Origin of the sequence: Streptomyces sp. NPDC005533 (assembly GCF_042871845.1) — a bacterium.
GTDB lineage: Bacteria > Actinomycetota > Actinomycetes > Streptomycetales > Streptomycetaceae > Streptomyces.
The window spans coordinates 1-42,435 of the sequence record NZ_JBIAJH010000049.1; the positions used below are offsets into that span (position 1 = coordinate 1).

Sequence of the window (42,435 nt, forward strand, 5' to 3'; positions counted from 1 at the left end):
GTCCCACTGGCGCAGGCAACGACAGGCCACCGCCCGACGCAGCCACTACCGGAGAAGAACCAGCTCAGGACACGATCCGCTGCTGGAGTACTAAGCTTGTTCTTTATCTACCAAGATCTTCCGGGCTTGCCGATGGCCTTGAGGGTCTCGGGGCGTTTCACGGTTTTACCGCCGTCGTAGCGGGGTGCCCGGCGCTTGTTCTTCACGCCGGGTGGCCGGCCGGGACCGGCGCCTCGGGGTTTGGGAACACGGGCCGGACAGGCGAGGTGAGCGCGAACTCCCGACGGACCCGGGCCGGGGTGAGCCGATCGGCGCTGGCGGGTTGCTCCCAGGGGCGGCGGAGGTCTGCGGCAAGGGGTCGGGCGAGCCGGAGCTGGGTGTGAGCGACGATCAGGATCCAGGTCCAGCGGTCCGCCGCCCCGGGAGTACGGACTCTCGGGGTGGTCCAGCCGAGAGTCTGCTTTACGAACCGGAAGGTGTGCTCCAGATCGAAACGGCGGCGAAACGCCTGCCAGAAACGGTCCACATCGGCCGGGGTGGCGCCGGTCTTGGAGGACCATAACCACACCGGCGGGGCATCACGGTTCTTCGACAGATGCTCGACCTTCAACCGCATCAACGTCCCCTCGACCACAGGTAGTTCACCGTCGTGGTCGAGCCAGGAGGAGCGGTGTGTGAGTCTTGGATGGACCCGATCCCATGCCTGAGCCTCGGCCTTGCCGTAGTTCGCCGTGTCGGTGACTGTGGTGATCGCGGGCTCGGGCCAGGTCTCGGCTTCGTGAAGCGGAATTCCGGTCCGTGCTTGGGTGGCCGGCCGTTCACACCATGCATCCGCAGCGGCTTCGGCAGCCGCATCACGCGGTCGGAGCGGAGCCGGCCGACCAGCTCGACCGGCAGGTCGCGCAGGACCCAGGCCAGGCGGGTGACGTCGTAGCCGGCGTCGCTGACGATCACGATATGCGGGTCCCCGGCCTGCCACTGGCCTTCGGCGATGAGGCGTTCAACGACACCCCGCAATTGGACGGCAGTGAGCGCGGTCGCGTCGTCCGTAGGTCCGAGCCGCACCGCATCCAGGATCGCGGTCCAGGACGTGGCACCCGGCTCCAGCACGGCCACGAAGGAGTACGGCCAGCCTGGAATGAACTGCGAGGCCGTCTTCGCGCGGCCTTAGACGTGGCAGAACAGCCGCTCCGCCGAGCACGGCGCGTCCGAGCGAAGCCACGGTGACACATCGACCGCCAGGACCAGGCGCCCGTCGTCGAACCGAGGCAGCGACAGCCCGTCGAGCACGGTCCGCAGACGGCCGACGTCGATCCGGCCGTGGTTCAGGCCGCCGTACATCGCTCCGTGCCCACGACGATGCTCGGGCAACAGCGTCAAGTCGACCGGGGACCTCACCGCACCGTTCACACACAGCACCGCGTCCGCCAGCTCGAACAACGCGTCACGCCGGGCAGTCAGACACTCGTAGAACTCGCCCCGGAAGCGTGACGCTTCAGGGAGCGCCTCCCTCCGGACGGCATCAGGCAGCAGACTCACCCTCACGGCCTTCTTGTGGTCACGTGCACCATGGTCGGAGCACATGATCAGACGAAGGCCGCCTCCACGTCCGGCGAATCCCCAGGCGAGCGAACCCGTTCGAGACACCGTTCGAGATCGTGGCACCATGTACGGCATGACGACCAACCGAAAGGCCCATGCCGCGTAGACGGCCAGGACGTACCCGGGCCAGCATCCCGGACCGGCACCAGTCACAGCGCAAGAGGCCAGCCATCGACAGCCTCTCCCCGCGAGCGCTGTCCGAGATCGTTCGCCTTGAACGCACGCGAAACTATCTCAGCCGGGCGACACCAGCACGGCATTGCGCCTGTGGAAGGACTACGTCCACCGCCCCCCACGCGAACTCTGGCACGACGACGAGTTCGGCAACGTGCACTGGTACTGCTGCGGCAACCCTCTCGAAGGCCGTGCCCTACTTGACGGCGTGATCCAAGCAATGTCACCTCCCGGCGCCCGCGAACTCCGCTAGATCATCGAAGAGCTGGACGCCTTCTTGGGCCCGTCTTACCCGGCCACAGACCACCGAAGATAAAGAACAAGAGGGTGAGGAGTTCGACCTCGGGAGCTGCCCACCAGCCGCGCCATTGCACAACCGTGTCGTCCCGGTCCAGCCCGGTGAATCCGACGGGCGAGGCAGGGATCTCCACGGCGGTCTGGGCGACACGAGCCCGCACGGCTGACGACCGCAACAGGTCATCGGCGGCAGCTTCGGCGTACGCTCCCGAGACGGTCGTGGTGAAGGCGGAGATGACCTCGTTGAAATCCGTGAGCCGGGTGAGCCTGTCTTCCAGGCCTTCGACGTCCTCGTTCACGGGGTACGGGTAGGTGATCCCGTCGCCGAAGTCCTTGGTGTTGTTCGTGACGAAGCAGACCTTCTCGGCAGGGTTGGCTTTGAGGAACTCCAGTATGGAGAACCAGATCGCGACGTCCCGGGCGCCCTCGGAGTGGTCTCCGGCCCGCTTGGCGGGCTTCAGTGCCAGCGCTTCACGGGTGAGGGCTCTGCGCGCGGCCTCAGAGCTGGTCTCGATCACTTCGAAGATGTCCCCGTAGACGTCCCGCCAGTGGTTCATCAGCCGTTCCAGGTCGAGCGGCTCCAGCGTGCTCTTCAGCTCCCAGGGGCAGGATCGCGCGCAGCCTGTCCAATGTGTTGGTGACGGCCTCGTACTTGACGGGGTACAGCTTGGCCTGGTGGGCGGCCATCTCCTCCAGGACCATCCACGGCACCGCGACCCGGTGATGGCCGGACTGCTGCAACTTGCGGATGATGTCAGCGCGCGGGCTATTGGGCGACAGCTCGTTTACCGCGTTCGTGTCGAAGATGATCAATGCGTCCTCCGTGCAAGCCACGCCACGATGCTCTGGGCCCTTACGTTGCCCAGTCCAGCCCCAGCTCCGCCAATACTTTGGCTGATCCGCGCGCCTGCTTTTCGTCCGGCGCTGACGCGCTCCAGTTCCTGCTGGGAGCACGGGTGGAGCCATGCGTGGTGGGCCAGCGTTCGTCAGCAGGATGAGTCTTCACACCCGTGTGACGGTGGTGGGGTCGGCGTGCCATTCGCGTCCCCCGTGTTCGGGGGGAGGCGAACGCGACAGCGCGTTGGGGGCGGTCGTACGGGGAGTCGGAGGGGTCTTCCCACGCAGGGTCGATGTCCCGCAGAATCCCGATCCTGCCGTGGTCGTCGTCCTCGACGCGGTGCCCGATGTCGCTCCTGTCGATCACCGGACGTTCCGTCCGCCGGTGGGGGGTGTCGGATGTCGACGTTGCAGTCCGACACCCCGTGGGGTGCCGTGGTCCGGTACGTGGCTGGGCCCCGACCCGGGGGGAGGGGGTCGGGGCCCAGTGGGCGCCGCAGCTCAAGAGGCTGTGCGCGGGGTGCGGTTCAGTGGCGGTGGAGGGTGTCCTTGACGTCTTCCTTGGCCTGGCGGGCGTTGCCCTTGGCCTGGTCGGCGTGCCCGTCGGCGGTCATCCGCTCGTTGCCGGCCATGTGGCCCATGGCCTCCTTGGCCTTGCCCTTGGCCTGTTCGACCTGTGCCTTGGTCTTCTCGGTGCCCGACATGGGACCTCCTCGTGTAGTACCGGGTTGGTCGTGACGACTCGCCTGCTCACGATCCCGAGGCCCAAACCCCGCATCGGTACGCCGATGTCGGATTCCACCCGAAGTCACGATGAAGGAGTCGGGCGCGCGCATCTGCCCGCCTGCGCGGATAAGAAACACATAAGGATCATGCGCATGGTTGCCGGTCGGTGGGGCATCCGGTGCTTCGGAGGTTGATAACTATGGTTCCCCTGCTTCTTGTTCTTCTGCTCGCTCTGATCCTTTTCGGTGCCGGTTTCGCGGTGAAGATCCTCTGGTGGGTCGCGATTGCCGTCCTGGTGATCTGGCTGATCGGCTTCGTGGCCCGTCCCAAGAACAGCAGCAGCCGCTGGTACCGCTGGTAGCAGGCAGCCCAGGCACTGCATGCCGGTGGGCCCACCCCGTCATGGGGTGGGCCCACCGGCATGCCCGGGCCCGGAACTGCGGACTGCACGCCGTGGGTGGGCGCGGAGCACCGGGTGAGGTGACCGATTTGGGGTGTCCGCGCAACCACGTCCGCCGCCCCGGCCCGCCGATACCCGGCGCGCTCACCCGCCGAAGCCATGGATGAGGGTGTCGGGCCTGGAGCGCGGCGTACGCGTCCGCCGGCGGACGGCCGTGCCGAGGAGGAGGAAGGGAGACCCGTCCGGCGGGCCACTCATCACCCTGTAGCCGTCGCCCCCGCCTCGGCAGGCGGGGCAGCCGACGATCGGGGGAGCGCCGTTCGACGGCGTACAGCGTGACCTGGTGGCGTTGGGTAGGGCATGGAGATGGTGGAGCGGTTGCCGTTCGGGATGCGGGCCCCGGTCGCGGTGACGTACGTCCGGTGCGCGCAAAGGGTGGATTCGGCCACCCACGACTCGCCCGGCTCCATCCGGTTTCCGAGCGGGTTGGGCAGGTCCGTGTTCACCGGACCGGGCCGCGGCATCGACGGGATCTCGCAGTAGGAGGGCCGCACGGCAACTGCCGTGCGGCCCTCCTACTGTCTGCCCGGACCCATGTAGCAAACGAGGTGTCCACACGCGCACACCTCAGCCGCATCGTCACCCTCATCACCGCTGAACACGGGCACGCGGGTGGGCCGGCGCCGACCCGGAGCCGCTGGCGTAGCTGCTCGGGGGTGACCCACGTGCGGTACATGGCCGGCTCTCCACAGCGCGGAGCCGAGCTGTTGACATGAGTAGAGCCGTACCCGCTCGATGGTCTGCCCGTCGAGGAGCCCAGTGTGTTGGGGACGCGCGCCGCAGCTCGATGCCGCCACACCCGCCGGCCGGCGGGTAGCAGCTCGCGACACGCCTCCTGCCGCCCACGGCCTCGAAAGAGGACAAGCTGTTCTGCTGTCGAACCGCAGGTGACCACAGCGGACGGCACCCGCAGAGGCCGTCACACAAAAAGCCATGAATAGTCCATTTCATCCCTTTTTGCGGGTAGGCGCGGATCACCACTTCTGCTCTGGAGGTTCCCATGGCGTCAACGCACCGAGCACCCATCGAAGAGCACCCCGACCTGATGGACCTGCGCGCCCGGCACGACCGCGCGGCCGCCACGCCCCGCGCTCAGATGATCGAGGCCTTGGCCCTGCTCACGGGTCTCTACCTGGCCGCCTCCCCCTGGATCTGCGGCTTCAACGGCTTCACCACTCTCGCGGTCACCAACCTCATCGCCGGTCTCGCCTACATGCTGCTCCTCGGCGGTCTGGGCAATTCCTACGAGCGCACCCACTCCATGGCCTGGGCCGCTGCCGCCATCGGCATCTGGACCTGCGTCGCTCCCTGGGTCGTCGCCGGCGACGTCGCCCACACCCGCTCGATCACCAGCAACCTCATCACCGGCGCCCTCGCCACTCTCCTCGCCCTCGCCGCAGCCTCCGGCGCCCGCGACAAGGACACCCACCGCCACGGTCCCGCCACCCGCCGCCCTGTGTCCGGCACCTACTGACACCTGACCTTCGGGCCCCGCCCGAACAAGACGATGGATGGCCGATCCGACACCCGTGCCCTGGGGGGCGCGGGCGGACCCGGGTCGCCCGTACGCGACGGGACCTGCCGCCCCCCCTGCTCGGCACACGTCCCTATCTGCGGGCCGCCGCGCACCTCGGCGGTCGCCGTAACGGCTGTTCGCATCCGGCAGCGCTGTGTCCCTCATGGCCTCACCTTGGGCCGCCGCCGCCGCTTCGCGCCGCCCACGACGGATTCCTTGGCGGAGCAAATGGGTAAATTGCATGCAAAGCAGAGCGGGATGGGCCCGCATACTGAGTCGCTCCGCACGGGAGGAGGTCTTCGTGGAGCCATGGCTGATGTGGCTGATCGCCGCGGCGACGCTGGCCATCGCAGAGGTGTTCACCCTCACTGCCGCACTGGGGTTGCTTGCCGCGGCTGCGTCGGTCACCGCCGCCGCGGCCGCACTCGGCCTTCCCGCGCCATGGCAGCTCCTGCTGTTCGCAGCCGTCGCGACACTCTGCGTGCTCTTCCTGCGCCCCTTCGCGCTGCGCCGCCTCTCCCCACACCAGGAGAAGCGGTTCGGCGTGGAAGCGCTGGTGGGCAAACCCGCCTACGTGGTCAGTGAGGTGTCCGCGCTGGGCGGCAGGGTCCGCATCGGAGGCGAGGAGTGGACCGCTCGGCCCTACGACGACACGCTGGTGATCCCTCCGGGAGCTACCGCCGACGTGGTGGAAATCAGCGGCAGCACCGCATTCGTCTACCCCCGGGAGTGACCATGGAAGCCTGGGTTGTCGCCGGCGTCATCGCCGCGGCCTTCGCTGTCTTCACCGTGGTACGGGCCGTGCGCATCGTGCCTCAAGCGCGCGCACGCAACGTGGAACGGCTGGGCCGCTACCACCGCACCCTGAGACCCGGGCTCAACATCGTCATCCCCTACATCGACCGCGTCTATCCCGTAATCGATCTGCGGGAACAGGTCGTCTCCTTCCAGCCCCAACCGGTCATCACTGAGGACAACCTCGTTGTCGAGATCGACACCGTCCTGTACTTCCAGGTCACCGACCCGCGGGCCGCGGCCTACGAGATCTCGAACTTTCTCCAGGCGGTCGAGCAGCTCACCGTCACCACCCTGCGCAACGTCGTGGGATCGATGGACTTGGAGAAAACCCTCACTTCACGCGACACCATCAACAGCCAACTGCGCGGCGTTCTCGACGACGCCACTGGCAAATGGGGCCTGAGAGTCAACCGCGTTGAGATCAAAGCTGTTGATCCGCCCCAGTCGATCAAGGACGCGATGGAGAAGCAGATGCGGGCGGAGCGGGACAAGCGTGCCGCGATCTTGGGTGCCGAAGGCCAGCGACAGTCCCAAATCCTCACCGCCGAAGGTGACAAGCAGTCTGCCGTCCTGCGCGCCGAGGGGGAGCGAACGGCCGAGATCCTCCGGGCCGAGGGTCAATCCCGTGCCATCGACGAGGTGTTCCAGGCCGTCCACCGCAACGACCCCGACCCCAAGCTGCTGGCCTACCAATACCTCCAAGCGCTGCCCCAGCTCGCCCAGGGGCCGGGCAGCACCTTCTGGATCATTCCCGGCGAAGTCACCTCCGCGCTCCAAGCCGTCAGCCGCGCCTTCAACGAAATGCTCCCTCCGTCCCAGGCCACTCACGCCCAGTCCGCAGAGGACAAAGCGAACCAGGCTGCCGACGACGCCGCCCAGGCCGCGGAAGCCGCCGCGCAGGCTCTCGCGGACGCGGCCGAAGCCGAGCCGGCTTCCAGGTCGCTGCCGTAGGCGGACGCGCAACCCGTATGACCTGATGCCCGTCGGCCGGCCGTTGGGCACGCCCGCCCTGCCTCAGCACGCCCCCTGGTCGCAGGACTGCGACAGCGGCGCCAGCACTCCCTAGCGGGTCCGGGCCGCCCGCTGGCGGTGACAGGTGTCAGTCGCGGGACGGCGTCAGCCCCTGAGAGGGCCCACGCGTGCGCCGGAGCGAACGGTGGGCGTGCTGCCGACCGTAGAAACAGGCGCAGGACGAGCGGAGAATTCGCTCAGAATCGCCGATGTCGTATATCGGTTATTTAGGGCCGATATGGGTGGGTGAGGTGTCGGAAGCAGGGAAGGCGCCTCGTGAAACGTCGGAACGCGATGCACCAGGAGGAGCCTTGAGTGACTTCGAGAACGCGAGCCGCCCGGACGTGAGCGGGACGGCGGCCGCAGCACAGACCGTTCAGGACAAGTCCGCCGAGGGGGCGTCGCTGGTCGGTGACAAGGCTGCCGAAGTAGGCGGCACCGCCAAGGAACAGGCGGCCAAGGTTGTGGGCGAGGCCACCGCGCAGGCGCATGACCTCGTGGGGGAGCTTCGTACTCAGCTGACCGGCCAGGCCGAAGCGCAGACCCAACGGCTGGCGGAGAACGTGCGCCGGCTTTCGGACGAGCTCCGGGAGCTGGGCGAGAACGGCAAGCCGGAATCCACCATGGCGGGCGTGGCCCGTCAGATCGCAGACAGCGGACGTCAGGTGGCCGATCACGTGGAGAACCGGGGCCCGGACGGTCTGGTCACCGACCTGCAGAGCTTCGCCCGCCGCCGCCCAGGCGTCTTCCTCGCCGGCGCGGCGCTGGCCGGCTTCGCCGTCGCGCGTGCCAGCAAGGGTGTGAGCGCGGCTGCCCCGACACCGGGCCCCGACGGTTTCCGCGGCGAGCGCGCGAACCTGCCCGCCACGGTCGCTATGCCGTCCGGCGGGCCGGCCCGCCCCTCGCACGTGATGCCGGTGCCGCCAGCCCACCTGCCGCACGGATCACCGACGCACGGTAGCTCGGTGGGGCCCGGAGAGGGGTTCTGATTCTCATGGCCCTCACCTCCCACGAGCGGCCCATGGTGCCGGCCCGGCCCCCGTTCCCGCCTTCACCGGCGACCGCGACCGAGCCGTCGCTTGGAGAGCTGGTCGGCGAAATCAGCCAAGACCTCTCGCAGCTGGTCCGCGACGAGATCGAGCTGGCCAAGGCCGAGATGAAGCAGGAGTCCACCAAGGCCGGCAAGGCGGTCGGCATGCTGGGCGGAGCGGGCTACGCCGGACATGTGGCGCTGCTGTTCGGCAGCCTGGCGGTGGTCTTCGCGCTGGCCAACGTGATGGACCCGGCGTGGTCCGCTCTGATCGTCACCGCCATGTGGGCCGTGGTCGGCGGTGTGCTGTACGCCAAGGGCCGCGAGCGACTGCGTACGGTCAACCTCAAACCGGAGCAGACCATGGACACCCTGAAGGAGGACGCCCGATGGGTACGACACCTGACGAGCTGAGGCTCGACATGGAGTACCGGCGAGCACACCTCTCGCGCAACGTCGACCGCCTGGCGGACAGGATTACCCCGAGCAGGATGGCCCGCCGCAAGGTCGATTCCATGCGCGACCACGTCAGCGGAGTGAAGGAGCGCGTGATGGGCACTGCCCAGGATGCGGCACACGGCACCGCCGGAAGCCTCCACCAGGCTGCGGACAGCGTGACGGACACCGCCAAGGAGATCGGGGGCGACGTACAGCAGGCCGTCCAGCAAGCCCCGGACCGGATGAAGCGGAAGACGCAGGGCAGTCCGCTCGCCGCCGGCCTGATGGCCTTTGGCGCCGGCATGCTTGCCGCGGCCCTCCTGCCGACCACCGAGGCCGAGGAACAGGCCGGCCGGCAACTGCGCAAGCACTCGGACGAGCTGCTGGAACCGGTCAAGCAGACAGCCCTCCATGCCGCTCAGGAAGTCCGGGACGAGCTGCAGGAGCCGATCGAGGAGGCAGTTGAGTCCGTCAAGGGCACGGCCCAGGAGGCAGTGGCCACGACGACCGATCATGCACAAAGCGCCGGCCGGGAAACCAGCGACGAACTGCGTGAGGTTGGACGGGAGACCGCCGCCGAGATACGCACGGACCCTGGCGCCCCGCGCCCTCCCGCGTAGCCAGGGTGCCCGGGCAACCGTCCTGAGCACCACGCACCCCCGCACCTCGGCGGTCACCGGTCAGCGCATTGCGCAGTCGCCCGCGTACGCGTCGAGTTTGCCGGCACCGGTGAGCAGGACGGTGCCACCCGGGTGCTGGATGTCGGCAGTGATCAATGCCTTCTCCTCGCTCCAGCCGCATGCACCTGCTTGTGTTTCCTATCTGCCGTGAGAATGTCCGCCAGCGGGGCGAGGCTCTCCGAGGCACACCAGCACCCGCAGGGCACATCGCGCGGGACAGCCAGCAGGACCATGGCGTCACGACGCCTGCTCCCTTATTCGGCCGACTGACCGGGCGCGGCGAGGCTCTCCGTTCTGCCCGTCATCCTTTGTGCCACGTGTCGGTGGCGCGGACGTACCGGATCAGGCCCCGGGCCTGGAAGGCGTGCAGCCACCCCTCCATGGGCCAGCTTCCCCACCGGCGCTTGTAAAGGGCCCCGTTGCGCAGGATGTCGTCGAGGTGCTGGATTGGAGGGTGCCGAGTGGGGTGGTGCTGGTGGTAGGCGGGGGCGCCGCCGACCCACCACACGTCCACTCCCTGCCGGGCTGCGGTGGAGGCGTAGTCGGTGTCCTCCGCGCCGTAACCGGTGTACTGCTCACAGAATCCCCCGATGCGATGCCAGGTCCGGGCCGTGAGGGCGAAGGACAAAGACCAGAACAGCCGGGGGTCACCCCCGCGGATGACCTCGCCGTCCGCGGGGGCCGGCCGGGCACCGTGCGGTGGTGCCAGGCCGACGAGGCCGTCGAGCGGGTAGCCGCGGGCGGGAGGCGGCGGCAGGTACGCAACCGTGCCGCAGAGCAGGGCTCCGTCCTGGGCTGCCCGGGCGTAGCCGTCCAGGAGGGAGGGACCGGGGATGCAGTCCACGTCGAGAAAGACCATCAGGTCCGCGCCTGCCCGGAGGGCCCGCGCGGCTCCGGCGTTGCGGGCCGCCGCCAACGGCAGGCGCCCGGCACTGAGCGGGACGGTGATGATGTCCGCAACCGGGTTCTTGCCGGCGACCAGGCCTGGGATCGCGGGATCCTCCATAGAAACGATCACGTAGTGATCGGGGACGCGCGTACTGAGTGCGAGACCTGCCTGCTGCAGGATCAGGTGGGAATGCCGGCCGGATGCGAGGGTGATCACCGCCGTGCGCATGCGGACCGCCTCGGGACCCGCTGGGCCAATTCTGTGAGCAGACGTCCTGCCCTGCGTGCTCCATCGCCATGGGACCAGCACGCCCATCGCTCGGGCCGTGCCGTCGCCTCTGCCAGCAGCTCGCTCCAGAGGTGGGCAGCCGGCCAGCTCTGCCTGACAGTCGCCAGGCCCGCCGAGTGCAGTGCGTGGGCGGTCGCGTACTGCTCCCCGTGGGGGCGGTCCTGGGGGATGACGACGGCCGCAACCCGTGCGGCTGCGCATTCTGCGACGGCGTTCTGTCCCGCATGGGTGACGACGACGTCCGCGCGGCACAGCACCGGCCACGGGTCCTCGCTCCAGTCGGCGCCGCCCAGGAAGGTCCACGACCACTCAGGCGTGGCCCGGACCGTCTCTTCGATCTGCTGGTCGGTGACGTCGGTCCCTCCGGCTCCGAGCAATACCGCCACCTCCTTCCGGCACGGCCCGCGATCGTTGTGGTGCGCGGGACGGGGACGGCCGTCGAAGCGGGAGATGCTTCCGGTGTGCAAGGTCTTGGCGTACCAGTCGCCAGGCCAATGCGGTTCCGGCAGGGACTGCGGCCACGGAGCGATGAGGGCGTCCGCCAGGTCGTAGGCGAGCCGGTGGGCTTCGTCCCCGCGGTCGCCGCGCATGGCGGCGACCACCACGGGGGTTCCCATCAGGCGGGCCAGGGTGGCGGCCTCCACGGATACGTCGCTCACGAACAAGGAGGGGCGCTCCTGGCGGATCCAGTCGGCCAGCTTCCCCATCCTCTCTCGGTGACCCGGGTGATGGGCCGGCACCCAGTGCAGGCGGCCCCGAGCCGTCGGGTCCACCGGATCGTCGTCGGCGTCGGAGGGCAGGGGGACCCAGCCTCCGGTCCATGACGCAGGCCTGGGAAGGGAAGACAGAACGGTCACCGGGACGTGCACGTGTGCGGCGATGCCCTGGGCGCGGTGGAGATGTCCGCGGCCCTGGTGGTGGACGTAGTAGCCGATCACCGCGCCACCTCCTCGTACAGGCTCGTGTACGCGTCGGCGGTGCGCTCGAGTGAACAGAACTGCACCGCCCGGCGGCGGGCGGCCTGCCGGTCAAGCTTCATGGTGCGCGGGATGAGCTCCGCCAGGGCCAGTACGTCCCCCGGTGGTGCCAGCAGGCCGCACTCCGGTGTGAGGATCTCCCCCAGGGCTCCCCGGTCGAACCCGCACACGGGTGTGCCGCAGGCCAGCGCCTCGGCGACCACCAGTCCGTACGGTTCGTCCCAGCAGGGTGTGACAAGGGCGGCGCTTGCGGAGCCCAGGAGCCCGGCGAGCTCTTGGCGGTCCAGGTGGCCGACGTACCGCGCACCCTTTCCCAGGAGGGGCTCGATCCGGTCCTCGTAGTACGCCCGGTCGGAGATCGGCCCCGCGATCCGCAGAGGCACTCCGGCTGCTTGTGCGGCTTCGATCGCCAGATGTGGCCCCTTCTCGGGGACCAGACGGCCGGACCAGGCGAGGTCGCCGCCGCCCCGTCCCGGCTTCCAGAAGTGCGTATCGACTCCGTTGCGGACGATACGGGCTGCGGGCACGGTCGCCTGCCATGCGCCGGCGGTGAAGCGGCTCACTGCCGTGAACGTCACGGGGCAGGAATCCTGGGCCTTGATGGCGGATTCGAGCCAGGGGGTGGGTGGGGTGTGCAGGGTGGTGACCACCGGAACGCGCAAGGCGGACGCCATCGCGACGGGAAGGTAGTGCAGGCTGTTGTTGTGGATGACGTCGAAGCGATGCTCTCCGTCCCGTGCGAGGTCCAGCATCAGCGCCAGATAGGCGTGGTGCTCTTCCATCCAGGCTGCACCGGGCATGCTGGTGTCGGAGCGGGCCGCATCGCTCAACGCGGTTTTACGCACGGGTAGTTCGCGCGCGCCGAGTACGGGGTCGGAACCGGGTGCGGCGAAGAGTTCCACGTGGTGGCCGCGCCGGTGCAGGGCTTGTGCGAGCCACCACGTGTGGGCTTCCAGCCCCCCGGCGAACGGCTCGCTGATCGGAAAGCGTGCGGAGGCGATGAGGGCCACCCGCAGCCCGCCCCTCACTTCAGCGCGTTTCCGTAGAGGGCACGATGGGCTGCGGCGAGTTCTTCGCGCTCCTGCGTGCGCTGCTGCACGGTGGCCCGGGGTGCCTGCCTCTCCTCGTATGCCGTGCGAACCGCCTCACGCAGCGACTCCTCGTCCAAGCCGGCCCTCTGCGTGTGCCCGTAGGTCAGGCAGGGGCGCTGTTGTGCGTAGAAGCCGCAGTCAGGGGCGGCGACGGCGGTGCCGAGATCGTGGCACGCCTCCAGCCAGCCGGAGTGGGTGCCGAACCGGTAGGGCAGTACGGACAGGTCCAAGGAGGCGAGGTAGTCGAAGAGATCCTCGTCGCCGAAGTAGTCGTGGACGGTGAGGGTGAGACGGTTCCGGCGTGCGAGTTCTTCCAGTGTCGTGAGCAACTGTGGGGCGTAGGCGCGCGAGGCCGGCTCCGTCACCTCCCGGTGGAGGTTGACGTGGAGCTCGGCGTCCTGGAGCTCGGCGACCGCGTCCGCGAGGACGCGGACGACCGGGAGGACGGCCATGTTGGGACGCAGGCTCTTGGCGTGCACGCCGACGCGGAACCGGTCGCGGTGGGGCCTGGGACGGGCAAGGCGCGGAAGGTCGACCACGTGCGGGTGGGGCAGCACGGTCGCCGTCCGGTTCCACCGGCTGCGAATGCTTCCAGCGGCGCCGGGGGTCAGGGTGACCAGGTGATCGGCCGCAGGGATGATCACGTCGAGCGCGGCATCGTGGCTGGTGGGGTCGGGCTGATGAGGATTGCGGAGGTCGTGCACCGTGTAGACCAGGGGTTTTCCATGCCGACGCAGGACGTCCACGAGCGCGGTCAGCTGAGCGGGGCTTTGGGCGTCGAAGCCGAAGTGCAGGTGGTAGACGTCGAAGTCCTCGAGGTGCGCCCTCACCCAGTCCGGGTCCAGCATGACCGGCGGCCACCAGTGCTGCGACGTGCTGGGCGCCCCGAGGGGGCGGGGGTCGCGCAGCCGGCGTACGCCGTCCGGCTCGGGCGCCGAGCAGTGCCGGACGTACACATGGCCCGCGGGTACGGAGGCGACCCGGATCTCACGGCCGACTGGAACGCGCCGCGGCGGTTCTTGCGTCACAGGTCGATTCCTTCGGTCAGAGGTGACGGACCACGGCAGCTGTCAGCCACCGGCCTCAGTCTCTCGGCGGCGAGTCGGGCACGCACGCGGGCGCTCCGGCTTCGCGTGACGTTCCCGGCCCCACCCAGCAGAACCCCCAGAAGATCGGCCTCAAGCCTCAGCTGCCCGCCAATCGAGTGAGGAACCGCTCCTCGAAGTGTGCCCTCACCCACTGCGCCCCGTGGGCCTCGACATCCGTGCTGCGCAGTACATCGAGCACGGTCGTCCCCTGGAGGAGGACCAGGCACGCCCGCTCCGTCTGGGGGATCGGGGTCAGGAACTGGCGTACACGCCTGTCGGCTGCGCCCTGGTCCGGCTCGGTACGGGCGACTTTGCCGTGAGGCACCAGCGCGCACAGGGCGGACATGACCGCATCCGTCGGTCGGTCCTGGCCGGAGCCGACGAGCAGCAGGACGGTTGTGTTGCCGACGAGGAAGTCGTCGACCGCGATCCCGTCCCTCAGCACCGTGATGGCCACACCTCGCATGATCACCCGATGCCTGAGTTTCCGCTACCGACAGGCCAGATACAGGGGGAGCTTGCCTGCCTCTTCGACGCCCGCGCCTGGGGCGCACACGGCCGTGACCTGCGTGCGATCGCCGCCGAGGGACTGCAGAAGATCTACTTCAAGGGACGGCGGAACCCGCACCCTGATAAGGATGTGGCAGGGCCCGCCCGAGCGTGGAGAACGGGCGGGCCCATTACGCGACGGCACGGGCTACAGGCGGTGTCCGGGTTTGACGGCGCCGCAAGGGAGTGCCGTTCGCTTCACCTGTACGCGTATGCGCGGCAGCGGCTGGGAGACTCCCTGTTCGCGGTACACAGGTACGGCGCGTGAGGTGCCGGATACCGGTACCGGTGCACCGCCCGTACCCCTCTGCTGTAAGGGCTTGCCATGGTGACGATGACCGAGCCGCTTGCTCCCGTTCCGACGCCAGGGCGTACGCCCGGGCAGGTGATCTTGTCGTGGTTGACGACAACCGATCATAAGAAGATCGGGCATCTGTACCTGATCGCCTCCTTCGGATTCTTCGTCATCGGCGGGGTGCTGGCCCTGCTGCTGCGGGCGGAGCTGGCCCGGCCGGGGATGCAGATCGTCTCCAACGAGCAGTACAACCAGGTTTTCACCCTGCACGGCACGATCATGCTGCTGTTCTTCGCGACCCCGACCTTCGCCGGGTTCGCCAACGCGATCATGCCGTTGCAGATCGGGGCCCCCGACGTGGCATTCCCGCGGCTGAACATGCTGTCGTTCTGGCTGTTCTTCTTCGGCGCTCTGATCGTCGTGAGCAGCGTGCTCACGCCCAACGGCACCGCGGACTTCGGCTGGACCGCCTACACGCCCCTAAGCAGTTCGACCCGCACGCCTTCCGTCGGCGGAGACATGTGGATCATGGGGCTGGCGCTGTCCGGGTTCGGCACCATCCTCGGGTCGGTCAACTTCGTCACCACCATCATCTGCATGCGGATGCCGGGCATGACCATGTTCCGGATGCCGATCTTCACCTGGAACATCCTGCTGACCTCCGTGCTGGTGCTTTTCGCGTTCCCCGTCCTCGCCGCAGCTCTGCTGGTGCTGGAGGCGGACCGCAAGTTCGGCGCCCAGGTCTTCAACCCCCAAAACGGTGGCGCTCTTTTGTGGCAGCACCTGTTCTGGTTCTTCGGGCATCCAGAGGTCTACATCATCGCGCTGCCGTTCTTCGGGATCGTCACCGAGATCTTCCCGGTGTTCTCCCGCAAGCCGCTCTTCGGCTACCTCGGCCTGATCGGCGCGACCGTCGCCATCGCGGGCCTGTCGCTGACCGTGTGGGCCCATCACATGTTCGCCACCGGCGCCGTCCTGTTGCCGTTCTTCTCCTTCATGACGTTCTTGATCGCGGTGCCGACCGGGGTGAAGTTCTTCAACTGGATCGGCACCATGTGGAAGGGGTCCATCTCGTTCGAGACGCCGATGCTCTGGGCCATCGGCTTCCTGGTCACCTTCCTCTTCGGCGGTCTGACCGGCATCATCCTGGCCTCACCGCCCATGGACTTCCACGTCACCGACTCGTACTTCGTCGTGGCCCACTTCCACTACGTCGTCTTCGGTACGGTCGTCTTCGCGATGTTCGCCGGCTTCTACTTCTGGTGGCCGAAGATGACCGGCACGATGCTCGACGACCGCCTCGGCAAGATTCACTTCTGGACACTGTTCATCGGCTTCCACATGACCTTCCTCGTCCAGCACTGGTTGGGTGCCGAAGGCATGCCACGGCGTTACGCCGACTACCTCGCCGCCGACGGCTTCACCGGCCTGAACACCCTCTCCTCGATCGGGGCGTTCCTTCTCGGCGCCTCGACCCTGCCGTTCTTCTACAACGTGTGGAGGACCGCTCTGCACGCCCCACGTGTGACCGTCGACGACCCGTGGGGCTTCGGCCGGTCCCTGGAATGGGCGACCTCGTGTCCGCCACCGCGGCACAACTTCGTGACCCTGCCCCGCGTCCGTTCCGAGTCACCCGCGTTCGACCTCCACTACCCGGAGATCGCCTCCCTCGACTACGCCGACGACCACGGTCGGCGCGATGTATTGGACGATCCCGAAAACCGCCAGAGCCCCGGATCAGACCGGCTCCCTTCCGACAGCTGAAGATCGGCGGACGCGATGCACAAGGATGACGCGGCTGCCGGCATGGCCGCGCTGGAGGGCTACCTGATGAGCCGAGCCGCCCAGCACCGCGCAGCCCATGAGGCCGCGGCCTTCGCCGACGACCTACCCTGGCTCGGGCATGCGGAGCGGGAGGACGTCATCCGGCTCTACACCGCTCACCACCTTGCCCGCACACGTCAGGTCCTGCACGAGATCACCAGCCGCAGCCAAGAACTGAAACAGGATTACTCCCGCCGCTACCGGATCCTGTGCTGTCGCATGCTCGCCCTTGCCCTCCTCGGCAGCTCCACCTTCCTCGGCCTCCTCACGCTAGGCCTCACACCGCCACGCTGACAGCCGTACCGGGCCGTCACACAGGAGCAGAGCAGGGAAACGTGAGTGTCACCGACAGCGGCCGGCTGAAAGCCGTCTTCGCGGGAATACGAGCCCGCAACTCCTGGAGGCTGAATGGGCTATCCGGAGGGAGGCGGATCAGCCTTCGAGTAGCATCCCAGATGATCGAATTTGCTCCTGAAAAACCCGATATGTTGCGGTCCGTACTTTCAGGAGGCTGACGTGGCGGGTGACCGGACCGGGCTGGCCGAGGTGCTGGCGGCGGCCGAGGCGGCCGCGCCGGTGGACTCCCTCGAGGTGGTGGCGCGTGACCTACGGGACCGATTCGGGGCGCGATACGTGTCGTTCCTGTTCGTCGACGTCGTCGGCCGGCGTCTGCTGCGCGTCTCCGACACGGCGGCCACCCCTCAGGAGGAGCGCGCGGAACAGGTCCCCCTCGCCGGGAGCGGCGTCTATGACGAGGTCCTGCGCAGCCAGAAGCTGGTGCTGGCATCGGATGGCGAGCAGGGGCCAGCGGGTGCTGGCCCCCGTCACCAACCGCGGCGACACCATCGGCGTCCTGGAGCTGTTCCTCCCCCAGGTCGGCCCGGGTGAGCTGGAGCAGGTCGAGGAGGCCGCGCACGCGCTGGCGTACATCATCGTCACCGACCGCCGCTTCACCGATCTCTACCACTGGGGCAACCGCACCACCTCGGTCAGCCTGTCCGCGGAGATCCAACGCTAACTCCTGCCCTCGGCATCCTGTTGCGAGGCTCCCCAGTTCACCCTTGCCGGCGCACTGGTCCCGGCCTCCGACATCGCCGGCGACACCTACGACTACAGCCTCGACAACGACACCCTCCACCTGTCCATCACGGATGCCATGGGCCACGACGTCAGCGCCTCCCTCATGGCCACCCTCCTGGTCAATGCCTCCCGCGGTGCCCGCCGCGCTGGAAGGGACCTCGCCGAGCAGGCCCGCCAGACCCATCAGCGCCCTCCTCGACCACGGCCAACACAGCCTCGCCACCGGCCAGCTGCTGCGCATCGCCCTGGACGGCACCACCGCCCGGCTCGTCAACGCCGGCCACCCCTGGCCGCTCCGCTTGCGCGACGGAGCGGTCGACATCCTGCGCCTGGCGGTGGACCTGCCCTTCGGCGTCGCCCATCAGGGCGTCTACCTGGTGCAGGACCTTGATGTGCGCCCCGGCGACCGCCTCCTGCTCCACACCGACGGCATGCAGGAACGCGACGCGGAAACGGTCGACCTGCCCGAACTCCTCCGCAAGACCGCGACCGAGCACCCACGCGAGGTCGTGCGCACCCTGGTCGGCGCGGTCACCGACGCCTACGACGGCCGCCCGCCCAGAGACGACGCCACCGTCCTGTGCCTGGACTGGCACGGCCCCCGATCCGCAAGCCGCCACGAATGAGGTGCAGACGCAGAGACGTCGCCCCCCTCTCCGGCCGGAGCCTGAAGACGCGGTGCCCGTAGCCACCGGCAGGACTCCGACAGCAGAGGTCGATGGAAGGCTCGGCGAAGTGCGGCGCGGCCAGCCGGATGGCCTTCGCCCGGCCCACGGCTCTGCACCGCCACACCACACGCATACCGAGCGAGGATGCACGGGCTGGTTCCCCTGCTGAGGCTGGAGTCATTCCCGTGCTCGAACGCAAGCAGCTCAAGGGCCGTACCCAGGTCACTTTCATCCTGCCCGAGGACACTCCGGGTGCGCCCGTGAGCGTCGTCGGGGACTTCAACGACTGGAACCCCACCGCGCATCCCCTGCAGCCCCGTGGCGACGGCACCCGCGCCGCGACCGTCGCCCTCCCGGCCCGTAGCACCCACTCCTTCCGCTACCTCGCGGCCGGCGATTACTGGTTCGACGAGGAACACGCGGACAGCCACGACGGCACCAACAGCCGCCTCCATACCTGAAGACACCGGACTGCCCCCGCCCGCCCGCCCGGCCGCCCGGCCGGGCTGGGCAGAGGCTTTCGACGGCCCGCTCGTCGCCCATGCCGGCTGCATCGGCACCACCCGGCACCCGCGACCCCTGTCCCGGGCCCTTGACCAGCACCGAAGTGAGATACGTGTGAGCAGCCCGATCGTCCTGTCGGAGAGTTCGCTCGCCGCCCTGCATCATCTGCGGGAGAGGCGCGAGATCAACACCGTGACTCTTCGGTACGCACAGGCCCCGGGCGTCCTGGTCGCCGAGGTCGAGGGCAACCTGACCCACGACGAGCTGGTGCAAGCCCTGCCCGCGGACGACCCGCGGCTGGTAGTCCATGAACTGTCCTTCGCCAGCCCTGACGGCACACGAAGGAACGCGCTGCTGCTGATCCTCTGGATGCCACCGGACGCCCATCAGCAGGAGGAGGCTTACACGGACGGGTACAACGCCCTGAAGGAATACCTCGTGGACGTGCACGTCCACCTCACGGCCCGGCGGCCGGCCCAACTCGAATACCGAAGACTCGTCGCGCTGGCCGGCTGAGTTCCCGGTCCCGTTCTCGTAAAAGCTACGGCGAAGGACATGCAGGGGTCCGGCCAAGGTGCCCGCGATGGAGGTCCAGGCTTTGGGGGCGGGCGGGCGGGGCACCAGCCCGGCTCCCTGGCCGTTGGTGCCTGAGCAGTGATCGGTTCTTCGGTGAAACGGGACGGCCAGCCGGGTGAGTTGCCCGGAAAGCAGCTTCCGACCGGACCCGAAGCCCGGCTGCAACCCGGTTCGTGATCAAGAAACTGATGCGGCACGGCCTGCCCGTGTCACCCTCGCAGCCCTGCCCCTTCTCACCTCCTCCGTCCCCGTCCCCGCCGCTGCCGACATGCCGACCAGGAGCGGACCGTCCGTCGTTCAGGCCGCTCCTGGTGCGGCGGCTGCCGCCGGGGTGCGGGCGCCGTTGCCGTTGTTCGAAGCCGTCGACCGGCTCCCGGTCGCGGAGGAGCACCGCGCCGGCTACCAGCGGGACCTCTACAAGCACTGGAACCGCGGCCTGGACGCCGGCGACGGCTGCGACACCCGCAAGGAGGTCATCCTGGCCGAGGCGGGCGTGGCCCCGCAGGTCGCGGCCGGCTGCAAGCTGGCGGGCGGTTCCTGGCGCTCCGCCTACGACAATCTGGTGGTGACGGACGCGGCCCGCCTGGACGTCGACCACTTCGTGTCGCTGGCCGAGGTCTACGACTCCGAGCGGACGCCGTGGTCGGCGGCGCGGCGTGAGGCGTACGCGAACGACCAGGGGTCCCCTGACACGCTGATCGCGGTCTCGGCCGCCTCCGGCCGCTCCAAGGCGGACAAGGACCCGGCCGAGTGGCTGCCGTCCGACGGCTCCTACCACTGCACCTACGCCGCGACCTGGGTGGGAACCAAGCTCCGCTGGGACCTGGCCGTCGACGACGCCGAACGACAGGCCCTCCTCGGACTGGCCGAGGACTGCTCCACGACCACCGTCGTCTACGAGGCCGCCCCGTAGACCCTGCTCGACCGTCCTCCCCTTTTGTTTCTGGTCGTGCGTGGATCGCGCCCGGCCCGTACCCAGAACGGAACCCTCGGCATGAACATCAACCCCCGGAAGGCCCTCTCCGTCGCCGCACTGCTCCTGACGGCCGCCCTCCTGCCCGCCGGTCAGGCTCAAGCGGCCGCGCTTGCCCAGCCGGCCGTGCGCACCCCGGGCCTGTACTGCCTGGCCAACGCCTGGGGGACCCCGGACATCTCCACGAAGCCCTGCGACGGCGCCGACCGCGGCCGGCACTGGACGGTCGCGGGCCAGCAGATCTCCCTCACCAACGCGCGCGCCTACTGCCTGGCCAACACCTGGAACACCGCGAACGTCTCGGTCAAGCCGTGCAACCCCAACGACCAGGGGCAGTACTGGAACGTGACGGGCCAGCGGATCTCGCTCGCCTTCGCCCCCGCCTACTGCTTCGCTATCACCTGGAACACCCCGAACCTCGCCACCAAGCCCTGCGACGGCGCCGACCGCGGACAGAACTGGGCGATCTTCAACGACCACATCAGCCTGGCCCTCGCCTGATGCTCCGCCGCCGCGCCCGGGGCAGGCTCACCGGCCCCGGGTGCCCAGGCAGCGGCCGGGGAGGTGGGGGTCTTCCGGTCGGCTGACGAACTTCACACCTGCGGGCCCTCGGCCGGGCTCGCGGCGTCGGCGAGGATCGCCCGGAGGGCGCCGATATGCCCGTCGAAGGCCTGTCGTCCGGCGTCGGTCAGGTGCGCGTAGCGCTTGTGGCGGCTGCCGCTGAGTCTGCGTTCCGTGGCCACGTAGCCGGCTTCTTCGAGTGTCGTGAGCTGTTTGGACAGCGCCGAATCGGAGAGCTGGATCCGGTCCTTGAGGAAGGCGAATTCCGCCCAGTCGACCGCTGCCAGTGTCGCCACCAGTGTCAGGCGGGTGCTGGGATGGATCAGTTCGTCGAAACGTGCCTGCGTCATGCCCGCACCCACCGGCGCAGTACGCGCAGCATCTCCGGTCCGCCGAACCCGATCACCGCAGCGACCGACGCCGCGGCCGCGATTCCCGCGTGCTCGGCGCCGTCGGCGTCGAGCACGAGCGCCGCCGCGACGGTGACCGCGACGAGACCGAGCAGCATGCCGACCACGACCAGGGGGAGACGGCGGCCGGCGACCGTCCGGCTGACCTGCACCCGGCCGGTGCGCCTACGCCCGCCGAGCAGCCGTGACGCGAGCGTCGCGTGCCCCATTCCGAAGACGAGGGTCGCGGCTGCGGCTACCCATGGGGACGCCAGGCTGCCGAGGACCCCCAGCAAGAGCCAGCCGGCCGCCATCGCCCACCAGTAGCCACGGGGCAGACCCACCTCCGCCGCCACCCGGCGTCGGGCACGCTCGGCCGCTTCGAGAGCCATGCCGGCCTGGTCCGGAGTGATGTCGGCCATCGCGACACCTTACTTTCCTGTCGGGAAAGTGAGCGTCCCACTTTCCCGACAGGAAAGTCAAGCCTCGAGGCGGCGACCGCCGGGGAGGGACGCCCTGCTGCGAGCTGTGTTCTCGCATCGGGATCCGGCCGACCTGCACCGCCAGCGCCGCGTCCGCGACCACGGCGGCGAGCATTTCAGCGCCACGGCCAGGACGTCGCCGAAGCGCTCGCGCTTGGGGCGCCGGCGCCCGTGGAGGGCGTCCTCGACGGCCAGCGGGTGCAGGGCCAAATCCTCGGCCAGCTGTACCAGTTCGCCCTGCGAGGGGTCTGCCAGCCGGACCCAGGCGAACGCGCCGTCGCCCGACTCCCGCATTCGCTTGAGGGCCGAGCGGCAGGTGTCGCTTCCCGGTGACGGTGCGCTCGTGCGGGCCGTGCCGCACACGGCGGCCGACAGAGCGTCCGCGTCCGCCGTCGAGCGGCCGGGGACGGGCGTACGGGCGGACCTGGCTGCGGTTCGGGCCGGGTGTCGGCGTGCGGCTGTCGCGGTCGGCCTGGTCGTCCCCGTCCTGCCGTAGACGGCGTGTGATGAGCCGACCGTCGAAACCGGCCGACCAGCTCCGGGCAGCCGCACTCAGGTCCAGCAGGAGGTCTGCACGTGGGGAAAAGGTTCACGGCCCCGGCTACGAGCGAGGCGCGGGGGAGCGGGGCGTGCCGAGCGGAACGACGGTAGGCGGCTCGGATTTCCGATCGTGGGGGCTTCGCACGGGGGCTCCCTACACACACCGGGCCGTCGGGGTTAGCCTGACCGTTGCGCTGTGGTGCCGGGCCGGCACCACAGCGGGGACGAGGGCCTGACGGGCCGCGCGAGGTGGACGGCACGGAGGAGCATCCGCGAGTGCCGCTTACCGGATGGAAGCGGGGGAAAGCGCACCATATGGAAGAGCGGACGCTGTCTTCCCGTGTTCTCCTGGCTCCCGGTGGGGGCGGTCTCAGCTGCGCCGAGGCCCGGGAGATCGCTCGCGAAATCCTGGCGGCTCTGCAGCCGGAGCCGGCCGCGGCGGACAACGTGCTGACGGTGGTGAGCGAGTTGGTTTCCAATGCCAGCCGCCATGCCGGTGGCGCCTCCGGTTTCCGGATCAGCGCCCACGCCGGCACGGTCACGGTCGAGGTCTCGGACCGGTCGCCCTCCCCGCCGCGGCTGCAGCCGTGGGCTCCGGAGGTGCCCGGCGGTTTCGGTTGGAGGCTGGTCAACCAGCTCGCCACGACCGACGTGCACGTCCACCACAGCGGTAAGACCGTGACCGCCACCCTTACTACCGGGGCGTCGGGCACCCTGTGATGCGCGGCGGTCAGCCGGCCTGCGCGCTGCCGTCGCGCATCCCGAACAGCGGCAGTGCGCCGGTCATCTCCAGCAGGCGCTGCAACTGGTCCCGCAGCGGGCCCGCGAGCACCAGCGGCCGGGTGTTGCGCAGAGCGAGCAGGGTGTTGAGGAACGAGGAGTCGGCGAATACCACGTCCTTGACGTCGAGCACCAGCAGCGCCGCGTCGGCGGCCTCGTGGTCACAGGCGGCCTTCAGCGCCCCGACCGTGTCCTGATCGAACTCCCCGGAACAGCACACGACGTACACCCCACCTGCCTCGGTACGAACCGTCACCTTCGGTGACTCCATAAGACCTCCGGCCCTGCTGTCGTCGCGCGCGTAACCGTCTTCCACCTGCACCGTACGGGGTGCCAGACCCGAACGACAGCACACCTCCGGCCGGGCATCCGCTCACGGACCGCCCCGAGGCGCCGGCCACGCAGTGCCGCTGCCGGCGGTCTCCCTGCTCGCCGCCCGCCTCGGCGACGAGACCACCGCCGGCGCCGCCCAGGACGCCGCGGCCGCGGAGCTCCCCGCGGCGTTGCCGCGGTTCGCGACGCACCTGGAGATGCACCGCGGCCTGATGCTGGCCCGCTCCGGCGACACCACCGCCGGCACCGCCCACGCCCGCGCCGCCTCGATGCCCTCCCGCCGGAGAAGCACTCCCTGCCCCTGCGCCTCCTGATGGCGGAGGTGATCTGGTGGCGGTGGGTAGGGCATGGAGATGGTGGAGCGGTTGCCGTTCGGGATGCGGACCCCGGTCGCGGTGACGTACGTCCGGTGCGCGCAGTGCGGGGCACTCGGTGAACTCGTCCTCGAGGACGGGTGGCGGGGGCTGCTCCGTCGTCGGCCGAAGGCCGTGACCGTGTCCGCTACGGGTCCGTGCACGGCGACGTGTGCGCCCACCCGGACTTCTCGCCCGGCTGTGCACTGATCATGCCTGGTACGACGACACAGACCGAATCCTGGCCCGCGGTGCGTTCTGGCGGGCTCGTGCCTCAGTCAGAGGCCGGGTGGGGGTGTCAGCCCGAACCGGGAGATGACGTCGGGCAGCCAGGCGGCCTGCCCGAACACGAGCCCGTACTTGGCGGCGAGCACCGGTACTGCGTCCTCGGTCGGTGGCGGACCGTCGGCGAGCATCTCGGCCAGCTCGCGGAAGAAATGTTCGAACCCTGCGGGACTGATGATCTCGATCATTCGGGCGGGGACGGGCCCGGCGTTCCACATCGTGTGCAGTTCCCCGCGCGGCTTGGTGATGTAGCCGCCGGCGCCGAGGACGGTTTCACGGTCGCCGGAACGGAACCCGATCTCGCCTTCGGTGACGATCGAGTACTCGTCCTCCCGGGTGTGCAGGTGCGGCGGCACCAACGCCCCGACCGGGAAGGGGTGTTCAACGACGGAGACTGCGCCGTTGGTGTCCTCCCCCCACAGCTTGAACGCGACCCCGATCGAGCCGAGGAAGGCCTCGGGGCCCTCGCCGGGGCGAACGATGGTGAGCGGTGGGGCCAGCGGCTCTGTCATGGCGATCACTCCTCGACAGAATTTGGAGATACACTGGTGTTCTCCTAAAAACTCTCCGCCGTATACGCCAGGACGTCAAGAAATGAGCGATCGCCGGCGTTCGACCAGCCCGCGTGCCTATGAGATGCGCAAACGTGCCGAGGAGGTGGGCCGGACGCGGCAGCGCATCATCGAAGCCGCCGTGCATCTTCACGGCACCGCCGGCCCGGCATCGACGACCGTGACGGCGATCGCCGAGTGTGCTGGCGTCACCCGGCTGACCGTGTACCGGCATTTCCCTGACGAGCCCGCCCTGTACGAGGCGTGCTCGGGACACTGGCTGTCGCGGCAGAAGTTGCCCCGACCCGATCGATGGGTTGCGGTCGGCCCCCCCATCGAGCGACTGACGGCCGGGCTCGCCGACCTCTACCGCTTCTATCGCGCGGGAGAGCAGATGCTGACGCTCGTTATCCGCGACCAGCACGCCATCCCCGAGCCGATCCGCGAGGCCCGACAGGAGACGACCCTGAAGTACGTCGACGCGCTGGCCGGTGCCTGGCCGGAGGACGGCCCCCCGGTCCGGCGGGCGGTGATCGGGCATGCCGTGGCGTTCTCGACCTGGCACTCCCTGTGCCGGGAGCAAGGGCTCACCGACGACGAGGCAGTCAAGGCCATGGTCACGCTGGTGGAAGCGGTCGCCGCCAGGGCCTGAAGGAGCTGCCGGCAGGCCGGTACGGAGCCGCCGGGCAGGCGTCAAGGCGGTCTGACCTTTGGTCAGTCGAGCTGTGGGGAGACGACGCCCTCGCGAGCGGCCCATTCGACTCCGGAGCGGGTAGAGGACGGCAAGCCGTGACGCCGGGCCCGCGGGGATGGTCCGGTAAAGGCCGGCGCCGAAGTCGACCCCTGATCCGTGGTTACTCTGCGGATTGGTTTCTGTACGCAGGAGGCTGGTTTAGGCTGCCGCCGTGGTCGGCCATCGAGGCCGGTGGGGCAAGGAGAGGTAGACGATGCCGCAAGCGGGACATGCGAGCGGCCCGGCGGGCGCGTCGGGCCGGCAGGCGCTCAGTGCGGTGGAAGAAGCGGCCCGGATGGACGCGGTGCGCCGCTATGACATCCTCGACACCCCGCCGGACGGCGCATTCGACCGTGTCGCGGCGATGGCGGCCCGGCTGTTCAAGGTGCCGGTGGCGAGCGTGACGATCGTGGACGAGGACCGGATCTGGTTCAAGGCCGCGCACGGTCTGGAAGGCGTCAGCGAGATCGGCCGGGAGCCGGGCTTGTGCGGCTCGGCGATCCTCACCGACGAAACACTGGTGATCCCGGACACACTCACCGACCCTGTCGCCTTCAACAACGGCCTGGTCACCGGGCCGATGGGCGTCCGCTTCTACGCCGCCGCGCCCATCATCACCGGCGACGGGCACCGGCTGGGCACCGTCAACATCCTCGACACCAAGCCGCGCCTGATCACCGAGGACGACACCGCCACCCTCGCGGACCTGGCCGCGATCGTGCTCGACGAGCTGGAGATGCGCCTGGCGGCCCTAAATGCCCTGCGCACCGAGCAGGAGCGGCGCATCGAGCAGGAGGAGGCCCGCGAGCGCGCGGAGCGTGACACGGCCGCCATCCAGGCGTTCGCCTCCACCCTCCAGCGCACCCTGCTGCCGCCGGCGCTTCCGGTGGTGCCGGGGCTGGAACTGGCCTGCCACTACGCCACCGCCTCCCCACAAGACGTAGGCGGCGACTTCTACGACGTCTTCCCCCTCGACGGCAGGAGGTGGGCGTTCTTCCTCGGGGACGTGTGCGGCAAGGGCCCCGAAGCGGCCGCCGTCACCTCCCTGACCCGCTACACCCTGCGCGCCGCCGCCCAGATCGACCCGGACCCCGACAAAGTCCTCACGTCCCTGAACACGGCACTGCTCCTCGACCCGGCCGTTGGCACCCGGTTCTGCACCGCCGTCTTCGGCATCCTGGAACCGCACGAGCGGGACGGGTTCACTGTCATGGTGGCCACCGGCGGGCACCCCCCGGCCTACCTCCTGCGCGGGCAGGGGACAGTGGAGGCGGTGCGCCCCCGGGGAGGCATGCTCATCGGCGCCCTCGCCGAGGCGCACTTCGCCTCCCACACCTTCCACCTCGCCCCCGGCGAAGGACTGCTCCTCTACACCGACGGGCTGACCGAGGCACGCACCCTGGGCGGAGAAATGATCGGCGAAGAGGGCCTGGCCCGTTTCCTCGCCGCGCGCCGCGGGCCCGTCAGCGCGGCGGCGGTCATAGGGGACACCGTCGACCTCCTCGACGCCACGCCCCACGGAGCCGGTGACGACGTCGCCCTGCTGGCCCTGTCCGTCCCCCTCGCCGACACCGCAGACGGCCTTACCGCGACCGCCACCGCCCACACCATCGCCCCCGTCGGCGAGACGCCGGAGAGCCGACCGTGACCGACTTCCGCCTCACCGCACAGCACATCGCCGGCGACCTCGCCCTGGCTCACATCGCCGGCGACCTCGACATAGCAACCGCCCCCCAACTGCGCACCCAGGCGCTGGCCCTGATCGAACAAGGCCACCGGCACCTGATCCTGGACCTCGGGGCCGTCACCTTCTGCGACTCTTCCGGCTTCAACGCCCTGGTCGGTATCTTCCGGTGCGCCAAGACCGCCGGCGGCAGCCTGGTCCTTGCCGCCGTCCCGGACCGCCTTGAACGGCTGCTGGACCTCACCGGCCTGGGCGCCCTGCTGCCGTCCCATCCCACCGCCGCCCACGCCCTCGTCGCTCACCGCAGCCAGGACACAACCACCGCCTGACCCCTGCCGTGGCGCCCAGGCAGATAGGGGCGTCGGGGCGCGGTCCGGCCATCAGGGGCTGCGACGGGGCCGCTCCCCGGCCCCTTCCGCCAGGCCCCAACTACCCGCGCGTGTGACAGCGGCCAGAACCGGCGACGGCTCCGGGTGGGGTTCGGTAGCTTGGATCCGGCGGGTTGCCAGCCGAGCTGTCTTCCAGGCACCGGCTGAAGGCCCGCGGGTCTGCAGGACCCGAGAGGTAAAAAAATCCTTCCGCCACTTTCCGGTCTAGCCGATTTGTCGACAGACAACATGTTCGGTTTCTCCGGATGGGCCGGGGGAGGGTTTCCACCTCTCGTTGGGGCTCGCGGCCGCCTGGCCGACGCCCCCATGGATCCCTAAGGGCATTGGTGATTCTGCACATCAACGGCGAGAACGCGCTGGTCGTGGCGGTCTCGTGCGGCTTCGCGTACGTGGTCTACCGCCGTACGCAAAACCATCAGAACTCGGCTCTGACCGGCCAACCCGGTCGCGGTGACCTGGTGGCCGCCCTGACGGCCGGGGCCGCCACCCTGCTGCTGCTCGCATTCCTGTTCGGCCTGGGCGACGGTTCCGCGAAGGACGACGAACCGTCCTCGCAGCCCCCGGCATCCGGGGAGGCGTCCCCCGGCTCCTGACCGGGCCGCGTTGAACGGAGGGGCGGCCCGCCACGGGCCGCCCCCCTCCGTTCACCCGACAGCCCACTCCACCCCGAGCCCGGCGAGGGCTTGCGAGTTGGGCGGGGCCGAGCTTGCCCCGGCGGGCTTTCTGGTTGCCGATCCAGATCCCCACCCGGTGCTCGGCGCCGTCCGGCAGCCGCTCGACGACGGCCCGCCCCGGCAGCCGGCCTTCCCGCTCCACGTACTGCTGCAGGGCCTCCAGCCCGTTCTGGAAGGCCGCTCCGCCCGCGCGCGGCCCGGACACCGCCGATGCAGCGGGCCTGCACACGCGCGGGAGCGAGTGGCCGGATCGGCGCCCTTTCGGGCGGCCGGGACGCAGGCTACGAATGGGGTTCCCGTTCGCGTCCCCGTTCCTGCTCCGGTTCGCTTCCGCCGACCGCCCGCTCCGCACAGGGAGGCACGCCCCCACATGGCCACCGCACTGATGACGAGCTTCGACGAGGTCTACGCCCTGCCCGACCCACGCGGCTACTTCACCACGCTCCGCCCGTACGAGTACCAGACCCCGCACCACGCGCAGCGCATGTTCCGTGGGCTGCTGGAGGAGCTGGGACCGGGGCCGCACACCATGCTGGACCTCTGCTGCTCCTACGGCATCAACGCGGCACTGCTCACCTGCGACGTGACCCTGGCCGACCTGTACGAGCACTACACGGCGCGTGCGACCGCCAGCCTCTCCACGGACGAACTCGCCTCCCGTGACCGGGAGTTCTACGCGGCCCGGCGACTTGCCGACCCGGTACGGGTCATCGGGGTCGATGCCTCGGCACCCGCGATCGCCTACGCACTGGCCGTCGGGCTCCTCGCCGAGGGCTACGCGGAAAACCTCGAGACGGCCCCGCCGAGCGCCGAACTGCTGCGCGCGGCAGCGGGCGCCGGGCTGATCACCGTGACGGGCGGCAGCAGCTTCCTGACGGCCCGCACCTACGCACCCCTGGCGGGGGCCACGGCGGGCCGCGCTCCGGTGGCCTCCTTCGTGCTCCGCCACCACGACTACGAGCCGGTCACCGCCTGTCTGGCCGGCCTCGGCCTGACCGACCGTCGCTCGCCCGTGAGCTACCCGCAGCGCCGGTTCACCGACGCGGAGGAGCAGCGCCGGGTCCTCGCGGCGCTGGCCGCCCGGGGGGTGGACACGGCAGGCAAGGAGGCGGACGGCTGGCACCACGCCTGGCTGCACGTGGCCCGGCCGGATCGGAGCGCCTCGCCTGGTGCTGAGTAACTCCCGGTGCGGCCGCGATGGCGGCCCGCACTCGACCTGCCCTCCTTCGAGTGAGAGGAGGAAAGACCGCAAGGCCGGAATCTCGCACGCCCTGGCGGAGAGTTGAAGCTGGCCGTCGCGCCAACGCCCGATATCTTCAGCATCGATCTCCTGGCCGACTTCAAACAACTCAGATGGATGCTCCATCCGGCGCATCGACGCCTCATGTCGAGGAATCCGACCGACCTCGGCTTCCTCCAGCGCCTTGTCCTCGCCGTCGGCCCTTACGTGAACGCGACGTCCTCGCCCGGCAGATCACCCGGCAGGAGCAGCAGCGCCGCGCTGGCCTTGATCCCGCTGAGTACGGACGCCTCTGACCGGAAGGCTTGGCTGGAAAGCGCTCTGCGCGGAGGAGCGTGACGGGCAGACTGGCCCGGAACGCAGGGGGGATCGAGCGGAGGGGTGTGGGCATGGGCATACGGGGGCGCCTGGCGGTGGCTCGGTGACGGAGCATCACATCAAATATCTGCCGACCGGTACTCTGCCGAGCGGTACTCTGCCGGGAAACGCTGTCCGCACCTGGTCCGTGACTCGGGATGGTGTTGTTTCCCGGCCTGTGTCCCGCGGCGGCGTCGCCACTTGGGCTGTGGCCGACGCCGAAAGGTGGCGGAAGGCAGCGGTCCCGACCGTTCTCGCCCCGGCCGTGGGCAGCTGGGTCCTGGCCGTCGTGGTGGCGGTGGCGTACGTCCTGCTGTTCGGGCTCTCCTCCGCTTCCGCGGCCTGGCACAGCGGGCCCGGGGAGGGGACGGACTGGCTGAGGTATCCGGGTCTGATGCTGCTGACCGCCCTGCCGCTCTGGTATCGGTACGTTCCGATCGCGGCCATACCGGCGGCGGTGCTCGTCGCTGTGGAAGCGGTTCTGACTCTGGCCCGGCCAGGCGACGTGGACCCTCCGGCGAGGGCCGGCTGGCTGGTCGTCTTCGCCGCCTGCGCCGTCGCGTTCACAGGAGCCTGTCTGCGGCTGCGGGCCCGACGCCGACAGCGGGCCCTGGCCCTCGCCGCTGCGGGAGCGCTCCGCTTCCCGCTGCCCACAGGCACCCCGGAATCGGACGGCCACCGCGGACACCAGCAGGTCTACCTTGGGCCGGCGCTCTGCCTGGTCGCCTTGGCCATCCTCGCCGACGGCCTGTTCGGGGAACCGACCGCGTCCGGTGCTGCCTACGACGCCGTCGGGCAGCAGGGCATCGCTCTGGTGCTCCTTGTGGCCGGTACGACCTTGTACGGCTGGGGCCTGCTCGCCTACCGGGCGGCCTCGCGGTTGCACGAGGAGCCGCAGCCGGCCCTGATCGTGGGCGTGCGCGCCGGGAGGAACGGGCGTCACTGGGTGTGCGCGGACGCCCGCACCCGCTCGGCAGCCCCACTGATCGCGTACCTTCCCGGCAAGGACGACACCCGAATCAGGACACGGCTCCTGGGCAGCGGCTCGGCGTACGGAGTGGGCAACGGGCACCACGACATCGACCCTGAACATGAGCCCTTTGAAGCGGTCCTGTACGGCACTCTCGCGGAGGGCGACGAAGTCGCCCTCGAATACGCCTGTGCCGAATACCACCTTCACCAGGAGATGGGTCGGTTGTACGCGACCGTTACCACTGCCCTGCTCCGCCCGGACCGCCGTCACGGACTGGGCCCGTGGGAACCGGCCGACGGCCCCGCCCGACAGCGCGAGCGGCTCCGCGAGGCCCAGGAGGAAGCGGAGCGCTACCGGGAGCAACAGCGCAGGGCGCAGGAGGAGCGCCGCAGGCGCCCACCGCGGGGCTCGTCGACCAGGAGCCGCGGGAGCGGCTCCGGCAACCGGCACAACGGGGTCGGCTGCGCCTCCAGTTGCGGAGCGACCTGCGGGAGCGAATGAGCCCTGACAGTGCTCCGGCGAGCAAATAGCACGCAGTCATCATGAGCCGGAGCTGACGCCGACCTGCCCGCAGCCGATCCGTTTCGCAGAGTCGACGGCTGAGGCCGCCGGTAGCGGTATCCGGATCCGGGAATGGTGCCGCTCACGATGTTGCACCGTTCCCGGATACGGGAATTGTGCAGGTGAGAGAGGTGGCGTTCTGACGCCCTGAGCCTTCCGGCCAGGCGGAGGGGCCGTGATGGATGAGTTCTTCACGAGGATGGCCGAACCGCAGCATCTACTGCAATGTTGGATTAACTGCCGGATAAAAGCCAGCGGGGGAGGGCCGGTCGGACAGGACCAGGTTGATGGTGTCCTCGGTGAGGTTGTCCAGGGTGATGTCGTAGGTCCGTGCCATCTGCTGGAGCCGTGCGACGGTGCGACGGACGACTGCCGGGTTTCCTGCCGCCCATTCGATGTGGAGGAGGTCGCGGTAGAGGACCTCGGATGTCTCCTCGATGTCGAGTGCCTGCAGGACGGTCTGGCGGGCGGCGTCGAGGTCGGGGGTGTCGCCGTCGGTGTGCCAGCGGGCGAGGGTGTGGGCGGTGTCGGTGATCCTGGACAGCATGTCCTGGATCACGGGGTCGGCCCATGGCAAGGTCCGGCCGTCGAACGGCCTGCCCCGTACCAGCGCCATGGCGTCTTCCAGGGCGGCGAGTCCTTGTTGCGGGCCGGCGGCCAGGCCGATGGCGGCCAGCTGCTGGAACTGCTGCCAGTCGGAGGTGACGGCGGGGTGGAAGACGTACCCGGCGCCGTTCTTCGGACGGGGCAGCAGGGGGGCTTCGTCGTCGGCCAGGCCGATCTCGCTGCGGAGTTCGGACAACCGTGAGTGCAGGGTCCGGGTGCTCCACGGATTGACGGGGTCCATGGCCCGGCACAGGTATTCGGGGGTGCGGCCGGGGCGGAGGTGGATCAGGGCGGCGATGGCCGTGGTCTGCAGGGTGTGGGCGTGGGTGGCGCCGGTGCCGCCGGTGATTCGCAGCGTGCCCAGCATCTCGATCCGCACCTCACCGTTGTGGCCCTCCGGTTCGGGGTTCGGCCCGGTCGCCTGCTGAGGAGGCGCCGGGGAGGCCTGCCCCTCCTGGTCGCCGGCCCCGGTCTGGGCGGGGTCGCGGGACTGCGGCGGGTTCTGGCCGGCCGCAGTGGCCGGCACGAGGATCCCTGCGAAGAGGGCGGGGAAGGGATCGCCGGGGTCCTGTGTCGCCTCGGCGTTCGTGACGCGGACCGTGAGCGGTGCACTCGTGGCGGCCGCCGGGCTGTGGTCCTCACTGAACTCCCAGGGCGCGGTGGCGGGTAGGGGTTCCTCGGTGGAGACCTGCAGGGCGTGGATGTATTCGCGGTACTGCTCGTCGGTGACCCGCTGCAGGGTGACCGGCCTCTCCAGCAGGGCCGGAAGAGTCTGTTCGCCGCGGGTGGTGTCCAGGATCTCGGCGTGGGGGAAAGCGCGGCGTGTGCTGTCGGTGGCGGGAAGGACCACGGCCGTCTGCAGGTGACGTGCGGCGGACAGGGCGTCGGCGAGCTGGATGACGTCGGTGTCGGCGGGGTCGTCGGCGGCGATGAGCAGCCAGGGCAGGACCTGCTCGCCGCTCTGATGGGCTTCCAGGAGGAGTTCCCCGAGATCGGCGGCGACGGCGGGCAGGTGCGGCATCGTGCGGATCCGGCCGTGCGGCAGCAGGCCGGCGAGCCGGGTACCGAGTCCGGTGGTGAGGATCTCGCTGTAGTCGGTCCACCGGCAGGTGCCCAGTTCCAGGGCGAGGGCGCGGGCGACTTCGAGGTTCTCGTCGGCGGTGCCGTCCAGGAGCAGAACCCGGCAGGTCGTGAGGTCGGCCAGGAGCAGCCCCTGATGGTCGGCGCCCAGGGTGACCAGTCCCGGGTAGGGCGCTACCTGCACGTCGGGCAGTTTTCCGGGGCTTGCGGGGGCGGCCTGCGGGTCCAGCACCCAGGTATGGGTGTCCGGGCCGGCGGTGAACGGGGGGATCGGCTCGGCGGGCTCGTCCAGCAGCAGGGTGACGCCGTTGTCCTCGCTGAGGTGGGCCCCGCGCAGGGTGGGCAGAGCAAGGCCGTCCTCGGCGCTGTGCCGGGCGAGGGTCCGTAGGACGTTGTCGAGGAGCTCGACACCGGCGGGCTCGCCCGCGGCGGCCATCGTCTGCTCGGTGGAGGTGGGTTCGGCGTCCTGGGCGATGGTCTGCCCGGCACGGCGCTGCCGCTGCTGGAGGATCCGCCGCAGGCCCAGTGCGCCGGTGAGGGACGCGGCCAGGAGCGTTCCGACCCCTGTGACCAGGGCCCAGTTGATGCCGGGGCTCCGGTTCGTGGAGTCGGTGGCGATCGGGGCAGGTGGCGCGCTCGCGGCCGGTGTCGGTGCCGGGGTGCTCGGCGCGGTGGGGGTCGGGGCCGCGGAGGCGCTGGTGCTCGGCGGCGAGGTGGCGGGGGCCGGTGTGGGGGAGCCGGGCTGTGCCGTGGTCGCAGGCGGTGTGGGGCTTGCGGTGGTGGGGGGTTTCGCGGCCGCGTCGCCTTCGGCCTCCTCGGCATCCGGGGTGGCCGTGCCGGGTGCGGGGGAGGTGTGGCCGCCGTCCTTGGGGAGGGTGAGGCGCTGTCCCGGGTAGATGAGATCGGGGTTCGTGAAGGTCCCTGCGCCGTCGGGGAGGGCTTGACCCCGGTTGAGGTCGAAGATCTCCATGTACCGGCCGGCGTCGCCCAGCTGGGTGTCGGCGATCCCCGACAGGCTCTCGCCTTCCAGCACTGTGTACTCCCCGCCCACGCCGGCCCGCTCGGTGGCCGTCCCGTGCGCTCGCGTACTGGGCGCGTCGGTCGTGGCGGGGAGGGTGAGGACCCAGCCGGGGTGGATGGGCTGCTCGGCACGGAACACGGTTCCGTCCGTCATGGTGTGGCCCTCGTTCAGGTGGGCGATCTCCTCCCACCGCTGTCCGTCGCCCAACGTCTGTTCCGCGATCGACCACAGGCTCTCCGCCGGCTTCACGTCCCGCACCGTGTACGTGCCTTGTGCGGCCGTGCCGTTCCCGCTCGCCGTGGAGGCGACCGCGCCGATGCCGCCGGTTGTGGTGCCGGGGATGGCGGAGGCGCTGATGCTCACCGGAGCCGTGGCGGCGGTGGCGGGGGCGGCGAGGGCGGTGGTGGTCGGCAGGGCCAGCAGGACCGCGCCGACGAGGGCTGCGGCGGCGCGCTGGCCGACCAGGCCGCGGATCTGCGGGGCGGCGCGGCCGCGGATCTGGGCGGGAATCTCCAGCAGCACCGCGCACGTGAACAGGGCCCATCCGACCCATCCGGCGACGGCGAGGGCGAGGAGGAACACCTGGCCGGAGTCGTCGGTGGAGAACAGGGAGCCGAGCGCGGCCACTCCGGGCGGCCCGACGATGGCGGTGGCCCACCACAGCAGGAGCGGCAGACCGGCCAGGAGCCCGGCCAGGAGGAGAAGGCTGAGCAGACCGCGAACTGCGGCGGCCGCCGCCTGGGCGCCGCCGCGTGCGGGCCGTGACGGCTTGGGGGTGGGCTTCGACATGTTCAGGGGTCCTTCTTGCTCGATGCCCCGCTATTCGGGCTGGGTCATGCCGTGCAGGAGGCGGGCGCTGCCGTGCCCGGAGACGTTCATCGAGCCGATGCCGACGACGGAGAGGAACTTCGTGGCGTAGGCGCCGTTCACGGTGACGGTCAGCTGTGTGCCGTCGGCCGAGAGGCCGACGCTCCCGCGGGCGCCGGTCCGGGAGAGGTAGGCGTGCGCGGCGGCTTGGGCGGCTTCGGGATCGACGCGGATCCCCTCGCCGGTGACGGCCGCGGCTGGGTCGATGGCTTGTCCGGCGGCGCGGGCGGCTTCCATGGCGACGGCGTCGGCGCGTTCGGTGGCGCGCAGCTTGCCGCCGCCGTCGATGGCGAGGCCGATGATGCCCAGCAAGGCGATGGTGCAGATCGCGGTGTAGATGGCGACGCTGCCCTCGTCGCCGTGCAGCTGCCGGCGGCGCCGATGGGGTGTGGGGTCGGGCATGACTTCACCCCTCCCGGGAGCGGTAGGCGTCCACGACGGACGTGAACGTGCTGGTCATGGTCTTGGATCCGGGCACGCCGGGCAGCAGGAGGTCGGACAGCGCAACGGTGCAGGAGATCGTCACGGTGACGGTGCCGACCTGGCCGAGGGGAACGGCGAGCCCGGAGGTGTTGATGCTCGTCGATGTCGAGGCGCACCGGATGCCCTGGTCGTTCAGGGAGCGTGCGGCGGCCTCGGCGGCCTCGCTCTGGGCACTGGAGTGGGTGCGCGAGATGGAGGCGGCGCGGGCGGCGTCCTCCGCGGCGGCGTCGACTTTCGCCCCGGAGGTGACGATCCGGCCGCCGGCGATCGCCGTGCACAGCAGCATCAGCAGCAGCGGCGCGACGATCGCGGTGGCGATCGCCTCACTGCCCCGGTCCTCCCGCAGCCGCGCACGCCAACCACCGCCGGTCGTGGTGGTGTTCATGGGGTGGTCCACCGTTCCCGGGGAGCCGACGCCGACTGCGACACCGACAGCCCTGACAGGCCCGGCAGCATTGACGGGGCGCTGCCGGTGACGGTCACCCGCACGTCCGTGGCCGTACTGCCGGCGGTGCTGACGGTGGGTGCGCGCAGGCTGTCGCCGGCGATTCGGCCGAGGGTTTCGCGGGCGCGGTCGGCGCCCGCGCCTTCGGGGGACTGGTAGGTGCGGGCCGCGGCCACGCCTTCGCGCGCTGCGGTGAGTGCGACGTTGCGGGCGTGGACCCACATCGCTGCCTGCACCACGGCCACGGTGAGCAGGATGACGAACGGGAAGACGATCGCCATCTGGAGGGACGACTCCCCCCGATCACCGCATGCCAGGCCCCCGGTACGGTCGGCCGGTTGATGTCGGTCGGCCTGGTCGTCGTTGTCGTGCGGCATGTTCCTCCCTCCCCACGCCCAGATGTCTGTCTCGGTCGCGGTCAGATGCCGGAGAGGGTGGTGTTGTAGCGGCCGATGACCACCGCGATGGTTCCGGCGATGGCGATCGCGCCGGCCACCGCGGCGACCCAGATGATGATCGTGGTGATGGAGATGTCGCCACGGTCGGACGGGCCGGCCTGTTCCAGGCGGGACTTGTACCAGCGCGCAGCGCAGTGGGCGGCGGTCGTGGTGCGGGCGGCGAGCTTGTTCAGCATGGCGGTGTAGCCCCTTTCGGGTCAGGTGTTGAGCATGCGGATGATGGCGGGGAAGGCGATCAGGAGCATCACCAGGACGGCGAGGAGCGCGCCGGGGGCGGTCATCTTCTCGCTGTCGGCATTGGCCTCGGTCGCCTGCGCGGTGAGGAGCTCGCCGCGGAGGTTCTTCGCGCGTGAGCGCAGGGTGGCGTAGACGGACGCGCCGTCGTCGGCGGACTGCCGCATGATCGCCGCGAGGTCGTCCAGGACGGGCAGGTCGAGTTCGGCGGTGAGGCGGGCCAGGGACTCCCAATGGGGGACCTTGTCCACCCGCGAGCGGGCCAGGGCCTGTTGGATGCGGACGAACGCCCAGCCCTGGCCGGTCTGCGCGGCCTGTTCCATGGCCTGCTCGGCCGAGACGTTCCCGGCTCGGCGCAGCGCGACCAGGTCGAGGTAGGCGGCCATGGCGTGCGCGAACTCGGCGCGGGCCCGCTTGGCCTTGTCCCGCAACGCGAGGTCGGGGGTGAACCACAGCAGCGTCGCGGCCAGGATGCCGACGATGGCGGGCAGGTAGAGCGGCAGCCCGAGCAGCAGCAGCGGGATCGTCGACAGCGGGGGCAGCAGCAGGCCACCGGCCGCCAACGCGACCTTGGTCAGCATGAACCGGGCCGGGGTGGTGCCGGTCAGCGCGAGGTCCTTGTGGGGGATCCGCACGCCGGGGACGTCGTGCAGTCGTTCCACCAGCCACTGCCCCCACCGCTCGTCCCGATCGGTGGCCACGTCGTGGAGGCGGGGCGGTGCGGGCTGGTTGAGACGGCGCAACGCAGGCCCGAGGGCGGGCGCGGGGCGCAGGACTTCGCGGATCAGGAGGGCGGCGCCGGCGCCGATCGTTGCGCCGGACAAGATCGCGGCCACGGGCATCATGCCGACACCTCCGTGCTCTCGTGCCCGGCCGGATCTGCGGCCGCGGCGGGCGGGGTGACCGCGCTGCGAGGGTCGGCGACCAGGAAACGGGGGACCGGCTTGGTGTCGGCGATCTGCCGCATCAGGGCCAGAACACCCACGAAGCCGGCGGCGAGGACGGCGAGGACCAGCTGGCCCAGCAGCGTCCCGTACGGGGCGGTGTAGGAGGGGATGAGGAAGCCGAGGCCGATGACGCCGAGGGTGATGATGGTCATCCACCGCATCGTCGTACGCGGCTTGGCCCGGTCCGCCTCGATGGCCCGGCGGCGGGCGACCTCCTCGTGCACCGACTCGGCGAGGTCGTCCAACGCCTGCGCGAGGCCGGGGCCGCGGTCGGCCGCCGACAGCACGAGCGCGGCCACGACCTTGTCCGCGGTGACATCGTCCAGGGCATCGCCGAACAGGCGCAGCGCGTCCGTGGGCCGCCATCCGACCTGCAGCCGGTCGACCAGGTCGCCGACCTCGTCGGCGATGTCCTCGGGGCAGCCCTTGCGGGAGATGTGCAGGGCCTCGTCCAGGCCGCGGCCGAGCCGCAGTACGTTGGCCAGCCGCTGAGTCCAGTCACCCAAGGCCTCCAGCTTCCCGATCCGGGTCGTGGCCGACTTCGTGGGCGCGAGCAGCCACGGCACCCCGATCACGGCCAGGAACACCAGCGCCCCGGCCACGAACACCCCGGTCACCAGCCACAGCACCACGGCGGCCACAGCGCCGCCGGCCAGCCGGGTACGGCGGGCCATCCGCTCGTCCCGGCCGGCTAACTGCCGCCCCGCCCTCAGGCGGGCGGTGAGCGTCGCCCCCGCGGGTGCGGTGGTGCCCACGATCCCGACCACCAGCCCCACGAGCCCGCCCGCGAGAGCGAGTCCGGCAGCAACCCACATCAGCAGCGTCGTCACAGTCCCGCCCCCTCGTCGACGAGGAGCGGCAGGGCCGCAGGCCAGGCCCCGCTCGGGACGTTGAGCAGGCCGGCGTCGAATCCGGCGCGGCGCAGGTCGGTGATGCAGCGGGGGTGCATGAGCGGTACCGCCCGCATCTCGCCCCGCTCCGGACGCGGCCCGAAGATCGTGTTCGTCTCCGGCCGGCCGCCCTCCCCGATGCCGGTGACCTCCAGTACGTGGGAGACGAACCGGTGGCGGTGCCCGCCGATCTTCGTCTCGTCGATGGAGGAGATGAACACGATGAAGTGCAGCCCGTTCGCGGCCTGCCGGTACGCCAGCGCCTCGCTCATGTTGGCCTGCGCGAGGAGGTACAGCTCGGCGATCCGGTCGAACACCACCGACGGGTGGATGGCGTGCAGCGTGCACAGGTTCCCGCCCGCACCGTTGGTCATCGCCTGGAGCATCGCGACGATCTCGGGCCCGCGGACCTCACCGACCACGATCCGGGTCAACGTCATCCGCAGCGCCCGGTACATGAGGTCCATGAGCGTGATCTCCCCGGCCGCCTGCCCGGCGACCATCTCGCCGTTCGACTCGCGGGCCTCCATCGGCACGACCTGGCGGTGATGGCCGTTCTCATGGGCGAACAGCTCGTACTCGGTCTCCAAAGTGGCGAACCGCTCGTCGGGATCGATCTCCCGCAGCAGGGCACGCAGCAGCGTGGTCTTCCCCGCGGCCTGACCGCCCACGATCATCACGTTCTTCTCCGCGCGCACGCAGGCACGCAGGAACGCCTCCAGGGTGGAGTCGAGCATGCCCCGGTCCACCAGCTCCGGCAGATCGGCGTGGCGCATGCTGTGCCGGCGGATCGTGACGTAGGTGCCGGGCGTGACGTCGATGACGGCCTGCAGACGGGACCCGTCCGACAGCCGCAACGCCAGGAACGGATCCGCCGTCGACAGACTCCTCTCGGCCTGACCCGTCGTACGCCGCGCAAGGTCCCGCAAGAGTTCGCGCAGCTCCTCGTCGGAGTCCGCCACCGGCGCGACCCGGACGCGCCGGCCGTCTGTGAAGTCCAGCCACACCTCGGCGTACCCGTTGATGAAGATGTTCTCCACGGCCGTGTTGTCCAGGTGCTGCTGGAGCCGGCCTGCCCGGAACTGCAGGTCGAACACGGCCTGCGCGATCGCCGCGTCCTCGGCCGGGCTGGTGGCCGCGCCGCGCTTGACGGCCTCGGCGTCCGACCACACCGCCACCTGCTCGTTGATCAGGTGCCGGCCCTGCTGCTCCTGCGCGGCCGTACTCAACCCCGGCCGGGCCCGCAGCAGATCGGTGAGCCGTTCCCCGACCTCCTTCTTGATCAGGCGGACCGCAGCGTAGTCCATCGTCGGCGCAGCCGCAGGGGCCGACGTCGCCCGAGGGTCCGCCGGCGCCCGCCGGGTCGGGGCCGCCGCCGGGATCGGCCGGGGCGCGGCGAGGCGGGCCTGCAACGAACCTGCGGTGACCTGAGGGTCACCGTGCAAGGGGCTAGCGCGCATGGTCGACCACCCGTCCCTCGGCAGGTCCGGACGGTAGGGCGAGCCGGGAACGCCGGATCGCCACCAGCTCCCGCACCCGCACCGCGGCCGACCGCGCGGAGCGCATCAGCGACCCGGACTCGAACCGCCGGGGTTGCTCGGCGCCGTCGGACAGCACCCTCGCCTCCTTGGGCTGCCACGGCAGCACAGCCGTGACCGGCACCCCGAGCGTCTTGCGGACCTCCTCCTTGGAGAACGGTCCCTCGTCGACGAGCAGCAGGCCCACCTCGACGCTCCCCCCGACGCTCTCGCGCAGGGCCTCCAGACGAACCTGGGCGCTCTGCAGGCTGCGCAGGGTGGAGCGCGCGACCACCAGGACGACGTCGGCCCGCTGCGCCAGCACCGCCGAGGGCCCGAACGCACCGCGCCGTCCCAAGTCCACCAAGACGTCGTGCCCGTGCTCCTCGATCCCGGCGAACAGGCGCGCCAGCGGCTGCCACACCGGTTCCATCGCGGAGGCGTGCGCGGGGTCGTAGAGACCGGGCAGCACCAGGCGATCGCGGCTGCCCGCGTCGGTGACATCGACCAGCTGACGCCAGAACGCCTCGGCCAGCTGCCCCTGACGGGACGCGATCGCCAGATTCCGCAGACCGTGCGTGGTGCCCAGGGTGCCCTGCAGCGCACCCGGCAGGATCGCCCCGCCGTCCGGGTCGGCCTCGGCCAGGATCACGCGATGCCCCTCCGCGAGCGGCCACGTCATCAGCAACGCCATGGCGGCCGTGGTCACCCCCGGAGCCCCGAGCCCGCCCGCCAGCGCGACGACCGCCATCAGCTGCCCTCCTGCGGCGCCAGGATCAACGCGATCGCACCAGTCGCCACCCGCGCGGCCAACGCCGGCCCGTCGGTCGCAGGCACCGCCACGTCCACCACCACAGCTCCCGTGGCGGGCGCGGCCGCCCCCACCGCGACCACGGTCGCGGCCACCGTCTTCGGCGCGCCAGCCGGCTCAGCCGGCTTCGCCCCGCCCACCGCCTGGACGCTCTCCGGGGTCGAGACGATCAGCACCTCCTGACCCGGGGCGAGCCGGCTCGCCGGCAGCTGCGACGGCTTCAACGCCACACCCACCAGCTGCTCACCGGCCTTCACGAGAGATGCCGACGTGACCTGTCCTGGGGACAGCAGCGCACCGGTCTTCAGCGCGACCGCGGCGCGCTGACCGACGATCGACTTCTTCCTCGTGACCGGGACAGCCTTGACGGCCGGGTCCAGCGCCAACGACGCGGGGGCCAAGTCGGCGTCGGTGACCGCAGCCCCCACCGGCACGTCGCGAGCCACGACCAGGACGGCGGTGCGCTGTCCCGACGCGGTGAACAGCAGCGCACCGGACAGTCCGCCCGCCGCGATCAGGGCCACGGACAGGGCGATCAGCCCCGGGCGCCGACGGCGTTGGCGGACAACGCGGGGGGCGGCCGGCTGCCCGCCGGAGCCACCGGGATCCGATACGGCGGCCCGGCCCGGCGTCGCGGGCGTGGTGGTGGTACTCACGTGCTATGCCTCCTGCGAGGGGAAAGGAAGGGCGGTCGTAGGGCCTTACTGGCCGACGACCTGGAGTTCTCCGATGCGCACCGCGGCCTGCGAACTGCGCGTCGTGGTCAGATCTCCCTGCTGGCCGCCGCCGACCCAGTGCACGGCCCACGTCGTCGTCGCGGTCACCGCGTACTCGCCGACACGGGAGTAACCGGCTATGCCGCACTGGCCGTTGGCCTTACTGGGCGGAGTCAGCCCGAACGACGGGCTGTAAGGGGTGCCGGGGAACGGGCAGGACACGGAGGTTCCGTTGCCGAAGGTCCACACGACGTCCTGCACGGTCGCCGTGGCGGTCACCGTCACCCCAAGTGCGGTCGCACTGGCCGACGTCGGCCCGGTCGTCTGCGGGCCAGGCGCGTTCCACACCCAGACCGGCACCCCAACCGTCCCGATACCGCCCTGCTTCGGAGCGATCCCGATGTCCGCACCCAACAGCCGCATCTTCGTGACCGCCTCCTGCGCCAAGGCCTCCAGGTTCGGCCCGCCTCCAAAACCGGGAGGCGGGTTCTGGAACCAGCGGAATCCGCCAGCGAGCGGCTGCCCCGGGCACTGGCCGTTATAGACCGCCCCGTCCCCAGGAGTCCGGCCCGCCCAGACCGGATCCTCGGCGGGCGGCTGGGGCTCCAACAGCTGCCAGTAGCAGGAGCTCGACGCGTCGAACCAGCCCGATTGCTCGTCGTAGCACGGCACCTCGAATGTCCCGCCGGAACCGTCCCGCGCCATGCACTTCGCGGAACCGCCACCGCCACCGCCTCCGCCGCCCCCACCGCCGCCGGGTTTCTCGGGTTTCGGCGGCTTGTTGCCCCCCGAATGGATGTCACAGTCGAAGACGAGCGGGGGGCATTCAGTGCCCGGCCCAGGGTCGGCCAGGGCCGTAGGCGCCGAGATGAGCAGAGAGAGCAGGGCACCTGCTGCCACCAGGCTGCCCGTCAGCACGTTTTGTCCCGGTCGATCTCCAGGTCGCGGATCTGCCAGGATCCGGCGATCTTGAGTGCGGTGTAGGTGCTGAGGTGCCGTCGCTGGCTGTTACTGAGGTTTTCAGTGTGGGGTCGGTGGGTTGAGGGGCAGGCCGGTGGCGGTGAGGCAGCCGTCGATCAGGTGGGGTCGGAGCTGGATTCTGCG

At 70.2% G+C, this 42,435-nt stretch carries 44 protein-coding genes and 3 pseudogenes; 23 read left to right on the forward strand and 24 right to left on the reverse strand.

What is annotated here, in order from left to right:
* Nucleotides 1-107: 107 nt before the first annotated feature.
* The 4 genes and pseudogenes from ACFYP3_RS32000 to ACFYP3_RS32015 all read right to left on the reverse strand — a co-directional run bounded on the left by ACFYP3_RS32000 (nt 108) and on the right by ACFYP3_RS32015 (nt 3,614).
* Nucleotides 108-1,539, reverse strand: a pseudogene (locus tag ACFYP3_RS32000) (NF041680 family putative transposase).
* A gap of 491 nt (nt 1,540-2,030) precedes the next feature.
* On the reverse strand, nt 2,031-2,591 hold the full coding sequence (locus ACFYP3_RS32005) for a PIN domain-containing protein (protein ID WP_388840241.1): 561 nt from the start codon (nt 2,589-2,591) through the stop codon (nt 2,031-2,033).
* A complete protein-coding gene (locus ACFYP3_RS32010; RefSeq protein ID WP_388840244.1) occupies nt 2,572-2,886 on the reverse strand; it encodes a hypothetical protein in 315 nt (104 codons plus the stop codon). The genes ACFYP3_RS32005 and ACFYP3_RS32010 overlap by 20 nt, the downstream gene beginning before the upstream one ends.
* 551 nt (nt 2,887-3,437) lie before the next feature.
* Complete coding sequence (locus ACFYP3_RS32015; RefSeq protein ID WP_388840247.1) at nt 3,438-3,614, reverse strand: CsbD family protein; 177 nt, start codon at nt 3,612-3,614, stop codon at nt 3,438-3,440.
* Nucleotides 3,615-3,835: 221 nt separating this feature from the next.
* Here ACFYP3_RS32015 and ACFYP3_RS32020 point away from each other — a divergent pair, with 221 nt between their 5' ends.
* The 7 genes from ACFYP3_RS32020 (at nt 3,836) to ACFYP3_RS32050 (ending at nt 9,509) form a co-directional block, all read left to right on the forward strand.
* A complete protein-coding gene (locus ACFYP3_RS32020) occupies nt 3,836-3,997 on the forward strand; it encodes a hydrophobic protein (RefSeq protein ID WP_388840250.1) in 162 nt (53 codons plus the stop codon).
* A 1,099-nt stretch (nt 3,998-5,096) separates the two neighbouring features.
* Entirely contained in the window at nt 5,097-5,570 is a 474-nt protein-coding gene (locus ACFYP3_RS32025; protein WP_388840253.1) for an SPW repeat protein, read from the forward strand.
* A 343-nt stretch (nt 5,571-5,913) separates the two neighbouring features.
* Entirely contained in the window at nt 5,914-6,345 is a 432-nt protein-coding gene (locus ACFYP3_RS32030; protein ID WP_388840255.1) for an NfeD family protein, read from the forward strand.
* A gap of 2 nt (nt 6,346-6,347) precedes the next feature.
* Entirely contained in the window at nt 6,348-7,361 is a 1,014-nt protein-coding gene (locus tag ACFYP3_RS32035; RefSeq protein WP_388840258.1) for an SPFH domain-containing protein, read from the forward strand.
* Between the two features lie 371 nt (nt 7,362-7,732).
* Nucleotides 7,733-8,410: a hypothetical protein gene (locus tag ACFYP3_RS32040; protein WP_388840261.1), complete on the forward strand. Its 678-nt coding sequence runs from the start codon at nt 7,733-7,735 to the stop codon at nt 8,408-8,410.
* 5 nt (nt 8,411-8,415) lie between these two features.
* Complete coding sequence (locus tag ACFYP3_RS32045; protein WP_388840264.1) at nt 8,416-8,865, forward strand: phage holin family protein; 450 nt, start codon at nt 8,416-8,418, stop codon at nt 8,863-8,865.
* Complete coding sequence (locus ACFYP3_RS32050) at nt 8,841-9,509, forward strand: DUF3618 domain-containing protein (RefSeq protein WP_388840267.1); 669 nt, start codon at nt 8,841-8,843, stop codon at nt 9,507-9,509. The genes ACFYP3_RS32045 and ACFYP3_RS32050 overlap by 25 nt, the downstream gene beginning before the upstream one ends.
* A 361-nt stretch (nt 9,510-9,870) precedes the next feature.
* On the opposite strand, the gene ACFYP3_RS32055 is transcribed toward ACFYP3_RS32050, so the two are convergent.
* From ACFYP3_RS32055 to ACFYP3_RS32075, 5 genes are all read right to left on the reverse strand, one after another.
* On the reverse strand, nt 9,871-10,686 hold the full coding sequence (locus tag ACFYP3_RS32055) for a galactosyltransferase-related protein (RefSeq protein WP_388840270.1): 816 nt from the start codon (nt 10,684-10,686) through the stop codon (nt 9,871-9,873).
* Nucleotides 10,671-11,453 (reverse strand): glycosyltransferase, encoded by a 783-nt coding sequence (locus ACFYP3_RS32060; RefSeq protein WP_388840273.1) that lies wholly within the window; start codon nt 11,451-11,453, stop codon nt 10,671-10,673. The genes ACFYP3_RS32055 and ACFYP3_RS32060 overlap by 16 nt, the downstream gene beginning before the upstream one ends.
* Nucleotides 11,454-11,680: 227 nt before the next feature.
* Nucleotides 11,681-12,733: a glycosyltransferase family 4 protein gene (locus ACFYP3_RS32065; protein ID WP_388840276.1), complete on the reverse strand. Its 1,053-nt coding sequence runs from the start codon at nt 12,731-12,733 to the stop codon at nt 11,681-11,683.
* A 14-nt stretch (nt 12,734-12,747) separates the two neighbouring features.
* Nucleotides 12,748-13,842: a glycosyltransferase family 1 protein gene (locus ACFYP3_RS32070; RefSeq protein WP_388840279.1), complete on the reverse strand. Its 1,095-nt coding sequence runs from the start codon at nt 13,840-13,842 to the stop codon at nt 12,748-12,750.
* Nucleotides 13,843-13,999: 157 nt separating this feature from the next.
* Nucleotides 14,000-14,359 (reverse strand): hypothetical protein, encoded by a 360-nt coding sequence (locus tag ACFYP3_RS32075; RefSeq protein ID WP_388840281.1) that lies wholly within the window; start codon nt 14,357-14,359, stop codon nt 14,000-14,002.
* A gap of 417 nt (nt 14,360-14,776) precedes the next feature.
* Here ACFYP3_RS32075 and ctaD point away from each other — a divergent pair, with 417 nt between their 5' ends.
* From ctaD to ACFYP3_RS32110, 7 genes and pseudogenes are all read left to right on the forward strand, one after another.
* The gene (gene ctaD, locus ACFYP3_RS32080; RefSeq protein ID WP_388840284.1) at nt 14,777-16,510 is read left to right on the forward strand and encodes a cytochrome c oxidase subunit I; all 1,734 of its coding nucleotides are present in this window, start codon (nt 14,777-14,779) and stop codon (nt 16,508-16,510) included.
* A gap of 15 nt (nt 16,511-16,525) precedes the next feature.
* Nucleotides 16,526-16,864: a hypothetical protein gene (locus tag ACFYP3_RS32085; RefSeq protein ID WP_388840287.1), complete on the forward strand. Its 339-nt coding sequence runs from the start codon at nt 16,526-16,528 to the stop codon at nt 16,862-16,864.
* Nucleotides 16,865-17,086: 222 nt separating this feature from the next.
* A pseudogene (locus tag ACFYP3_RS32090) lies at nt 17,087-18,276 on the forward strand (PP2C family protein-serine/threonine phosphatase).
* Nucleotides 18,277-18,503: 227 nt separating this feature from the next.
* Nucleotides 18,504-18,779: an isoamylase early set domain-containing protein gene (locus ACFYP3_RS32095; RefSeq protein WP_388840289.1), complete on the forward strand. Its 276-nt coding sequence runs from the start codon at nt 18,504-18,506 to the stop codon at nt 18,777-18,779.
* 157 nt (nt 18,780-18,936) lie between these two features.
* The gene (locus tag ACFYP3_RS32100) at nt 18,937-19,338 is read left to right on the forward strand and encodes a cofilin family protein (RefSeq protein WP_388840291.1); all 402 of its coding nucleotides are present in this window, start codon (nt 18,937-18,939) and stop codon (nt 19,336-19,338) included.
* Nucleotides 19,339-19,741: 403 nt separating this feature from the next.
* A complete protein-coding gene (locus ACFYP3_RS32105; RefSeq protein ID WP_388840293.1) occupies nt 19,742-20,311 on the forward strand; it encodes an HNH endonuclease in 570 nt (189 codons plus the stop codon).
* An 81-nt stretch (nt 20,312-20,392) separates the two neighbouring features.
* Entirely contained in the window at nt 20,393-20,872 is a 480-nt protein-coding gene (locus ACFYP3_RS32110; protein ID WP_388840295.1) for a ricin-type beta-trefoil lectin domain protein, read from the forward strand.
* Between the two features lie 92 nt (nt 20,873-20,964).
* Here ACFYP3_RS32110 and ACFYP3_RS32115 read toward each other — a convergent pair whose 3' ends face one another.
* Nucleotides 20,965-21,282 (reverse strand): transcriptional regulator, encoded by a 318-nt coding sequence (locus tag ACFYP3_RS32115; protein WP_388840298.1) that lies wholly within the window; start codon nt 21,280-21,282, stop codon nt 20,965-20,967.
* Entirely contained in the window at nt 21,279-21,743 is a 465-nt protein-coding gene (locus tag ACFYP3_RS32120; protein ID WP_388840300.1) for a hypothetical protein, read from the reverse strand. The genes ACFYP3_RS32115 and ACFYP3_RS32120 overlap by 4 nt, the downstream gene beginning before the upstream one ends.
* Nucleotides 21,744-22,658: 915 nt before the next feature.
* On the opposite strand from ACFYP3_RS32120, the gene ACFYP3_RS32125 reads away from it, so the two are divergent.
* Nucleotides 22,659-23,063 carry an ATP-binding protein gene (locus tag ACFYP3_RS32125; protein WP_388840302.1) on the forward strand — a complete coding sequence of 135 codons (405 nt, stop codon included), beginning with the start codon at nt 22,659-22,661 and terminating at the stop codon, nt 23,061-23,063.
* 10 nt (nt 23,064-23,073) lie between these two features.
* Here the strand turns inward: ACFYP3_RS32125 and ACFYP3_RS32130 are convergent, their stop codons facing one another.
* Nucleotides 23,074-23,379: an STAS domain-containing protein gene (locus ACFYP3_RS32130; RefSeq protein ID WP_388840305.1), complete on the reverse strand. Its 306-nt coding sequence runs from the start codon at nt 23,377-23,379 to the stop codon at nt 23,074-23,076.
* A gap of 163 nt (nt 23,380-23,542) precedes the next feature.
* Between ACFYP3_RS32130 and ACFYP3_RS32135 the strand changes: the two are divergent.
* Nucleotides 23,543-23,781 (forward strand): annotated as a pseudogene (locus ACFYP3_RS32135) (XRE family transcriptional regulator); the annotation flags it as partial.
* A 306-nt stretch (nt 23,782-24,087) separates the two neighbouring features.
* Here ACFYP3_RS32135 and ACFYP3_RS32140 read toward each other — a convergent pair.
* Nucleotides 24,088-24,606 (reverse strand): cupin domain-containing protein, encoded by a 519-nt coding sequence (locus ACFYP3_RS32140; RefSeq protein WP_388840308.1) that lies wholly within the window; start codon nt 24,604-24,606, stop codon nt 24,088-24,090.
* Between the two features lie 82 nt (nt 24,607-24,688).
* Between ACFYP3_RS32140 and ACFYP3_RS32145 the strand changes: the two genes are divergently transcribed.
* The 7 genes from ACFYP3_RS32145 (at nt 24,689) to ACFYP3_RS32175 (ending at nt 31,196) form a co-directional block, all read left to right on the forward strand.
* Nucleotides 24,689-25,297 (forward strand): TetR/AcrR family transcriptional regulator, encoded by a 609-nt coding sequence (locus ACFYP3_RS32145; protein ID WP_388840311.1) that lies wholly within the window; start codon nt 24,689-24,691, stop codon nt 25,295-25,297.
* 295 nt (nt 25,298-25,592) lie between these two features.
* A complete protein-coding gene (locus tag ACFYP3_RS32150) occupies nt 25,593-27,026 on the forward strand; it encodes a PP2C family protein-serine/threonine phosphatase (protein ID WP_388840314.1) in 1,434 nt (477 codons plus the stop codon).
* Entirely contained in the window at nt 27,023-27,391 is a 369-nt protein-coding gene (locus ACFYP3_RS32155; protein WP_388840317.1) for an STAS domain-containing protein, read from the forward strand. Before ACFYP3_RS32150 ends, ACFYP3_RS32155 begins: the two co-directional genes overlap by 4 nt.
* 383 nt (nt 27,392-27,774) lie before the next feature.
* Nucleotides 27,775-28,044, forward strand: a complete 270-nt coding sequence (locus tag ACFYP3_RS32160) for a hypothetical protein (protein WP_388840320.1) — start codon at nt 27,775-27,777, stop codon at nt 28,042-28,044.
* Between the two features lie 451 nt (nt 28,045-28,495).
* Complete coding sequence (locus ACFYP3_RS32165; protein WP_388840323.1) at nt 28,496-29,305, forward strand: hypothetical protein; 810 nt, start codon at nt 28,496-28,498, stop codon at nt 29,303-29,305.
* Between the two features lie 102 nt (nt 29,306-29,407).
* Nucleotides 29,408-29,704, forward strand: a complete 297-nt coding sequence (locus ACFYP3_RS32170; RefSeq protein WP_388840325.1) for a hypothetical protein — start codon at nt 29,408-29,410, stop codon at nt 29,702-29,704.
* 226 nt (nt 29,705-29,930) lie between these two features.
* Nucleotides 29,931-31,196, forward strand: coding sequence for a hypothetical protein (locus tag ACFYP3_RS32175; RefSeq protein WP_388840327.1), 1,266 nt, complete (start codon nt 29,931-29,933; stop codon nt 31,194-31,196).
* A 277-nt stretch (nt 31,197-31,473) separates the two neighbouring features.
* Here the strand turns inward: ACFYP3_RS32175 and ACFYP3_RS32180 are convergent, their stop codons facing one another.
* From ACFYP3_RS32180 to ACFYP3_RS32230, 11 genes are all read right to left on the reverse strand, one after another.
* Nucleotides 31,474-34,752 (reverse strand): LysM peptidoglycan-binding domain-containing protein, encoded by a 3,279-nt coding sequence (locus ACFYP3_RS32180; RefSeq protein WP_388840330.1) that lies wholly within the window; start codon nt 34,750-34,752, stop codon nt 31,474-31,476.
* A gap of 30 nt (nt 34,753-34,782) precedes the next feature.
* Entirely contained in the window at nt 34,783-35,232 is a 450-nt protein-coding gene (locus ACFYP3_RS32185) for a pilus assembly protein TadG-related protein (protein ID WP_388840333.1), read from the reverse strand.
* A 4-nt stretch (nt 35,233-35,236) separates the two neighbouring features.
* Nucleotides 35,237-35,698: a TadE/TadG family type IV pilus assembly protein gene (locus ACFYP3_RS32190; protein ID WP_388840336.1), complete on the reverse strand. Its 462-nt coding sequence runs from the start codon at nt 35,696-35,698 to the stop codon at nt 35,237-35,239.
* Complete coding sequence (locus tag ACFYP3_RS32195) at nt 35,695-36,135, reverse strand: TadE/TadG family type IV pilus assembly protein (RefSeq protein ID WP_388840339.1); 441 nt, start codon at nt 36,133-36,135, stop codon at nt 35,695-35,697. The genes ACFYP3_RS32190 and ACFYP3_RS32195 overlap by 4 nt, the downstream gene beginning before the upstream one ends.
* Nucleotides 36,136-36,176: 41 nt before the next feature.
* Nucleotides 36,177-36,392, reverse strand: a complete 216-nt coding sequence (locus ACFYP3_RS32200) for a hypothetical protein (protein ID WP_388840342.1) — start codon at nt 36,390-36,392, stop codon at nt 36,177-36,179.
* 21 nt (nt 36,393-36,413) lie between these two features.
* Entirely contained in the window at nt 36,414-37,295 is an 882-nt protein-coding gene (locus ACFYP3_RS32205; RefSeq protein ID WP_388840344.1) for a type II secretion system F family protein, read from the reverse strand.
* Nucleotides 37,292-38,212, reverse strand: coding sequence for a type II secretion system F family protein (locus ACFYP3_RS32210; protein WP_388840360.1), 921 nt, complete (start codon nt 38,210-38,212; stop codon nt 37,292-37,294). The genes ACFYP3_RS32205 and ACFYP3_RS32210 overlap by 4 nt, the downstream gene beginning before the upstream one ends.
* Before the next feature lie 11 nt (nt 38,213-38,223).
* Nucleotides 38,224-39,594, reverse strand: a complete 1,371-nt coding sequence (locus tag ACFYP3_RS32215) for a CpaF family protein (protein WP_388840347.1) — start codon at nt 39,592-39,594, stop codon at nt 38,224-38,226.
* Nucleotides 39,595-39,736: 142 nt separating this feature from the next.
* Nucleotides 39,737-40,555: a hypothetical protein gene (locus tag ACFYP3_RS32220; protein ID WP_388840350.1), complete on the reverse strand. Its 819-nt coding sequence runs from the start codon at nt 40,553-40,555 to the stop codon at nt 39,737-39,739.
* Nucleotides 40,555-41,271, reverse strand: coding sequence for an SAF domain-containing protein (locus ACFYP3_RS32225; RefSeq protein ID WP_388840353.1), 717 nt, complete (start codon nt 41,269-41,271; stop codon nt 40,555-40,557). Before ACFYP3_RS32225 ends, ACFYP3_RS32220 begins: the two co-directional genes overlap by 1 nt.
* A gap of 45 nt (nt 41,272-41,316) precedes the next feature.
* Entirely contained in the window at nt 41,317-42,249 is a 933-nt protein-coding gene (locus tag ACFYP3_RS32230) for a hypothetical protein (protein WP_388840356.1), read from the reverse strand.
* Between the last annotated feature and the right edge of the window lie 186 nt (nt 42,250-42,435).

Bases quoted from the DNA above. Each gene is read 5' to 3' on its own strand.
- ACFYP3_RS32015 (WP_388840247.1), bottom strand. From the start codon at position 3,614: ATGTCGGGCACCGAGAAGACCAAGGCACAGGTCGAACAGGCCAAGGGC.
- ACFYP3_RS32020 (WP_388840250.1), top strand. From the start codon at position 3,836: ATGGTTCCCCTGCTTCTTGTTCTTCTGCTCGCTCTGATCCTTTTCGGT.
- ACFYP3_RS32025 (WP_388840253.1), top strand. From the start codon at position 5,097: ATGGCGTCAACGCACCGAGCACCCATCGAAGAGCACCCCGACCTGATG.
- ACFYP3_RS32035 (WP_388840258.1), top strand. From the start codon at position 6,348: ATGGAAGCCTGGGTTGTCGCCGGCGTCATCGCCGCGGCCTTCGCTGTC.
- ACFYP3_RS32045 (WP_388840264.1), top strand. From the start codon at position 8,416: ATGGCCCTCACCTCCCACGAGCGGCCCATGGTGCCGGCCCGGCCCCCG.
- ACFYP3_RS32050 (WP_388840267.1), top strand. From the start codon at position 8,841: ATGGGTACGACACCTGACGAGCTGAGGCTCGACATGGAGTACCGGCGA.
- ACFYP3_RS32055 (WP_388840270.1), bottom strand. From the start codon at position 10,686: ATGCGCACGGCGGTGATCACCCTCGCATCCGGCCGGCATTCCCACCTG.
- ACFYP3_RS32060 (WP_388840273.1), bottom strand. From the start codon at position 11,453: ATGGGGAAGCTGGCCGACTGGATCCGCCAGGAGCGCCCCTCCTTGTTC.
- ctaD (WP_388840284.1), top strand. From the start codon at position 14,777: ATGGTGACGATGACCGAGCCGCTTGCTCCCGTTCCGACGCCAGGGCGT.
- ACFYP3_RS32085 (WP_388840287.1), top strand. From the start codon at position 16,526: ATGCACAAGGATGACGCGGCTGCCGGCATGGCCGCGCTGGAGGGCTAC.
- ACFYP3_RS32110 (WP_388840295.1), top strand. From the start codon at position 20,393: ATGAACATCAACCCCCGGAAGGCCCTCTCCGTCGCCGCACTGCTCCTG.
- ACFYP3_RS32115 (WP_388840298.1), bottom strand. From the start codon at position 21,282: ATGACGCAGGCACGTTTCGACGAACTGATCCATCCCAGCACCCGCCTG.
- ACFYP3_RS32120 (WP_388840300.1), bottom strand. From the start codon at position 21,743: ATGGCCGACATCACTCCGGACCAGGCCGGCATGGCTCTCGAAGCGGCC.
- ACFYP3_RS32125 (WP_388840302.1), top strand. From the start codon at position 22,659: ATGGAAGAGCGGACGCTGTCTTCCCGTGTTCTCCTGGCTCCCGGTGGG.
- ACFYP3_RS32140 (WP_388840308.1), bottom strand. From the start codon at position 24,606: ATGACAGAGCCGCTGGCCCCACCGCTCACCATCGTTCGCCCCGGCGAG.
- ACFYP3_RS32145 (WP_388840311.1), top strand. From the start codon at position 24,689: ATGAGCGATCGCCGGCGTTCGACCAGCCCGCGTGCCTATGAGATGCGC.
- ACFYP3_RS32150 (WP_388840314.1), top strand. From the start codon at position 25,593: ATGCCGCAAGCGGGACATGCGAGCGGCCCGGCGGGCGCGTCGGGCCGG.
- ACFYP3_RS32165 (WP_388840323.1), top strand. From the start codon at position 28,496: ATGGCCACCGCACTGATGACGAGCTTCGACGAGGTCTACGCCCTGCCC.
- ACFYP3_RS32180 (WP_388840330.1), bottom strand. From the start codon at position 34,752: ATGTCGAAGCCCACCCCCAAGCCGTCACGGCCCGCACGCGGCGGCGCC.
- ACFYP3_RS32185 (WP_388840333.1), bottom strand. From the start codon at position 35,232: ATGCCCGACCCCACACCCCATCGGCGCCGCCGGCAGCTGCACGGCGAC.
- ACFYP3_RS32190 (WP_388840336.1), bottom strand. From the start codon at position 35,698: ATGAACACCACCACGACCGGCGGTGGTTGGCGTGCGCGGCTGCGGGAG.
- ACFYP3_RS32195 (WP_388840339.1), bottom strand. From the start codon at position 36,135: ATGCCGCACGACAACGACGACCAGGCCGACCGACATCAACCGGCCGAC.
- ACFYP3_RS32200 (WP_388840342.1), bottom strand. From the start codon at position 36,392: ATGCTGAACAAGCTCGCCGCCCGCACCACGACCGCCGCCCACTGCGCT.
- ACFYP3_RS32205 (WP_388840344.1), bottom strand. From the start codon at position 37,295: ATGATGCCCGTGGCCGCGATCTTGTCCGGCGCAACGATCGGCGCCGGC.
- ACFYP3_RS32210 (WP_388840360.1), bottom strand. From the start codon at position 38,212: ATGTGGGTTGCTGCCGGACTCGCTCTCGCGGGCGGGCTCGTGGGGCTG.
- ACFYP3_RS32215 (WP_388840347.1), bottom strand. From the start codon at position 39,594: ATGGACTACGCTGCGGTCCGCCTGATCAAGAAGGAGGTCGGGGAACGG.
- ACFYP3_RS32220 (WP_388840350.1), bottom strand. From the start codon at position 40,555: ATGGCGGTCGTCGCGCTGGCGGGCGGGCTCGGGGCTCCGGGGGTGACC.